Origin of the sequence: Rhizobium sp. CF122, from assembly GCF_000282035.1 — a bacterium.
GTDB lineage: Bacteria > Pseudomonadota > Alphaproteobacteria > Rhizobiales > Rhizobiaceae > Rhizobium.
Genome location: NZ_AKKA01000008.1, coordinates 225,885 through 281,507, shown reverse-complemented (window position 1 = coordinate 281,507; position 55,623 = coordinate 225,885). Strand labels below are relative to the sequence as shown.

Sequence of the window (55,623 nt, the reverse complement as noted above, 5' to 3'; positions counted from 1 at the left end):
TGGACACAGGGTACCAGGTCACGCCCGTCATCGATCGCGACTATTTCTGGGCGATCTACTTCCGCACGCCGGGTGGCGTTCTGTTCGAGGTTGCCACGAACGAGCCGGGCTTCAATCGCGACGAAGACACGGCTCAGCTTGGGGAAGCGCTCAAGCTACCGGGCCGATATGAAGCTTTCCGCGATCAGATCCAGGCAAATCTCGAGCCATTGGCTGCCTGACAATACCACTCAAAACTGGTGGCATTTCGAATTTTGGACGCCGCACACATAAATTTCGATGGAGAGATGACAATGGATCAATTGGGAGCGATCAGAGCCTTTGTTCGCGTCGTCGAGGCCGGATCCTTTGCAAAGGCTGCAGACACGATGGGTGCGCCACGGTCGACCGTGAGTAAGCTTGTTCAGGATCTAGAGGCAAGCTTGAGCCTCAAACTGCTCGAACGCACGACACGTTCAGTCACAGTGACACCTGAGGGAGTTGCTTACTACGAGCGTGCCATTCGCCTGATCGCCGATTTCGACGAAATGAACAATGAGGCGAGCCGTGGGCGCCTAGCCACCAGGGGAAAACTTCGGGTTGACGTAGGAGGGACCTTCGCGAATGCGATTCTGATCCCTCGGTTGCCAGAGTTTTACGCGCTCTATCCAGAGATCGAGTTGCATCTTGGTGTAACAGAACGTCAGGCCGACATCGTCGAAGAGGGCATAGACTGCGTCATTCGTGCCGGCGATCTGCCCAGCGCATCTCTTGTTGCGAGGAAGTTATGCAGCGTTGAGATAGTGACCTGCGCAACCCCGTGGTACCTCGAAAAACACGGGGTGCCAGCTTCGCCATCGGATCTGCAGCGTGATCATATTTTCGTGCAGTACTTTTTTGCACGTAGTCTGAAAGCTGCACCCGTTCGACTGATTAAAGGCGATGAGAAAATAGAGATCTACGGCCCCATCAAGCTCTCCACCAGTGATGCGACGGCGCATTTGCATGGAATATTAGCAGGACTGGGTATCGGGCAGACATTCGAATTCTTGGCACGGCCCCATATCGCTCGTGGCGCCCTGGTCCCAATCATGAACGATTGGGCGCCACCACGTTATCCTGTTCACATAGTAAGGCCAGCGGGCCGGTTTCCGAGCCTTAAGTATCAGGTCTTTGCAGACTGGGTTGCGGGCGTGTTTTCTGCCTACGACGATGATACCGGCACACCTTAGTGGCTTTGTCCATATCCATGGATAGTTACTCCACAATGACGGGCTTCTCCCATCTCTCCTTTGAAGATATTTCCCACGGCTGATTTGATCCATCGTCGGACAGCGCCGAGTGTGTGATGGCCCTATCCTGTATGGGAGGTGCCGTGACATGGCGCTCGTCTCCTGGTTCGGCATAAATCGACCTATGAATTTGGAGCAACGCCTGTTGAGACTAAGCAGAAGACAAAGGAATCGCGATATGGAACCCCTGCGCGTACAGCGTACTCACCATCTAGTCGCGTCAATGCTCAATGGCCAACTGCCAAGCATTTCGCGGCTCACACTGCGCTCTCCTGTTGTCCACGGGCTGTCTCGCCCAAGCGAATTCAGCCAAATCGCTCCACGCCGAATAGCGTGAACAGCGACACTGCAAACTACCTCAGCGCCGCCAGTCCGAATGAAATTTTCTTGAGTAAATTTTGGACCGAATGGTCGCGTAAAGCAGCCTCGTGCGACGTCCGCAGGTCAACCGAACTTCCAAGTAATTATTGCGACAAAGGCAACTCATTCGCAATTAATATTGCAATTTTGCCCAAGCGCAAATCACACTACGTTTCCTTTCAGCAGCCGAGGCAACGAGTGAATGAAAGCATCGGTTTCGACCTACTCAGGGCCTTATGAGCCGTGTTCCAGGACATGGTGTCCGTCCGACAGGCCCTGCCCAGTTTATAACCCGCCGCATTCGCGGTCCAAACAACCGAAGAGGAAAATATCATGTCCAAGCTCGAAGTTCTCACTCCCGCCAACAGCCAGTTGATTTTCATCGACCAACAACCTCAGATGGCTTTTGGCGTTCAGTCGATCGACCGCCAGGTACTGAAGAACAATGTCGTCGGCCTCGCCAAGGCCGCCAGGATCTTCAACGTCCCGACCACGATCACCACGGTCGAGACGCAATCCTTCTCGGGCAACACGTTTCCGGAATTGCTTGCCGTCTTTCCGGAGAACGACCTCCTCGAACGCACCTCCATGAACTCCTGGGACGATCAGAACGTCCGTGACGCGCTGGCGAAGAATGCCGCCGAGGGCCGCAAGAAGATCGTCGTATCCGGTCTGTGGACGGAAGTGTGCAACACAACCTTCGCACTCTCGGCTCTGCATGATGTTCCGGATTATGAGATCTACATGGTCGCGGATGCTTCCGGCGGCACGTCCTCAGACGCGCACAAATACGCGATGGACCGGATGGTTCAGGCAGGCGTGATCCCTGTCACCTGGCAGCAGGTCCTGCTCGAGTGGCAGCGCGACTGGGCCCGCAGGGAAACCTACGATGCTGTCACCACCCTCGTGAAGGAGCATTCCGGCGCATACGGCATGGGCATCGACTACGCCTACACGATGGTTCACGGCGCAGAGGAACGCGTCAAGCACGGCAAGCGCATCGGACCGAACCCAGCCAAGTAACGGCCTGATCAGGCCGCTCCGATAACCCCGTCGGAGCGGCCTTTCCGTAATCGTGAAGGACAACCCATGAAAATCTATCTCCTGTCTCTCGGCGCAGGCCTGCTGGTCGGCATCGTCTACAGCCTCCTGAACGTCCGCTCGCCGGCTCCGCCTGTCATCGCCTTGGTCGGCCTTCTCGGCATTCTCGTCGGCGAACAGATCATCCCTTTCGCAAAGACCTTGTGGAGCAGGGAGCCTGCAGCCGTTTCATGGCTTCATCAGATCAAGCCGCACATGTTCGGCCACCTACCGAAGGGCAGCGATCGGATCGACCTCGCCCATCAGGCAGCGGTAAAAGCGGAGGAGCGGAGCTGATGACGACTCGTCGATCCTTTCTTGGGGGCGCGTCGAGCCTGGCGTTCTCGAACCTCTTCTCCCCGGCGAAAGCCGCCGATCCCAACCAGACCGGAGTAGACACCATGCATCCCGACCTGATCCTCCACAACGGCCACGTGACGACCCTTGACCGGACCAATCCGAACGCCACGGCGATCGCCATCAAGGATGGCCTGTTTCTCGAAGTCGGGTCCGATAGCGAGATTATGGCGCTGGCTGGTGCCAACACGAAGATCGTCGACCTCAGGGGCAAGCGCGTCCTGCCGGGTCTGATCGACAACCACACCCACGTCGTTCGTGGTGGCCTGAACTACAACATGGAGCTGCGCTGGGACGGCGTTCGGTCGCTCGCCGATGCGATGGACATGCTGAAGCGCCAGGTGGCGATCACGCCCGCGCCGCAATGGGTTCGCGTCGTCGGCGGCTTCACCGAACACCAGTTCGCGGAAAAGCGCCTCCCGACCATCGAGGAGATCAATGCTGTCGCGCCCGACACACCCGTCTTCCTTCTGCATCTCTATGATCGGGCGCTGCTCAACGGTGCGGCTCTCCGTGCAGTCGGCTACACCCGGGACACGCCGAACCCGCCCGGCGGCGAAATCACGCGCGATGTCAACGGCAACCCGACTGGCATGCTGCTCGCGAAGCCGAATGCGGGCATTCTGTACTCGACGCTCGCCAAGGGGCCAAAGCTTCCTCTGGACTACCAGGTCAACTCGACCCGTCACTTCATGCGCGAACTGAACCGCCTCGGCGTGACAGGCGTGATCGATGCGGGCGGGGGCTTCCAGAACTATCCGGACGACTACGAGGTCATCCAGAAGCTCTCCGATGAGAAACAGATGACGGTGCGTCTGGCCTACAACCTCTTCACCCAGAAACCCAAGGAAGAAAAGCAGGACTTCCTGAACTGGACGCAGTCGGTCAAATACAAGCAGGGCAACGACTACTTCCGCCACAACGGTGCCGGTGAGATGCTCGTCTTCTCGGCTGCCGACTTCGAGGATTTCCGCCAGCCCCGTCCGGAAATGGCTCCGGAAATGGAAGGCGAGCTGGAAGAGGTCGTCCGCGTACTGGCAGAAAACCGCTGGCCCTGGCGTCTCCACGCCACCTATGACGAGACCATCTCCCGCGCCCTCGATGTGTTCGAGAAGGTCGACAGGGACATTCCGCTCGAAGGACTGAACTGGTTCTTCGACCATGCCGAAACCATCTCGGATCGCTCGATCGACCGCATCGCCGCACTCGGCGGTGGCATCGCCACTCAGCATCGTATGGCCTACCAAGGCGAATACTTCGTCGAGCGATACGGTCACGGCGTGGCCGAGGCTACGCCGCCGATCCGCCGCATGCTCGACAAGGGTGTGAATGTCTCCGCAGGCACCGATGCGACGCGCGTTGCTTCCTACAATCCGTGGGTTTCGCTGTCGTGGATGGTCACCGGCAAGACTATCGGCGGAATGCAACTCTATCCGCGAGCCAACTGCCTCGACCGGGAGACCGCGCTGCGCATGTGGACTGAGAAGGTCACGTGGTTCTCCAATGAAGAGGGCAAGAAGGGCCGCATCGAGAAGGGTCAGTTCGCCGATCTGGTGGTGCCGGACAAGGACTTCTTCTCCTGCGCCGAAGACGAGATTTCGTTCCTCACCTCGGAACTGACCATGGTCGGCGGCAAGATCGTCTACGGTGCAGGCGACTTCAAGACGCTCGACAAGAACGACATCCCGCCCGCGATGCCCGACTGGTCGCCAGTACGCAAGTTCGGCGGCTACGCGGCCTGGGGCGAACCGGAGGGCGCGGGCGCTCGATCCTTGCGCCGCACCGCCATCTCCACATGCGGATGCGCCAGCGATTGCGGCGTGCACGGCCACGACCATGCCGGAGCTTGGACATCCAAGCTTCCGATCGCCGACCTCAAGGGGTTCTTTGGCGCACTCGGTTGCTCCTGCTGGGCCGTCTGACGAGCCTTAGCTCGGGTGGCATCCAGTCACCCGAGCATCACTTCATAATTGCTGCTTTTGCAATTAAATCGAAACTATTGCTGCAATTGTTGGCGCCGCTGCAACCAGTCAATATCGCTCCATCAAAAGCAGCCGCTCGCGGCGAACATGCAGGAGCAGATTATGACCCACCTATCCCCCACGTCGAACCCGATCCTAAGCGGCCTGACGCGCATCATGGCCTCTCCGATCACGCGAACCGTTTCGCTGCTCGCACTCTGCGCTGCCTACATACAGGGTCCGCTTACCAAGATCTTCGACTTCAACGGCGCACTGGCTGAGATGGATCATTTCGGTCTTCATCCTGCCGCGTTCTTCGCGGTCGCCGTCATCGTGTTCGAGCTGACGGCTTCTGCCATGGTGGTATCGGGCTTCTTCCGTTGGGCTGGAGCATTGGCCCTCGCGGGCTTCACGCTCATGGCAACGTTCATCGCCCTACGCTTCTGGGAGATGGCTCCTGGCATGGATCGCATGATGGCGACCAACGCTTTCTTTGAACATCTCGGCCTCGCCGGCGCCTTCGTCTTCGTTGCAGCGTTTGACCTCACCAAGGGAGCAGGCGAATGAGTGCCGCAAAATCATCCGGCGGAACCTTCGCGCCCCTCGCACAGCCAGTCTTCGCCGTTCTGTGGATCGCCACCGTCCTTGGCAACACCGGAACTTTCATGCGCGACGTCGCCAGCTCCTGGCTGATGACGGATCTTTCGGCATCGCCGGCCGCGGTCGCCATGGTCCAGGCGGCCGGAACCCTGCCGATCTTCCTGCTTGCCATTCCTGCGGGCGTTCTCACCGACATCCTTGATCGCCGCAAGTTCCTGATCGCCGTCCAGCTCCTGCTGGCATCCGTCAGCATCTCGCTTATGGTCCTGTCCCAGACGGGCATGCTGTCGGTCAGCGCGCTGATCGGTCTGACCTTCCTCGGCGGCATTGGCGCTGCTCTGATGGGACCGACATGGCAGGCCATTGTTCCCGAACTGGTCAAACGCGAGGACGTCAAGAGCGCCGTGGCGCTGAACTCGCTCGGCATCAACATTGCCCGCTCCATCGGGCCTGCCGCGGGCGGCCTGCTTCTCGCAGCCTTTGGAGCCGGGATCACCTACGGCGCGGATGTCGCAAGCTACGCCGTGGTGATCGCAGCTCTGGTCTGGTGGCCACGGGCGAAGAATGCAAACGACGCGCTTCAGGAGAACTTCTTCGGTGCCTTCCGTGCCGGACTTCGCTACACCCGCTCCAGCAAACCGCTGCATGTCGTCCTTCTGCGGGCCGCCATCTTCTTCGCCTTCGCCAGCGCCGTCTGGGCGCTCCTCCCTCTCGTCGCCCGGCAACTGCTCGGTGGTGATGCCAGCTTCTACGGCATCCTACTTGGAGCGGTCGGAGCTGGTGCGATCGGTGGAGCCTTGGTCATGCCGAGGCTTCGCGAACCCCTGAGCTCGGACGGTCTGCTTCTTGGCGCAGCACTGATCACCGCAGTCGTCTTGGGTGTTCTGTCGCTTGCCCCGCCGAAGATCGTCGCCATCATCGTTCTTATGTTCCTCGGGGGCGCATGGATCACCGCCCTGACCACGCTCAACGGCGCAGCGCAGGCTGTTCTACCCAACTGGGTGCGCGGTCGTGGTCTTGCCGTCTACCTGACCGTCTTCAATGGTGCGATGACTGCTGGAAGCCTCGGATGGGGTGCTGTCGCCGAAGCTGTCGGCATCCGGTCTACCTTGCTCATCGGAGCCGCTGGACTGCTTGTCGCCGGGTTCATCATGCACCGCGTGAAGCTTCCTGCAGGCGATGCCGACATGGTGCCGTCCAACCACTGGCCTGAGCCACTTGTTGCGGAACCCGTTGCCCATGACCGTGGTCCGGTTCTGATCCTGATCGAGTACAAGGTCGAGAAGCAGCACCGCAGCGCATTCCTGCACGCCATCGATCATCTTTCCATCGAACGCCGCCGCGATGGTGCCTATGGCTGGGGTGTCACCGAGGACTCGGCTGACCCGGAGAAGATCGTCGAATGGTTCATGGTGGAATCCTGGGCTGAACATCTTCGCCAGCACAAGCGGGTCTCCAATGCCGACGCCGACCTGCAGGGCAAGGTGCTGACCTACCATGTCGGTCCCGAGAAACCTGTTGTCCGTCACTTCCTGACGATCAATCGGCCTGGTGCCGCATAACGAAAACGCAAAGGGCAGGCGGCTTCGGCCGCCCTTTCCATTATGTCGCCTGGCGCAATGAATTCGAAACAATTGATGCAATTGTGAGAGCAGACGTTCGGTGACAAAACTTGCCTACCCCGCGAAACACGACATCGCGGCATCGGCATCAATCGAGATCACGATCATGAAATCTCCTTCCCTTCCCACACTCCTGAGCTTTAATGGCGGCTATGTCGACACACTCGGTTTCCTGTCGCTTTCCGGGCTGTTCACCGCCCATGTCACTGGAAACTTCGTGACACTAGGTGCCACGTTGGCGCACGGTCTGGACGGAGCATTGTCAAAACTCCTGGCACTACCGATGTTCTGTCTGGTCGTTTTTGTATCACGTCTGGTCTGCCTGAAACTTCAAAGTCGGGATCGCTCACCCATTCGGCCAATGCTGGTCGTCAAGCTGCTGCTGTTTGTGGGAGTTGCGGCCTACGCACTCTATCATGGCCCGTTTCGGGCTGACGAAGGCGCCGTCACGCTGGCGGTCGGCATGGCCCTGGTTTCGGCGATGGCTATTCAGAACGGGCTTCACAAGGCGCATCTGTCGAAAGCGCCGCCTTCCACGCTGATGACCGGCACGACCACGCAGATCATGCTCGATCTCGCGGACATTCTGGCCGATTCGAAAGCCGACGAAGTCGTGACAGCGAAAGCACGGGTTAAAAAGATGGCAGCAGCCGTCGCGACCTTCGCCCTCGGCTGCGGTGTCGGCGCTGTCGGTTACATGTACGCTCCCGCAGCGGCGTTCAGCCTGCCTGCTGTACTTGCCACGGTCGCGCTCTTTGCAAGCAGCGCAGGTGCCGAGTCCTGAAACCCGACACATCTTCGATATTGATCCGTCGAATCTAAAAGGACACCACTATGGACATCGATAGTGAAGCAGGTCATGTCGCCAGCCTGATCGCCCCTATTCTGAAACCGCTTGCGACCGGGCTGGAATTCTTCGGCGTTGGCGTGATTTTGGTCGGCGTTCTGATCGCAACCGTCGGCTACGTGCGTGATGTCTTCTCTACCGAGCAACGCGAGGCTTACGAACGCTATCGCGCCAATCTCGGTCGCGGAATATTGCTGGGGCTCGAAATCCTGATCGGTGCGGACATCATCGCCACGATAATCGCTCCCCTTACGTGGGAAAGTGTCGGTCTTCTTGGCCTGATCGTGCTTATCCGGACGTTTCTCAGCTTCTCCCTGGAAGCCGAGATCGACGGCCAGTGGCCGTGGACGAAGAACTCGACCCCGCCAGCACACTCCCGCTCGCCGTCATCCTCGCTGCCTGATGCGCGCTGATATTCATCCCCATGCATTCGATCGGAATATCTCATGACCATCCCTCTTGAATTCGGCCTGGATACGTTCGGCGATGTCACCACCGGCCCGGATGGTGAGCTGCTTCCTCAGCCCCAGATTATCCGCAATGTCGTCGAGGAGGCGGTTCTGGCCGATCGGCATGGGATCGATTTCTTCGGCGTGGGTGAACACCACCGTAAGGATTTCGCGGTCTCCGCCCCGGAAGTGGTTCTGGCTGCCATCGCGGCCCGAACCAGCAGGATCCGGCTCGGCTCTGCCGTAACCGTTCTAAGTTCGGACGACCCGATCCGTGTGTTCCAGCGGTTCTCGACGCTCGATGCGATTTCGAACGGGCGCGCCGAGGTCATTCTTGGCCGCGGCTCCTTCATCGAATCCTTCCCGCTCTTCGGCTACGACCTATCGAAATACGAGGAGCTGTTCGAGGAGAAGCTGGACCTGTTTTCGGAGATCGTGTCGAAAGATGTCGTCAACTACCGAGGTGATTGGCGCGCACCGCTTGAAGACCAGCGCATCTATCCTCCTATTTCCGAGGGCCGACTCAAGACTTGGATCGGTGTCGGCGGCAGCCCGGAATCCGTCATCCGTGCCGTACGCCACGACATGAACCTGATGCTGGCCGGCATCGGCGGCGATCCGGCACGGTTTGGGCCCTATGTTGAACTTTACAAGAAGGCATCCGCGCAGGCTGGACGAACGGTGGGCGATATCGGCATCCACTCGCCGGGTTATGTTGCCGAGACCGACGAGCAGGCCCGGCGGGACCTGTTCCCTCATTTCAAGAAGATTCGCGACCGTCTTGGCCGCGAGCGCGGGTGGCCTCCGGTGACGGAGCGGGACTTCGAGAACGAGATCGAGCATGGTTCGCTCTATGCGGGATCGCCTGAGACGGTAGCCCGGAAGGTCGCCAAGACGGTGCAGACGCTCGGGATCTCGCGGTTTCAGATGAAATACTCGGCAGGCCCGATGGAGCATGCCAAACTCATGCAGAGCATCGAGCTCTACGGATCAAAGGTCATCCCGCTGGTATTCGGGCGCATGGCTGACATCAGCACGGAACCTTCCACGTACTGAATATTTTGGCGATCACTTTCCCATTTTCGCGTCGCAGTTGCCCATACACAGTTCTTTGTTCCTCAGAACAATCAATAAGATCGAAGGAAATGCTTTCGTTTTTCTCGATGTTACCAAGGAAGAAAACCTCTCTTCGAATGACTGGCCCCTTGGGTGGGAACCAATTTTCCAAGGCGCGATCGGCAAGTGCCTGAAACTCGGCAAAGTAAAATAGTCCTGCGCCGTTGAACTCCTGCGAGATGCTGGGATGAAACTTAAAGGTTCGGACTGCTTTGTCGGCAAGTAAAGGAAACCCGAAATGCCTACCCAACCGCCCATTCCGAATGTCTGCAGCATTCTTTGCCAGAGGGCTCAGCTCGAACCACTGTGCCCGCGGCTCACACAATGTCACACGTGCAATGGAGTGATTTTTGCCTTTGATCGTTCTGTGAACGAAAGTCGAGATCAGTTCGACCTTGCCAACGCTTCGGCCATCAACAGACAACTCGTGTCGGGTCAATGTCTGGGTGCGCGAGACTGCGGACATTATCGAATGGATGGTCAGAATGTCGTTCGCACGCACGAGGTTGAAGCGTGCAGCCGTGAGTGACGTTGCACAGATCGCAGCATAGGCTTCTTCTCCATCGGCTGTTTTGAAATCTGCATTGTCCATCCCGAGACGACGGGCAAGCATCAGCCAGTGACGATGGCCGAGCTCCTTCATCAGCCAGGTTTCCGACAAGCCGTTTCCATTCAGATGCGGCATGCCGAGAAGAATATGCGGATCAAGGGCACGTTCCATCAAGTCGCGTGCCGAAGTCCCTGCGGGCGGGAAATTCAGAAGGGCTGCGCTCATGATCAGGCGTTTACCGCTTGCTTGAGAGAAGATGTCCGTGCCGAATGTCGAGCTGCGAGATGCCCGACCACATGTTCGGCATCCTTGCCGACGCTGAGGAAACGGCCCGAGCCCCAGGTCCACAGCCAGGGAAGGCCGAGCACGTAGATACCATCGACGGCAGTGACGCCGCGGCGATGGACGGGGTAGGCGTTGCCGTCGAAAATCGGCAGGCCGACGAAGGACCAGTCAGGGCTGAAGCCGGTGGCCCAAATAACGGAGGTGATGCCCGCCGCCTTCAAATCGAGGTCGGTTATCTCGGTTTCGGGCTCCCATATAGGCGTGTAGGTAGAACCGTCGGGTGCTTTGATGTTCTTCTCGGCGATATGCCGGTCGATCAGGGCATTGATGCTGTTATAGACACGGTCGGCGCCGTCGAGATTGGCCTTCAGGTTCGGCTCAAACAGCATCCGGCCGGCGGACACGCCGGACATGCGACCATAAAGCGCCATACCTTCCAGCGCGAATTTGCGCAGGTCGATGTCACGGCCGCCGTCACGGCCGGTCAGATAATGGTTGGTGTCGTGCTTCTTCTTCGTCATGCCATCCTGTTCAACCGTGATGTCGTACTGGCCGATATCGGAAAGCCAATCGACCACGTCGCGACCGCGATAGAACCGGGCGCAACGCGGCGCATTGCCGGTGACCAGGTGCACCTTTCGGCCGGCCAGATGCAAATCCTCGGCAATCTGGCAGCCGGACTGGCCCGAACCGACGACGATGACGCCGCCCTCCGGCAGGTGATCGGCATTGCGATAGGCGGCAGTGTGAAGCTGGACGATCTCCTCCGGCAGGCGTTCGGCGGCACGCGGAATGGCTGGATCGGCATAGAGGCTGGTGGCGACCACCACGGCATCGGCGGTCACCGTGCCAGCCGAGGTCTCGACGCGGAAAAGGTCCCCTTGCTTTTCGAGCGACGTCACGCCGGTTTGCTCGAAGACCGGCGCATCGACCTTCTTCACGAAGCCATCGACATAGGCGAGGATCTCGTGCTTGACCATAAAACCGTGCGGATCCCTGCCGTCATAGGGGTGGTCGGGAAGCTGGCATTGCCAGTTCGGTGTCACCAGGCAGAAAGCGTCCCAGCGTTCGTTCTTCCATTTATGCGCAACGGTCTTCCTCTCGAAGACCACGTGATCAATTCCGTGCCTCTTCAGATAGTGAGAGGCCGAGAGCCCGGCCTGGCCACCGCCGATGACAACTGCACTGTAGTGCTGCTTGAGGTTATGGGGCATTGACGGGTCCTTTCAAAGGATAAAGGTTTCGCAGCGGACACGGTTATCTGCGTCGTTCAGGAAGGGGACAGCGGCACTTTCGATGCGGGCGAGCTGGTCGTTTGCAGATGAACACGCAAATCCATACTTCGCCTCGACGCGATCGCTGGCGATGGTCAGCGCCTTGCGGCTGCGATCGACGAAATCTGCAACCGGATAACTTTCGCCCTCGGTGAAAAACTCACGTATAATCAGAGAGGGGGAATAACAGCTCTCTTCCTGACCATCGGGCCAGGTGATGACAAAGCGCATTTCAGGCATGGGCTGCCTCCTTCAATGTTGCATAGGTGGAAAGATGAGCTTCGGCGACACGGTGCCAACTGAAGCGGCCGACGACCTCCAGCCCGTGGGAAATGACGCGGTCGCGGATCGGCGTTAAAAGCGAGAGCGCCATGGCTTCGGCAATCGAAGCCGAATGATACGGATCACACCAGATGACGTCTTCGCTGCTCAGATACTCGGTGAACGGTGCAATCGACGGGACGATGGCGGGAACACCGCTCGCCATGGCTTCCAGCACAACAAGCCCGAATCCTTCCTTCAGCGACGGAAAAACAAGAGCGTCTGCAAGCCGATAGAGGTTGGGCATGTCCTCATCCGCCACGGCGCCAATCACGTGCACGGCGGCGGCATCCGCCCGCAATGTCCGCAGGTGGGATTGGAACTCCTCCTGGTAACCGTGATGGTCGAGCAGCGACACGCCGCCGGCGATGACCAGTTGCGCCTCCGGCTGGACGGCGCGCAGCTGCCGGAAGGCGTCAAGGATTGCGAGCGTGTTCTTGCGTGCTTCGATACCGCCGACACTGAGAAAGACAGGGCCGGCATGCAGATCGAGCCGGTCGTGCAGTTCTGTCTGATCGCCGCTCCATGTGGGGGCAAAACGGTGTGTGTCGACGCCGTTCCCGACAACCGTGGAACTGATGCCCCGATTGTTCCGCAAGGTCGCCTGCCACATTTCGCTGACGGAGAAAAACAGGTCGGCCCGGTCGATCGAACGGTCCTGCAATTCCATGAGCCGCGGATCGGTAAACGTGTCGATATGATGCACGGTGCGGGCGAAACCGGGGATCAGGCCGCGCTCCTTCAGCGTCGCCAGCGCATTGCCGGAAATGCCGTCATGGGCATGAAACAAATCGAAGTCGCGGGCGCCCAGGCTTTCGAAGTATTGCACGTAGTCCTCGATGCGCTGTTCGACCATGGTAGTCATGTCTGACGCGGCAGGCTCGACAGGAAAGCAGGCCGTCTCGCAGCTGGCCTTGCGGAAGAACCCCTTGCCCCGCGCATCGGGGGCATGCAGCACCACCCTATGGCCAAGCGCGGTCAGCGCTTCCGACAACTGCATGGCATGCACCACGCCGCCGCGCGGATTGGTGGAATGGGTTAGCATGGCGATGCGCAAGGGTGGGTAGGACAGGCAACTCATGCGGCAACCTCCTTTCGGCCGAGCTGCAGCAGCGGCGCATCGGCGTAGTCGCGCACTACTGCGCGGCTGTTGCCGTCGATTAGTGCGATCTCGCGGCCAACGACCACCGATCCGATGGCGGCAGCGGTGACGCCGCGCGCGGTGAAGCGGGCGATAACCGCGTCCACCTTGTCCGGTGCGACCGAAAGCAGGTAACCGAAGCTCGGGAAGGTGGCGAGCCAGCGATCGAGGCTGACACCCGCGGGCAGGGGGATGGCGGAGACGTTGATATCGATGCCGACACGCGAGCATTCGGCCAGCATGATGGTCGTGCCGACGATGCCGCCCTGGCTGATGTCCTTTGCCGCCAGCGCCAATCCGGCCTCCGCGATCTCGGGGAGGATTTCGAGATCAGCCCGCAGCCGCGCGCACGGCGCGTCGGTCGCAGCTTCCCAATTGTTGAACGGCTCGCGGTAGCGACCGCGATGATCGATGGCGGCGATGAGAACATCGCCGGGTCGGGCATCGAAGCTTGTCAGCAGTTTTTGAGCCCGGCCGAGGATCGCGACCGAAAGCTGGCCACGATCGGTTCGGATATTGGTATGCCCGCCGACAATGGGAACACCGAAGGTTCTTGCCGCCGCCCGCATGCCCTCAAGCACAGGAGCGGCCCCCGTTTCGCCATTCGCCCAGACGGCATCAACTATGGCGACCGGACGTCCGCCCATGGCAACCACGTCGGAGATATTGACCATCACGCCGCACCAGCCGGCAAACCAGGGATCGGCCGCGACGAACTCGTTCATGAACCCTTCGATTGCAAAAAGCAGATAACCATCGACGTCCGGCAACGCGGCGCAATCGTCGCCAACGGCGACGGATTGGCCCTGAAGGCCGAGGCTTGCTGCCACCGAGCCGATATCCTGCTTGGCGGCAATGCCGCTGCTTGCGGCTAATGTGGCGGCCAGTGCCTCGATGTCGATCGCCCCCATGGTCATGCCGCCTTCTTGGGGAGTGCGACGAAGCCTGCCTCGGGCGTGATGCAGGGCGGATAGAAATCGAGATCGGCCTTCATGCTCAGATGCGGTTTGCCGTGGATCTCGATTTCGTCGAGCAGGTCCCAATGCAGACGGCGGAACAAGAGGCCGTTCTGAACCTGTACATTGGCCATAAAGGTGTGGCAGCCCCTGGCATGGGCGGACGAGACGGCGAGCCTGATGAGTGTCGCCCCCAGCGCGCCGATCTTGCGGAAATCTTCGTGCACGGCGAGGCGCGAGCCCCACCAGACGCCCGGTTCTGCCTCATGAATACGCACCGTACCGACGAGCCGGTCGGCTGCCACTCCGAGCATCGACAGAGCGACGATCGGCGTTGCGTAATCGTCGATCGGGTCGCGGTCGTCGTCCTTGAAGATTTGCTGCTCCTGGCAGAAGACCGCGCGGCGCAGCGCATGGGCTTCCTGCCGCTCCCAGCTGGATGTGGCGAATTTCACCTGGAATTCGCTGGCGCGATAGGGCGCAAAAGGTTCGAAGATCATCTGGTCAGCATCCTTTCATAGGTGGAAAGGGCCGAGCAGGCGCCGCATTTACCGCAGCCGGCCTTGATGTCCACGGCCTTCAACCCGCTCTCGACCAGCATCCTTGAGAGCGGGGCGAGGATCGAATGCATGAACTCAGGTTTCGGCGCCGCGTGGCTTTCGAGCGGCGTTCCGGAAATCGGCACGAAGGGCACGACGAAGGGATAGACACCGAGCGCGACGAGCTTTTCGCAGATATCGAGGATGGCCTCGCGTGTATCGCCAAGGCCGGCGAGGATATAGGTGGAGACCTGACCCCGGCCGAAGACGTCGACTGCTGCCTTGAAGGAAGACATGTATTTCTCGATCGGCACCTGCGCCTTGCCGGGCATGATGCGGGCGCGGATTTCCGGGGTCACGACTTCGAGATGCATGCCGAGCGCATCGACGCCGGCGTCCTTCATGCGTTGAAACCAGATGTCGTCTTCCGGCGGTTCGCATTGCGCCTGGATCGGCAGATCGACGGCAGCCTTGATAGCGCGAGCGCTGTCCGCCAGAACGGCGGCCCCCCGGTCGTCGCCTTTCGGCGTGCCGGTCGTCATCACCATGTGCTTGACGCCATCAAGCTCCACAGCGGCCTTGGCAACTTCGGCGAGCTGCGCAGGCGTCTTGTGCGCGACGGTGCGGCCGGCTGCGAGCGACTGGCCGATGGCGCAGAACTGACAGGTCTTCGTTCGGCTCTGATAGCGGATGCAGGTTTGCAGCACCGTCGTTGCCAGCACGTCCTTGCCGTGCAGAACGGCGATCTGCGAATAGGGGATACCATCCGCCGTCGAGCGCTCATAGAAGCGCGGACGCAAGGGGAAGGAGACTTCACCCAACACCCGGCCGTCGCGGCTGATCCGGCTTTTGCCGGCATCGTCCGGTTTTTCCACCAGATAGGGGCTTTCGAAGGCAGGCGCCGTGTGCACCGGCACCATCACGGTCATGCCGTCGATTGTGATCGCCTTGTGGTCGGAGGGCCCGGCACCACCGCGCCGGCTTTCATGGCCGGCTTTCGGATCAACGAGCCGGGCTCCGAAGGACTGCAACTCGTTGATCAGCGTTTCCGTCGAGAGGGAGTTCTCCATCGGTCTTTGTCCTTGTCGGTGCGATTTCGGGAGTTGAAAAAAGGGATGCATCCGTCATCGGCGCGGTGGCGCGGCCGTCCATCACCAGATGCAGCAGTTCCGGCCGGGCATAGTGGCCGACTGAATCCATCATCCGCTTGCGCTTGACGATCAGGCTCATGTCGAGATCGGCAATCAGGATGCCTTCGCCTTCGGTCAGCGGCGGAACGACATGCTTGCCTTCCGGAGAGATGATCGCCGTCATGCAGCCGCCGCGCAGTGCCTTTTGAAGTCCCTGATCGGGAGTGATCGAGGCGACCTGCTCGTCCGTGAGCCAGCCTGTGGAATTGACGACGAAACAGCCGCTTTCGAGCGCGTGGTGGCGGATCGTCACCTCCATCTGCTCGGCAAAGATTGGCCCGACCATCGAACCCGGAAACTGGGCGATGTGGATTTCCTCGTGCTGGGCCATCAGCGCGTAGCGGGCCAGCGGATTGTAGTGTTCCCAGCAGGCGAGCGCGCCAAGACGGCCGACGGCGCTGTCGACGACCTTCAGGCCGGACGCGTCACCCTGACCCCAGATCATCCGCTCGTGAAAGGTCGGCGTGATCTTGCGGCGCTTGAGGATCAGCGTTCCGTCGGCATCGAACAGAAGCTGGGTATTGTAGAGCGTGCCATGATCCCGCTCGTTGACGCCCAGCGCCACGACGATGCCGTGTTCGCGCGCCGCCGCCGCTACACTTTCCGTAGCAGCGCTCGGGATGGTGACCGCTTCCTCATAGAGCCGGATGTGTTCGCGGCCGGAAAGAACAGGCGGCAGGACGAAGGAAAAATACGGATACCAGGGAACGAAGGTCTCCGGGAAAACGATGAGTTCGGCGCCCTTGGCCGCCGCCTCGCGGATGGCGTCCAGCACGCCGGCAAGCGTTTTTTCGCGCGACGTCAGATCCGGCGAGATCTGGGCAGCGGCAACCCGGACGGTCGATTTTTTCTCCATGACGAAATCCTCGGTCAGTGAATTGAGAGGCGGAGCAGGGTGCTCCGCCCAGCGGATCAAAGGGTCCAGGTATCGAGGATGAAGGCACCGTCGCGGCGATGGATCAGAACCAGATCCAGAACGTCGAGCGGGTTGATCGGCGTGATGCCGGGGATCAGCGCGCCTTCGCCATGGCCGTAGAGCGCCTGAAGCGCGAACCGGCAGGCATAGACCTTGCCGCCCTCTTCCATGAACTTGACGATCTGGTTGTTAAAGTTCAGATGGCCGGGAAAGGCCTCCGCGCCGAGCGTCGGAAAACCGCGCTGGACGCCGAGTGTCACGCCGGGGCCATAGAGAAGGATCGAGGTCTCGAAACCCTTCCGCTTCAGGCGCGTCGCCTGCAGCAGGTTAACGAAACCGATCGAGCCTTCGAAGGCGACGGTATGGAAGGTGACGAGGGCTTTCTCGCCCGCCGTCGCCTGGACGTCTTCAAAAACCTTTTCTTCGTAATCGACAAGAAAGTCGCCTTTTTGATTGGCTGGCTTGGTCACTGCGGGCATGGATGGCTCCTTGGTTGAAATCCGATCCCCATCCGGGGAGCATCCATCCAATTGCAAGCATCGTGCCAGATTGATTTTGCACAAACAGCAGTCAAATACCGCAAAAATGCATTCAATTATACTATCAATTATGATAGGAACATTCTCGGGGCTGATTTTCTGGGCAGTTCAGTGCGAAAATCGAATGCAGGAAAGTTTAAAATGAACGCATTCAATATGCTATCAATTAGTTCAGTAAGAATGAAGTGGCCGGCCTGCATCGCGCCTCAGTTGCAACGACATTTTTTGGCATTGAGACATTTTTCGTGACAGGATGCTGCTGCAACAATATACAGTCAATGTCGACGAAGAGGATATGGCGATATTACGATGAAAGACTGGCGACCCGACCTGAGCCGCAGTAACAGCCCTCGCTACATGGCCATTGCCGACCTGATCGAGATGGATCTGCGCAGCGGTCATCTGGTCATCGGGGACCGCCTGCCGCCGCAGCGCGAGCTGGCCAAGCGTCTGGATATCGATTTTACCACTGTCGCGCGGGGCTATGCCGAGGCGCAGAAGCGCGGACTGGTGGATTCGCACGTCGGCCGTGGCACGTTTGTCACCGGCGGGGCCGACAAGGAGCGCCGTGGTTTTGCGTCCGATACAACGCCTGACCCGCGCCGCACCTCCGCCATCGATCTCTCAATGAACATGCCGCCTGAGCCGACCGATCCGGAACTGATCGCACGGATGCGAGAGGGGATGTCGGCGGTGGCTTCCAGCCTTATCCCGCTCCTGCGCTATCAGGGATTTGGCGGTTCTGGCATGGACAAGGAGGCCGCTGCTGCCTGGCTCAGCCGTCGCGGCCTTGTCCCTTCGCAGGAGCGCATTTTCGTGACCCCCGGGGCTCACCCGGCGCTGCTAGCGATTTGCGGCCTGCTGGCAAAGCCCGGCGAAACCATCCTGTCGGAAAGCATCACCTATCCCGGCATTCGCTCGATTGCAGCGCAACTCCGTCTCAATCTTTCGGGGTTGCCGATGGACGTTGACGGTATATTGCCGGACGCCTTTGCCGATGCCTGCGAGAGACTGAAACCCAAGGGGCTTTATCTCAACCCGACACTGCAGAATCCGCTTACCCTGACCATCCCAGAGCGGCGGCGCGAAGAGATCTGCGCGGTGGCGCGCAAATATCACGTCCCGATCATCGAGGATGACGCGTATGGCTTCATTCCGCTGCATGCGCCGCCGCCGTTGGCGGCAATGGCTCCTGACCTCACCTGGCACATCGGCGGCTTGGCGAAATGCATTGGTGCCGGTCTTCGGCTGGCCTATGTCGTTGCACCGGACACGAAGGCGATCTGGCCCTTTGTCAGCGCCATGCGTGCCAACAATGTCATGGCGTCGCCGCTCAACATGGCGCTTGCCACGCGGTGGATCGAGGATGGCACGGCCGATACGATCCTACGGTTCATCCGGAAGGAAGCAACGGCACGCCAGGAAATGGTCGCGGCCATCCTTCCCGCCGGCAGCTATCGCGGCGATCCGATCAGCTTCAACATATGGCTGCCGCTGACGAATGGTTGGACGCGCTCAACCTTCGGCAGCCATATGCGCGCCTCCGGCATTGGCGTCGTTTCCAGTGATGCCTTCACGGTGGAGGGGCAGGCGCTAGAAGCAGTTCGGGTCTGCCTTGGTGGTCCGATCGACCGGGAAAAGCTCCTCGGTGCTCTTGAATTCATGGGGCATGCGCTCGAAGGCCCGCCCGAACTCGCTGCGTCCTTCTTCTAGTTTCGTCTGCACGTCAAGAAATCCGTCTCGCTCCGGAGTGAGCGGGTGCTGCGTCACTATGCCCTATCGCATCAATCGGATAAATGTACTGCTGTTGAATGCACTCAATATAGTTTATTGATAGCATACATAGGAGCATTCGTCATGCAATCGGAATGGCCTCCCATCCCACCAACGACAACGGGACTCAGAGGGCGATGCCCGCGCTGCGGCCAGGGGCACATTTTCAACGGTTTTCTGAAAATCCGGCCCGCATGCGAAGTCTGCGGTCTCGACTATGGTTTCGCCGATCCGGCGGATGGTCCCGCATTTTTCGTCATCTGCTTTGCTTGTGTGCCAAGTGTCCTGCTCGGCGTTTGGCTCGAGGTCCAGTACAGCGCGCCATTGTGGGTTCACCTACTGGTCACCGGCCCGTTCATGCTAGCCACCTGCATACCGCCCTTGCGGCCTCTCAAGGGATGGCTGGTCGCCAGTCAATATTTCTACAAGGCGGAAGAGGGGAAGCTTGTCCGCACCTCTCCTGCGCCGAAAGAGGTTTAAGTTCCATTCTCCCCGCCCACGAGTCGCACAGGTCTTCCTAGGAAAACAGGAGAAAACTATGAGTAATAAACCTACTATCATTTTGGTCCACGGATTCTGGGGTGGGGCCGCGCATTGGGGGAAGGTCATCCTCGAACTGACGCGCAGGGGATATCAGTCTATTCATGCCGTCGAACTGCCGTTGACCTCGCTAGCCGAGGATGCTGAACGTACGCGCAAAATGGTGGCCCAACAGAAAGGCCCCGTCTTGCTCGTAGGTCATTCCTACGGGGGTGCGGTCATCACAGAAGCGGGAGACCACCCGAATGTGGTGGGGCTGGTCTATATCGCCGCCTTCGCCCCCGACGCAGGAGAAAGTCCAGGCGGCATTACCCATCAGCATCCGCCCGTCGCGATGCCCAATATCGAGCCGGACAGCGACAACTATCTGTGGCTCAAGGCAGACAAATTCCATGAAAGCTTCTGCCAGGATTTGTCGCTTGAAGAAGCCTTTGTTCTGGCGGCCACGCAAAAGGCGCCGCTGGCCGGCACCTTTGGAGACACTGTCACCGCCCCGGCCTGGAGGAAGAAGCCGTCCTGGTATCAGATATCCAGCCAAGACAGAATGATTGCGCCTGAAAACCAGGCGGCAATGTCGGCGCGTCTCAATCCTCGGAAAGTCATGACCCTGGAGGCAAGTCATGCTTTGCCCCAATCAAAGCCTTGTGAGGTCGCGGCTTTTATCGATGAGGCGGCTGCCGAAGTGGCTAAATAAGAGCAAAAGCGCGCGGCGTGAGGTATGGCCGCGCATTCCGCCGTCGCGACGTCGGAGGTTGAGAGCCGTTGCCGCAGCCGTGGCGAGAACCAGACCGGCGGAGACTGGACGTCGTGAAATCTGGCAAGCACTGCCGGCGTAATCTACTCTCGCCCGGACGTTGTTCGCCTCCTGTTCAACCGGAGCGAACATCAGCGCGTCCATTCCTTCGAGACGGACTACGCTGAAATCGAATGACACGACGGCTCCAGATTGCCGGGCGCAAAAAACCGCCAATCCGGGTCCGCTTTCCAAGACCGTGAGAGCGCAAATGGATATTTCAAGACGACAAATGCCAGGCATCTGTCGTGTGGCCGCGACAACGTGAAAGTGCTGTGCCATCGGCCGGTGGCCATCTAAAATGGATGTACGATCAGGCGAACCTGCACCGTCGGAAAGACGTTGCGGAAGTCTGCCAGCGCAGGCGCCAGCAGGTTCATCGGCATACCTCCCGCCATGCCAACCCTCAACTAGACTTCCAGTCCTCGTGACGGTTCGAGCGCGCTCGAGCGGAAACGTGCCAGACGTCCAGAAGGGGCGGCATCATCTCGGAATGAGGGGGCGGATTGCCTCGGAATTTGCAAGGGTACCTGCACAAGCGTGCAAGCTCGTCGTCATGAAGTCTATAAACGTGCGCAGCTTTGCGGAAAGGTATTTCCGGCTCGGATAGACGGCATAGAGCGTCGCGGTTAAGCCGATCACGTCTGGAAATACCGTCTCCAATTGGCCAGAAATGATATTCGGCGCGGCTATCCATTCCGGCAGGAAGACAAGGCCGATCCCCCGCAGGGCCGCCAGTTGCAGCAGAGTCTCGTTCTCGCTCAGCATCACGGTGCGAAAGGTGACCTTGTGCGCTCCATCCGGGCCTTCCAGCGTCATGCTGTTACCAAGGTTGATCCCGCTGAAACGCAGCAAGGCGTGGCCGTTGAGTTCGGCAATCTCTTTGGGGCGGCCTGCGCGTTCCAGATAGTCTGGCGATGCCATGAGATGAAATTTTATATTGGTCAACGGACGGGCGATGAGGCCCGGATCCAGCCGGTCGGGCGAGGTGGCGCGCAGGGCAATATCAAAACCTTCGTCCACCAGGTTCACGATCCGGTTGCTTAGATTCATATCCAGGCAAACGTCGGGATAGCGCTGATTATACTCGGCCAGTCTGTCCACAAACCAAGGACTTGCGGCCCAAACCGGCGCACTCAGTTTCAAGATTCCACGAGGATGCACCGTCACATTGCCGATAGCCGCTTCCACCTCGTCCAAACCTTCGAGCATCTGCCCGGCCTGATTGAGGTAGAGCTGTCCGGTTTCCGTCAGGCTGACACGGCGGCTGGTTCGGTTGAGCAGCCGGGCGCCCAGCCGGTTCTCAAGCTGCATCACATGCTTGCTCGCCATAGCCGGTGAAATGCCGAGGTGATCGGCGGCGGCGGTGAAGCTTTTCCGTTCTGCGACGGCGCAGAACACTCGCAAGCTGGTCAGTGTATCCATAGATCATCAACATTTGAGAAATGGTTCTTCAACATCGGACATATTGATCAACGACAGAGAAAAAGTAAATTCCCTCACAACAGACGAGGAACGATGATGCCGTCTCAATCGAAATCTGCAAACGTGAAGACCCTGCTGCGTCCGGCGGATACAGCAATCCATGGCATCAGGCCCGGCGCGGTTCGGCTGACGGTTAGAGATCTCGGCCGCATGCGCCGGTTCTGGACACATTCGATTGGGCTCGCTGAGATAGGATCGACGGGCAATGTGCTTCAGTTCGGCGTCGGGCAACGCGTGTTGATAGAGCTTGAACACGTCCCCAGCGCACCGCTACCTCCGCGGAATGCCACTGGCTTGTTCCACGTTGCGCTCCTGTTTGCCGCACGCTCCGAATTGGCTGACGCTCTGCGCCGCGTTCTTCAAAGTGGCGCGAGGCTTTCGGGTGCGTCTGACCACCTCGTTAGCGAGGCGCTTTATCTGGACGATCCAGAGGGCAACGGTGTTGAACTGTATTGGGATCGTCCTCGCCACCAATGGCCTTGGTCTGACCAGGGGTTGAAGCTTGCGTCGGATCGGCTCGATCTTGAGGATTTGCTTGGAGGAAACGATCCGTTCAAGGCAACATCCGCCGTCGTACCGGAGATGACAGTCATCGGTCACGTGCACCTGAAGGTCTCTGACGTTGCGGTAAGCGAAAATTGGTATCGGACCATACTCGGCCTCGATGTCACGTCCGCGCTCCCGAGTGCATCTTTCCTGTCTTCAGACGGGTATCACCACCATATAGGCATGAACACCTGGTCATCGGCGGCCTGCCCAACAGCCGAGATTGGCTCGCAAGGGCTAGCGGGATTTGAGCTGGTACTTCCTGCGGCTGCTGTGAATGATGTGGCAGAGCGTCTCGCCGGCAAGAATTTCGCCCATGTGCGACACGATGGGCTTACGGTACGTGATCCTTCAGGCATCCAGATCCGTCTGCGCGAGACCTCTTGATGTGACACAGGCTGGTGCGCGCCGCCAGCCTCATCGCAATGAGAGCCGGTCAAAATCAACGAATTGGAACGTAGAATGCCTACCGTACAGCTCCGCCGCTACGAGATTGAAGACGGACAGATGGACGTGTTTCTTCCCTACTGGAAAAAGCTCATTGAACAGCGGGAAAAGTTCGGCTTCCGAGTAGTGTTCGCGTATGTCGACGAAACCAACAACGATATCGTTTGGGCCGTCGAGCATGACGGCGACTTTGCCGCAGCTGAAGCCGAATACTTCCACTCGTCGGAGCGAGCTGCCGCGCTTATCGGGGCGCCCCTAGTCATGAAGGGCATAAAGGTCGGCATGGCCTCACGCGTGGTGTGATGCTGACCGGCACGGTTGCCTTCGCAGTATCGCATGGAACTCGGCACCGGTCGCCGGCGGGCTTACCGCAGCGGGCTTTTGCATCTGTGAGATTACAATAAACAACTGACACGGGAAATACACACAATGACTGACCACACCTTCAAACCGATCGTTTACCTCAAGGAAAACTGCCCCTTTTGCCTCAAGGTCCGCCTGTTCCTCCTGGAATCGGGATTGGCTTCGGAAGTCGAAACCCGCGACTTCGTTCCCGGCACCGACCAGGAAGAGAAAATCCGCGCAGAGCTTTCCCCGCATGTCGAGAAAGTGTCTTTCCCGAGCGCGCAACTCGAAGCCGGACGCTACGTCGGTGAATCCGATGATATCATCGCGTTCTTTGCCGCGAAGGCAGGACGTGATCCGGCGGGCATGACAGTATACCGAAACTATGTCGATGGAGTTTTCGCCACGTCGATGAAGCTCTGGAAAGAGAACATGGAATTGAAGAAGGCCGCTTCTGTCGCCTGACGCCACCCTCTTGCCCAAAGCCATATCCGATCTGCTTGCGGCCGCCGCCAGAACCATGCGCCTTGCCGCCTGAAACCAACAAACAGGAGAACATCGATGATAAATTCCTCCCTTATCGTCGTCGCTCGCGTTCTGCTCGCGCTAATCTTTATCTCATCCGGCATCGCCAAGTTCGGCGATCCGAGCTCGACCGCATCCATGATCCAAATGGCCGGTCTTCCGGCGCCATCAGTGCTCACATATCTGGCGGGCCTGTTTGAACTTGCCGCCGGTGTCGCTGTGCTGGTCGGTTTCCAGACGCGGATCGCCGCCGGTGCGCTGGCCCTTTTCTGCCTGTTCACAGCCTTCGTGTTCCATAGTGGCGCCATGGCAATCCCAGGCTTTCCGGACGAAGCGAATGGCATGCTCACCACGATGAACACAATCATGATGTGGAAGAACATCACGCTGGCCGGTGGCTACCTGCTGCTCGCCGTTGTCGGGGCCGGCCCACTTTCGCTCGATGCCCGGCTGAAAGGCAAGTTTGGTCTGGCCAAAGCCTGATCCTGCCCAAGCAATCACTCGACAAACGCATCGCCGGGGAGGCAGCTGCCTCTCCCGTGAATGAACAAGCGAAGGGATCGGGAAACCGTCCTTCCCGCCCACGCCCATGCTTTTTCACTTCCAGCGCCTCCAATACCGAACGCCTGAGTGACTGAATGCATTCTGGAGACCCACAATGAAAGCCGCACTTCTCAAATCCTACGGCGACGTCGATCAATTCGAAATCAGCGAGATTCCCACGCCAAAGCCTGGACAGGGCGAAGTCCTGATCAAGATCGAGGCGTCCGCGGTCAATCCTTTCGATATCGTTCTCCGCCAGGGCTACATGGCACAGTTCATACCACTCCCGCTGCCGGCAGTGCTCGGCGGAGACGCCGCCGGCACCATCTTCGCGCTTGGCGAGGGGGTGACCGGCTTTGTGGTCGGTGACCGGGTCGTCGCTGATTTCGCGGCAAACGGCAAAGGGGCGCATGCAGAATACGGTGTGGTTCCAGCCACATCTGTCGCCAAGCTGCCCGCCACTCTCAGCTTTGAGCAGGGTGCGTCGCTGGTCAAGGCAGGGCTTACCGGGCGGCAGACGGTTGACGCCCTGGGCGTCAAGGCTGGCGACACGGTGCTGGTCTCTGGCGGCCTCGGAACGGTTGGCCGTGCCGCTATCCAATATCTCAAGGAGATCGGCGCCAAGCCGATTGCCGGCGTCCGGCCCGAGCGGCTCAATGAGGGCCGTGAAGTAGCTGGAGATGCGCTTGACATCACGGCTCCTGCAGCAAGCGCCAGCTTCGACTATGCGATCAGTGCAGCTGGCCCTGTGGCAGGAAATCTCATCGGCCATGTTCGCGACGGCGGCAAGGTCGCCAGCATCGTTCCAGTGCCGGAGGGCGCCAATCCCGGAAATCGGGTGACCATAGAGGAAATTTTCCATCGCGCCGACGCGGCTACGCTCGATGCGGTACTGGCTGCCGCGGTCAGCGGATCGCTGGTGATCCCGATTTCCCAGACCCTGACCCTGGATCAGATCGCTGCGGCCCAGAACGCGGTAGCAGCAGGCGTTCCAGGGAAAGTCGTTCTCAAACACTGAGACGCCGACGCGACCCCGCCATGCATGACTGCCCGACCCGAATTGCCTCCACAGCTTCTCCGCCGTCGCCCAACCGATACCGGGAAGGCGCTTGTCGGTGGCCAGATGCCGGATGATCGCCCTGCCTTTTGTCACCAGCGGCAGCGACACTTCGGCATGGAGCTGGGGGCCGTATTCCGGATGGGTCTTGATGGGGCCAGTGACGCGCCAGGTCCGGTGCGAGCTGCCGGTACAGGGTGTCGATCCTGAGCAGCCTGGTTTCCATTCTGGAAGCGCGAGCGCAGGACGCGTTTCCAGAAAAGCGGAGCATGTCGGTCACGAAGCTGACGGCGGATGTCCAGGTCGATGTCTTATCGACATTGGTGACGGCGGCCTCGTTGCGGAGCTGCGCCAGAAAGCCGACCAGGCAGTCCTCAAGCGCGTCGGCGTCGGCCTCGGCGATCAGGCGGTCGAGGCAATCGCTCCCACGCTGGCGCTGGACGGCGTCATAGAGACGATCCAGAGCGGACAGATGTTTACGGCGCGTCGAAGGCGCCAGCGACGTTTTTATTACGTCGCTCCAGATCGTCGCCCAGAACCGAGGGATCCCGGACGAAACGACGTTGACCAAACCAGCCGCCGCTGGCGGCAACGATATCGAACTGAGATTAAGTGGCATGTTTCGTAGCAGATGAAAGGGCGCGCTGCACTTCGATGTAGCGCAAGAACGCAACAGCCAAATGACCTTTCACGACGGTTTCGGAAGGTTGCCTAAAAGGTCATTAGGATCGAGAAAGCAACACTGCCCAAATGACCGTCGAGTTCCATAAGTTATCTTATCTGACTTCTGGGTGTAAGGGCTATTTAGTAATGCGACAGTTGGGCCAGTTAGAGATGCGACAGTCTCGCCTCTCGACGCACTGGTCAAAGCCAACGTTGGGAGCAAGGATGGCGACCTTCAGCCTGGTCGAGACCATGAGCGGTCGGAGTCGTCATGCCCTGTTTGATCACCATGTCGCAGAAAGAATTGCATCGCCTCGAAGTCATTCAGAAGATCCGTGATCGACGCCTAAGTGTTGTCCAAGCCGCCGAGCTGCTTGGACTCAGCCGAAGTCAGCTGCACAGGCTGCTGCAGGCCTATGACCATTCCGGTGCGGCCGGCCTGATTTCGAAGAAGCGATCGAGACCAAGCAATCGGCGCCACAGCGAGGCGTCAGGAATGGCGGCGAGGATCTGCTTCACGGTGTCCTGCGCTTCCGTGATCTTGCCCAACTGTGCGTAGCTCGCGGCCATGAAGACCAGCGAATAGCTCGGCATCGGCTCCGGCGCCCGTTTGGCGGCCTCGATGGATTTCTCATAGTCCTTGACGGCGAAATACGCCCAACTGAGAAAGGCAAAGCGGTACATCGCCTCGGGATCTTGCGGCGTGATGTCCTTGAGCGCCGCGATCGCGATTTCCGGCTTGCCGGCTTGGACAGGGATGTTTCCTTCGCCGATGATTGGCGCCAGATCATTCGGCATGAGGCGACGCACCAGATCAAGCTCGTCCATCGCCTTGTCGAAATCCCTTTTGTAGATGGCCAGCAGATCCGCCATCAGCCAATGGCCAAGCCCCTTCCCAAGAGGAGGGAGATTGCCCGCAAGACCTTCCTGTGCATAGCGGAACGCCGTCTCCAGATCCTTCGGATCGGAACTCCAGCCTCCAATGTATCGCTGGTCGTACCCCCAGCCCAGCTTGATCTTCAACAGCGCAGAATCCGGAAATTTGGCGAGCCCCTCCGCCCATGCTTGAATGGCACGTTCGTTATCTTCCTTTGTGAAGCGCTCGTAAAAATAATGGCCTCGGAAACAATCAACTGCGCAACAATTCGAACTGGTCGCCGCTCTTTCGGACGCTGCCCTCGACGATGTAGCGAACGCCCAGTTCTTTGCCGATCTGCCTAGCGTCAACATGTGCTAACCGAAAAAGGCCTGCTGTTGTGGCTAGGCTGTAGTTGCCCGTGACGTTGCTCGCCGTCAGGCAGCCATGGAAGACATTAGCAGCGCTGGTGCCGGTAGTTACGACACCGCGTCCCGCGTTGCTCGAAAAGTCGCCCGACACGTTCATCCGCGAGCAGTTGTTGCCGTAGAAGCCGTGGCGCGAGTAGCCGCTGCCGTTCAGCCCTACACCGCGGAACGTTGTGACGTAGGCACGAAATAGAGGCGGGACGTTGCTTCGGCCATGTCAAAGGCGCTGGATGCGTAAATGTGGTCGACGTTGAATTCAGGGGCTCATCAAATCAATGATGCCATCATGGGAAGCTCAAGTCCAAACCGACCATCCTGCTAAGGACGAAAGTGAAGAGTCCCACGCATACGAGCAATAAGACGAAGACTGCGGCCATCTTGCCGCCCGTGCGTAGCACCGCGCCTCTCTCCCCATTCTCCCCTTGATCGTAATGCCACTTGATGGCGAAATACATGCCCGTGCCTAACACGAGAAGCTTGAACGGAAGGAAGAAGGCAATGAACCAATCCATTTTGAACATTCCCAGGTATTAGTTGACACAACACTATTCACTCGTGAGGAGCACTACCTCACGACTTCGGCCGAACGTAGTCGTGGTCGATCTTTCCCTCTTCCGCCTTGAAGAAGAACTGGCTGTTGATGAGCCAGCCCTTCAGCGGCCGGAGAGGCAAAAGACAAGCTAGAAGTACCAGCGGGAGGGACGTGAATAGGTGCACCCACATCGAGGGGGAATAGGCGACCTCGATCCAGCATGCCACTGCCACTGCCGGTACGCATGTGAAGCAGATTACGAAGAACGCGGGGCCATCCGCTGGATCGGCGAAGGAGTAGTCGAGGCCACAAACTTCGCATTTGGGCTTCACAGTAAGAAAGCCGTCGAAAAGGTGCCCTTGTCCACATTGGGGGCACAGACCACGCAGGCCCGTTTGTATGGGCGGCAATGGAGGCCATTCCGTAGTCATTGCGTCATCTTTCCAAGATTGATTGAATGCATTTATACATACAAATATCCATTCAAGTGCTCCATCTTACAAATTGTCGCAGAGTTTGCTCCGGCCCGAACGAGGCCTCCAAGACCGTGCCAGAGCGCCTCAGCGAATCTCCAGTCAGTCGTTCGATCTCAATGAACGTGCGATAGCTGCCATGCAGCTTCATGAACGCTATGATGGCTTCGAGTTTCGGCTTCCTGTTCATCCAGGCTTCAATTTGCTTGACAAGCAGGCTAGTTCGCCATCCATATAATATCCATATATTTGTTTAATTGAATGGACAATCGATGACTTCTACATCTTGGACACCTCAGCTTGCCACCCGTGAGGGACCCATTTATTTGTCGATTGCGGATGCTTTGGCGGAGGACATCGCAAGCGGTAGATTGGCCGAAGGGGTGAGGCTTCCAACGCAGCGCAAACTTGCTGACGACCTTGGCATCGACTTCACCACAGTCAGCCGAGCCTACTCGGAGGCCCGCAGTCGTGGCCTGATTGAAGGCAAGGTGGGTCAAGGGACATACGTGCGATCAAAGCGCGGTGCGCGCCCAACACAGCAGCCCTCTGGCGTCGTCGACATGAGCATGAACCTGCCGCCGAGGTTTCTCGATCCCGTCCTTGAACAGAGAATGTGGGATGGCGCGAAAGAGCTTCAGGAACAGGGCTTGGACCTCCTGCTAAGGTACCAGGAACCCGGCGGCATCATGGAGGATCGTATCGTCGCCGCGTCCTGGCTCTCAAGACGGATTCCAGGGATACCGGCTGATCGAGTGGTAGTCGCCTCAGGCGCGCAGGGAGCGCTTCACGCCATTCTCAGCGTGCTGACAGAACCCGGCGATGTCGTCTGCGCGGAAGAACTCACCTACCCTGGATTCCGCTCGATCGCATCTCATCTCAGGGTCAAATTGGCTCCGATCGCAATGGACGATCATGGGCTTGTTCCGGGCGCCTTTGCGCAGGCATGCAAGGAGACGAAGCCGAAAGCGCTCTATTGTATGCCAACGCTTCAAAATCCGACGACACGGACATTGTCCGTTCAGAGGCGGCACGATCTCGTAAACATTGCGCGGACGTATGGCGTGCCGATTATCGAGGACGATGCGTATAGCGGCCTTGTCTCGGCCCCGCCACCGCCACTTGCAGCGCTGCTGCCCGAGGCGGTCTATCATGTGGCCAGCTTATCCAAGTGCCTGTCTCCCGCCCTTCGGGTCGCATATGTCGCCGTACCGGAAGGTCGTACGCATCGGGTGGCCAACGCGATCCGCGCCTCGGCGTCAATTGTTTCTCCGCTCACGAGCGCTCTAGCGTCTCAATGGATAGAGACGGGAGTAGCGGATGTTGTCAGAGGCGAAATAGTCAAGGAGACTGGGAAGCGCCTGGACGCCGTCAAGGCGATCCTTCCGTTCGATTTTGAATCCTCTCCGGGCGGCTTCCACGTGTGGCTGAAGGTTCCCGAGCCTTGGACGCGAGGCGAACTGGTTTCCAGATTGCGTTCGATAGGGATCGGTATCGTAACCAGCGACGCCTTTGCAATTGCGTCCGCGCCCGAAGCCATACGACTTGCGCTTGGCGCTCCGTTGAACCTTGAGGAGCTTACACGCGCCCTCCGAATTTTGGCGGACCTTCTAGCCCAGCAGCCCGCGATTTCCACAATGGTAGTCTGACCATTCAGCCGGCAACCCGTACTGGCCCCTCCTCGGCCTGCTCACTAGGAGCCCTGCGGGGCTAATGATGGGTGTCCAACAGCGGCTGGGCGTCGTCCAAGTTACCGTTGCTGACAGCATCGTATGTATTAAGGCTCCTGCCGCCCCCGCGCGTGCCGTACGCAGTCAACTGAACCAATATTGCTCGAGCGCGCTCCACCGCGGTTTCTTCGTCCAGATACGCGCCGTCGGCAACGTGTACCGTGACCGCGTCGCCGTCATCGCCGACGAAGTCGATCCGCCAGCCGGCGTTTTCATGGGCTACCTTGGTGTTTGTCAGATGCATGATATCACCCGGCCTTTCGCCCTTTGAGGACGGCTTGAATGCTCTTCTTCAAAGCGTCCACGATATTGACGACGTTCGATGCGGGCGCTGCGCTGCTTTGCCCTTTGCCGTCTTCTCGGGCTTCAGTAGCTTCTTCTTCTCCTCGATCAGCTTCAGCAGGCTGGTCTGGATCGGGTCGCTGACCATGTTTGTCGACCAGCGGGCCGACTTCTGCTTGATGAGTTTCTGGACAAGGGGAACGAGATCGGGATCGGCTTCGACCTCGATGTCCTCGAAGTAACCCTCTTCCGGCCGTACCTCGTCGCCGAAACGCAACGACCACAGAACAATGCCTTCGTCGCGGGGTTCGAGGATGACGGCACGCTCGCGGCGGCCCATGACGAGCTTCGAAACGCCAACGACCTTGTCCGCCTTCATCGCGTCCCTAGTGACGGCAAAAGCTTCGTTCCCGACCGCGTCGTCAGGCATCAGATAGTGCGGCTTCTCCAGGTAGACCCACTCGATGCTGTCGGCCAATACCCGGCGGTTACCGCTTTTGTGCTGGGCCAACATCGCCGGATCGCGTCTACTGCGATCACCACCACAACATTGTGACCGCCGTGGACCCTCGTCGAGCCCGTTCGGGTCTCCATTTCCCTCAACGACGCGCCGCTTAGGTTACGTTTTGGTGGGATGAGCCGTCCGCGCCCTGGCGGCGGGCGTCGCTCCGCCGTCTATCAATGTCGGCCCACAAATCTCTTTTGCAATTCGGCGACCCAATTTCAGTCAAGGAAGCGCTACGTGTCAGACTTGACGACAGCCTCAGCGAAATCGGGCACTTCCAGACCTTGGCGCACCTGGGTATCAAGAGCCTGCTCGGCCCGTGGGGCGCCATATAGCAAAAGCGTTGCCCTCCGTAAGAACTAGCGTCCGCCCTCTCCGTGTTATATATGGACTATCGACGCCGACCTCGACGCTGTCCTAAGGCCGACCGCGATTTCAGCATGCCCAGGGACGTATGTGCCGCATATGGGCTCAAGCCCTCCGCCCGCACTTCCGTTGTAGATTGACCCGCAAGGAGGGATCAGCATGTCAGAACGTCTCAACATAGGCCCGCTGCAACCTGGCGAAACGGCGCCCAATGTCGTGCTCGACGCGATTACCCGCGAGGGCAAGATCGCCATCGACGATTTCCGAGGCGAGAAACCACTGCTGGTTGGGCTGTATCGAGGTCTCCATTGTCCTTTTTGCAGGCGCCATATCACCATGCTTTTGCAACTCACCCCAGCCCTCAAAGAGAAGGGCATCGAAAGCCTGACAGTGGTCAACACGCCCATGGAGCGGGCGCGCCTCTATCTGCGGTACAATCCGATGCTCGGCCTGCTCGCGGCATCCGATCCGGAGCGGACTTCACACCGCGCCTTTGGATTGCCGAATATGCAGATCACCGAAGACGAGAGCGCATGGCCGCAAAAGGTTTCGATGAGCGATGTGAAGTCGATGCGGGTCGACTTGCCGGGCGAGATGCCGGAACCGATGGACCCGTTTGCGGCGCTCGAATATCTGAACAAGAAGGACAGCTACGATATCACGGAAGCGGATCAACAGATGATGGCCACCGGCATGGGGCAGCTCGTCGGCCATTTCTTGCTGGACCGCGATGGCGTCGTTCGCTGGACTTCCAACGAGGTATTCGATGGCGGCCTATTCGGCGCCCCGAACACTCAGGAACTGATGTTGGCGGCGTCACAAATCGGAAGGTAAGGCGCAGCTTCGGTAGTGGGGCTGGGCGCTTCGACCGTTGCTATCGATATTGACGTCCGCTACGGAACGGGCTGGCAAGCTGTCTCGCCAGAGGTCATGGGCCTGCTCCACGGCCAAAATTGCGTTCGGGAGGAGTCCTCCAGAGAGAACTACAGAAAACTTCACGCTTTCGATCGCGTGATCTCTTATCGACAGGATTTCCGCTCTGCCGAACGTCGAACTCCATGTCGGGTGCGAGATCACGTCGCTGGCCGAAGACAGCCAGTCAGGCCTCGAGGCTACGATGGAAGACCTGACGGAAAAGACGGAACGAGTCTTCAAGCTCAGGCGGGTTTTCATGTTCATAGGAGCGGACCCCAATACTTCTTGGCTTCCGCCCGCCATCGAGGTCGACGACAAGGGGTTTGTCAAAGCCGGAGCGCCATTTGACGTGAAATCAACGGCCATCGCGGGGCGGCCCTCCATGTCGTTGGAAACAAGCGTTCCCAATGTCTTTGGTCCTTGTACACATCGGTGGATGTTCTTGCGATGACCTTGATGTAAGGTGATCGTGACAAACCGGCGATGAGGTCCTCTGTCGTTCTGTCGGCAAAATACTGCAGCGATGTGTCTCCGCTCATGTTCGAGAGCGGCAGAACTGCCAGCGTCGCCGGACCGGTGGGAAGGCTGGGCCGCTGATAGAAATACCAGGCTCCGATGCCAGCGAGGATGACGGCGAGGAAACACAGGGCCAGGGCGGCGAAGGCGCTCCCTCGGCCCCGCGCCAGCATCGGCTGCCGAACTGCTCGACCTCAGTCGAAGTCAGATGCACAGGCTGCTGCAGGCCTATGACCAGGATGGTCCAGCCGGCCTGGTTTCGAAGAAGTGATCGAGACCAAGCAATCGGCGCCACAGCGAGGAGTTTCGCAATGCGGCGCTGGACTTGATCCCGCTTGACTACAGAATCTCCCAACGCCCTGATTTTATTGGTGATCGTTCACAGTTCGGGCATTGGGAGGGCGATCTCCTGATCGCCCGGCGTGAACTCGGAGATACCAACGTCACCTCGCTCGTCGAGCGCAAGAGCCGCTATACGGTGATGATCAAGAACCGCAGCCGGCACTCGCGGCCAATCATTGACAAGATCATCGATGCGTTCTCACCTTTGCCGGCCTTCGCCCGCCAGAGTTTCACCTTCGACCGCGGTACCGAGTTTCGCGGCTTTCGGGCTTTGGAAGATGGGATCGGCGCCAGAAGCTGGTTCTGCGATCCCAATTCGCCCTGGCAAAAAGGCGCTGTCGAGAACACCAACAAGCGCATTCGACGCTTCATGCCAGGCGATACGGATCTGTCCAACGTCGCTCAGCAGCAGCTCGTCGACCTCGCTCATCACCTGAATTCGCTGCCAAGAAAGTGCTTGGGCTACAAAACACCGGCGGAGGTCTTCATGGCGCATTTGCGTGAATGCGGCTAATCCCCTACCCTTTACATGCCCATGTTGCACTTGGTGTAGATTCTCCAAAAAAACTCTTGCTGGTCTTGGATCGTTGGTAAGCGTGCTGACTGGATGTGCAGGCAGCACAAAAGCAGTTGCCGGGGCGCCGGCCCTTTTGTGGAGCGCCCGATAAAGCTTATGACAGCAATGCTTGACCAGATCATTCCCCAGACCGGTGCCGGGGCGGTCATCCCCGGCAACCATTCGCGCAAGATCCCCATCCTCCCCGGCCCGGGCATCTACGAGATGCGCAACTGCCGAGGATAAATCAAGTGACGGGAAGATGCTGGTTCTGCCCTCGCCTTGCGCTATCCTGGCAGTTGGAAAAACCAATTGGCGATCAGCACGATTGCGAGGCCGCCGGCAAGCGCCAGATATGGCAGAATACCTGCCTTCTTCACACCTAGATCCAGTCCGACCAGGCCCAGATCCTCCATCGCCCCGGCAGGGAACTTGCCGCCGTCGCGCACATAGTGCCTGTAGGCGAAAACCGGCAGGATCAACGCGGCGAAAGCGAAGCCGATCCAGAGCGCGTTCGCGTAACCCCAGACCTTGGCGCCGGCACCGAGGAAGAGCGCATTGACGAAAGCGAGAACGGTGTTGAGGCCGATGAGCCAGGTCGGCGCCTTCCACGGACGCCCGATATGGCCGGAGTCGATGCGGTGGATCCAGCCGGAATTGAGATTGAGGAAGTTGAAGATGATGTAACCGACGTTGGAGACGGCGAGCACGAAGAAATAGCCGCTGGTGTCAGATGCAATGGCGAGAAGGGCGAGGTTAAAGGCGAAGTCCGTCCACATTGCCCTGGTCGGTGCGCCATTCTCGTTCACATGGTCGAGATATTTCGGCAGCCAGCCGTCCTTCGAGCCCTGATAGAGCGTGCGTGAGGAACCGGCCATCGCGGTCATGATCGCGAGGAACAGCGCCAGGATCATCAGGATGACGAGCAGCTGCGTGACGATCCTGCCGGCGCCGATCAGGCCACCGAGCGCTTCGCCTACACCGGTGCCATCTACGATGCCCGGCGCCAACATGCCGGCATGGCCGAGCACGCCCTGGAAGGCGAAGGGCACGAGGAAGAAGAACAGGCAGCAGGCAAGACCGGAATAGAAAATCGCCTTGAACGTGTCGGTCTTCGGATTCTTGAGCTCGCGCGTATAGCAGACGGCGGTCTCAAAACCATAGGTCGACCAGGCAGCGATATAGAGGCCGCCGAGGAAGAGCGTCCAGCCGCCATTGCTCCAGGTACCGTCGGTGCCGGCATAGGCGGCTGTCGGCGGCACGAGGCCGGTGACGTTGGAGGCAATGATCTGGCCGCTGACGATCGGATAGACACCGATGATCAGCAACGGCACGAGAACGATGATCGCGAGCCACTTCTGCACGCTTGCCGTCTCAGAAATGCCGCGATGCTGGATCGCGAAGATGATCAGCATCAGGATCCCACCGATGAAGAAGGTGGCGTTGATGTTGGCGGTCGCGAGGAATGGAATGTTGAAGCTGACGAGAGACCAGTTGCGGATGGCTGGCGTCAGCGCGGCAACGCCATCGGCGCTGAGCAACGCGCTTACAGCATCCTGTGGCGACGTGCCGGCGTGAGCTGCCATATATTCAGCAACGCGCGGGCTATCGGCCGCTATGGACGTGGCATGCGCGCTGATCCAGGTGATGACGGCCTGCGAGTCCGCCGCCGGGATCGGGAAAAAGGCATTGAGAATATAGCCGGCTGCGATGGCACAACCCAGCGACAGCACCGGCGACCAGGCAAACCAATTGCACCAGACCGAGAGTGGCGCGATGAACTTCGAATAGCGCAACCAGGCAGTCGCACCGTAGACGGAGGCGCCGCCGGACTTGTTGGCAAACATGCCAGCAATTTCGGCGTAGGTGAAAGATTGCAGAAATCCCATGATCATCGAGATGATCCACACGGCGAAGGCGAGCTTGCCCGTTGTTCCGGCGATACCGCCGATGGAGAAAAGAACGAGCGGCGGCACGCCCGCAGCAACCCAGAACGCGCCCTTCCAGTCGAGCGCGCGTATAAGCTTACCTTCGGTGCCAGCGGAAACGCTGGCGTCCACAATATCAGTCATCGATGAAGTTCCCCGTTTTTGTTCCGAACGTAACTTTCGTACGTCTCCTTGAACGTGCCTCCCATGGCATTTCGGGCTTGCTGGAGGTTTTCGTGAGCCGCGTCTGCGCGCGGATTTCCAGTCTAGGCCCTTTATAGAAAGTAAATATATTTTCTTTTTAGTCAACATCCCTTTACTTTCGGGAGGCGTTTTGTCAGCATGAATCGAGTGCCGGGAGGCACATCGCTCCGCCGAGAGGATTGCATGCGAGATCTCCATCCGACGATCGCCGGAGTGCGGCCCCCTTCGGCGAGCATAATCCGCTATCCGGGCATCGCGACATTGCCGCCGAATACAGAACGCTACCGCTGCAAGGGTGGCGGATCGCTCGTTATGCGCGTCGAGCCGGGTGATCATATCACGGTGACCGACAGCGAGGGCGGACAGGCCTGCGAACTGTCCTTCCTCGATACGACGGGCAAGTTCCAGGCCGCCGGCTTGGGAACGGCCTTCACCCATGCTGCGGAAGGGCTGAAATCCATCCTCTCTTCCAGCGACGAGAGCGCGGCAAGAACCCGCGCAGCATTGCAACGCCGTGGCGCCGATCTCTCGAAAGCCGGGGCTTTTCGTATCCTTGGAACGGCATCGCCTGCCGGCAGCACGGCCGAGTTCACGATTGCGCTGACAGGCCTGTTGATCGTCACGGCACCGGGCGATGCCATGTCACCGGAGGCACAGGACACCACGACGCCGATCGAGATTAGAATTCGGCGCAGCCAATTCATCCGCGACTATGCCTCCGCCTTGCCGGAACCGCTGGCAGACCCAATCGAGGATATCCGTATCAGGGCGGCCACGGCGTCCGCCTACTTCGTGCGCGCCGGCGAATTCATCCAGATCATCGACGTCTACGGCCGGCAGTGCACCGACTTCCAGGCCTTTGCTGCCCGCAAGGTGGACAAGGGGTTGGATCTCGCGCTCGATGCCACCATCACCCGCACTCTGCTCGGCCGCAGCTATCCCGCGCCCGGCCTGCCCTCGAAAGCCTTCGATCGCGACTTCGAACCGCTGGTGGAAATCGTGCAGGATACGGTCGGGCGTCACGACGCCTTCGCGACCGCCTGCAATTCCCGTTATTATGACGATATGGGCTATCCTGGCCACGTCAATTGCACCGACAACTTCAACGCGGCGCTGGCGCCCTATGGCATTGCCGGCCGCAAGGGCTGGGAAGCGCTCAACTACTTCTACAACACCAATATCGACCACAATAATCAGCTCTATCTCGACGAACCTTGGTCGCGGCCGGGCGACTATGTACTGATGCGGGCGCTGACCGATCTCGTCTGCGTCTCCTCCTCCTGCCCCGACGATATCGACGCGGCGAATGGCTGGGACCCGACGGATATTCACGTCCGCACCTTTTCCGGAAAAGAGAAATTCTCACGAGCGGTAGCCTATCGCATGACCCCTGACGCCGACGCCGAACTGACGCGCGAAACCGCGTTCCACCCTCGCCTCTGCGCACTGACGCGGGACTACACCGAATATCGCGGCTACTGGCTGCCGAACCGCTTTGCCGCCGAAGGCCCGGTCGAGGAATATTGGGCCTGCCGTGAACATGCTGCCGTCATCGATCTCTCGCCACTTCGCAAGTTCGAGGTGACGGGGCCGGATGCCGAAGAGCTGCTGCAATATTGCCTGACACGCGATGTCCGCAAGCTATCGACCGGCCAGGTCGTCTATTCAGCCATGTGCTATGAAAACGGCGGCATGATCGACGACGGCACGCTCTTCCGGCTCGGCGACAAGAATTTCCGCTGGATCGGCGGCGACGACTACAGCGGCATCTGGCTGCGCGAGCAGGCTGAGAAGAAGGGCTTCAAGGCCTGGGTACGCTCATCGACCGACCAGATGCACAATATCGCCGTGCAGGGACCGAAGAGCCGCGACATCGTGAAGGAGATCATCTGGACGGCGCCGCGCCAGCCGACGATCGGCGAACTGGAATGGTTCCGCTTCGCCGTTGGCCGCATCGGCGACTTCGAGGGCGCTCCCGTCGTCGTCTCGCGCACGGGTTACACCGGTGAGCTCGGCTACGAGATTTTCTGCCATCCCAAGGATGCTTTGACCGTCTTCGACGCCATCTGGCAGGCGGGGCAACCGCACGGTCTGAAGCCCATGGGTCTCGAAGCCCTCGACATGGTTCGCATCGAGGCGGGACTGATCTTCGCCCATCACGAATTCACCGACCAGACGGATCCCTTCGAGGCCGGCATCGGCTTCACCGTGCCGCTGAAATCCAAGCAGGATGATTTCATCGGCCGCGACGCACTTATCCGCCGCAAGGAGAACCCACGCCACCTTCTGGTCGGGCTAGATGTCCAGGCCAATGAAGCGGTCGGCCATGGCGATTGTGTTCATATTGGCCGAGCACAGGTCGGCGTCGTCACCAGCGCCACACGCTCACCGATCCTCGCCAAGACGATCGCGCTTGCCCGCATCGACGTGACTCATGCAGGCGTCGGCACCGCGGTTGAGATTGGCAAGCTCGACGGCCAGCAGAAACGCTTGCCGGCCGTCATCGTGCCGCTCTCACACTACGATCCGCAAAAGACGCGGCCGCGGTCCTAATCGGCTACTCCGTTTTGCGCTGCGCATTCGAGATCGCCCGTGCGGCCTCCTCCGAAGAGTTGGCGAGAGAGCGCATCTCCGCCGCCAGCACGGCAAAGCCGGACCCAGCCGTTCCGGCTCTTGCCGCCTCTATGCCGGCATTGACCGCAAGCAATTTCAGGTAGCGCAGAGACTGCAGAATTTCGCCGGTCTTGGAGGCGGTGACCCGCATATCCGCGGTCTGTTCGTCGATACGCCGATAGAGCGATTCGATATTGATGATGCTGCCTTCGAGATAGAGCAGCGCGCCCGCTTCATCCCATACGCCGCCGCCAGTCTCCGTGACCCAGATGAAATGACCGTCACTGTGGCGTATCCGATATTCCATCGTCCAGTCGGTGCGGCTCTCCAACGCCTTGCCGACAACCTCGTCCATGATCGGCACGTCCTCCTCGCACATGATGGAGGTGAAGGACCGCGTGCGGTTGCCGATGATCTCGTCGGCGCGATAGCCGAAGACGCGCTCGATGCCATCGGTCATTTCCAGCATCGTATAGTTCTCATCGGCGCGGCAACGATAGAGAAAGCCGCTCATGCGGCCGAGAACGCTCGTTTGGAAATCCATGAAGACCATGCCCGAAGAAAAAGAGTTGCAGATCAAGGTGCTTCGTCTTGTTTCAAACACACCGGAAAGGGCCGCGACGAACGGCCTCCCGGTTACGCAGTCTTACGAGATCCTCAGTTACGCAGATATTCCTCCATCGAGTCGTCGAGCGCTTCGACCCAGGGCGTGTGATGCTTCGGCGACAGATTGCCGGTCATCAGTGAGCGATAGGCATGGTCGCGGAAACCCATGATGTTTTCCGCCTTGTGGTGCTCCCACTCCATGAAGGTCCTGTTCGTGCCTTCGATGTCGAAGCTCGGATAGTCGGTCTCGGCAAGCAGCTCCTTCACATAGTCGCCCTGATACCAGATCATCTGCTCGGCATCTTCCAGCGTCTCCTCGCGGGCACGCCACATATCGAAATTCGCCTTCAGTTCCTCTTCCGGCGGCAGCTCGATGCGGCCCATCATGACATCGCGCGCCCACCAGGCCTGCACGTCGAACATGTTGAAGGTGTAAAACTGGTCCTGCATGCCGATATAGAAGAGCTGCGGATTCTTGTCGAAGATCACGCCTTTGTAGAGACCGTCGGCCCACAGCCGGTTTGCGGTCTTCAGGCGCAACTCGTCCGGCAGGAAAGGAAAATGGTGCTGGTATCCGGTGCACAGGATCAGCGCATCGACCTGCTTGCTCGAACCATCGAGGAAATAAGCGGTCTTGTTTTCGAGCTTGGTCAGTAGCGGCCGTTCCTCGAAATTCTCCGGCCATTTGAAGCCCATCGGCTTCGAGCGGTAGCTCGTCGTCACCGATTTGGCGCCGTATTTCCAGCATTGCGAGCCAATGTCTTCGGCCGAATAGCTGCGGCCGACGATGAGGATGTCCTTGCCCTTGAATTCCAGCGCATCGCGGAAGTCATGGGCATGCAGCACACGGCCGTTGAAGGTCTTCACACCCTCGAAATAGGGAACGTTCGGCGTCGAGAAGTGCCCGGTGGCGACGACGACATAGTCGAATTCCTCGTCATACATGCGGTCTTCGACGCGGTCGTGCGCTGTTACCGTGAATTTCTTCGTTTCCTCGTCGAAACGCACCATGCGTACCGGCGTGCTGAAGCGGACCCATTTGCGCACATCCGCCTTGTCGACGCGGCCCTTGATATAGTCCCACAGCACGGCGCGCGGCGGATAGGAGGCGATCGGCTTGCCGAAATGTTCCTCGAACGAATAATCGGCAAATTCCAGGCATTCCTTCGGGCCGTTCGACCAGAGGTAACGATACATGCTGCCGTGAACCGGCTCACCATATTCGTCGAGGCCGGTGCGCCAAGTATAATTCCAAAGCCCTCCCCAGTCCGACTGCTTTTCGAAGCACACGACTTGCGGAATGTCGGCACCCTTCTTGGCAGCCGATTGGAAGGCCCGCAATTGAGCGAGTCCCGATGGTCCGGCACCGATAACGGCAACTCTTGTCATGAAGCATTCCCCTTCTCGATTTTATCGAAGTTCTTATCGCATGCAGTCATTTGGCGCGGCGGCCGGGATCAATCCGGGAAGATGCCGGGGCCTGTGGGAGCCCCGTCGTCATATGTCGAAAGCCAGTCGATCGTCGTCTGGCGGTAGCGCGTCAGGCCTTTGTAGTCGATGAGCTCCGGCGGCAGGGTGCGTAGCACGCGCGGAAAGCGGCGCGCCCACTTCGGCACGGTCACGAGCTCGTTCATGTTCATCAGATAGCAGCGGATGACGAAGAGAATGGCGTTCGAACGCGGCAGACGCCAAAGGCTCTGCAACTCGACGCGCAGATGCACCTTCTCCCCGACATTCGCTGGCGTCACGGTCGTGCGGTCAGGACCCCATTTGGGATAGTTCTCAGGACTGGTATCGAGGCGGGGATTGATGGTCATCGTCCAGTTGAAGCGCCGCGTCGGCTTGCCCTGCTGTAGGTTCAGGAGGAACTTCAGCGCGCGGTCGAAGACGCCGATCTGATGGGCAAGCGGCACCGGCCCGTGCCATTCCATGAAATTCATGCCGATGTCGAAATCAAGCGACCAGTCGGCCTGCGTCGTCACCATGCCGGCATCCATCCACAGGTTGCCGTCGCGCTGGTCGACGATGCAGAAGTCACCCTGGGCCTGGCGGGTGATATATTCGAAGGGCTCGTAGGGCAGCGTTGAAGCATCGCCGAAGGTGAAGCTATCGTCGATGCCGAGCGGCCGGTTGATCCAGCGCCACTGGTCGCCGTTCTTGATCAGCGTGAAATGCTCGGGGTAACCGGCGGCCTGCTCCTCCATCAGCAGCTCCAGCGTATCCCATTGCGCCGTCATCATATGCGGCAGCGCCTGATAGCGCAGCGGATCTTCCTTCAGCACCAGCGCCCGATCGTGCATCTCGGCGACATAATGCTCATCGACATCGATCAGGCTTTCGTAGACGGTGCCCGCCTGCCCCTTCACATGCGGTTCCATGTTGACGGAATACATGTACTCGTCGCGATCGAAGGGGAACGGAAAGCGCCGGATGTTTTCCGGACTGTTCCGGTAGCTGAAATCGTCCCGGAAGGTTTCCTGCTTGAAGGCGATTGCCATGTCCGTTCTCCTGGTTCGGCCCGATGCCTAGAGGTCGAGATGCAGCGTGTTTCCCTCGAAGCGGGAGACACAGATCATCACCTTGCGGCCGGAAGCCTTTTCTTCATCGGTCAGATAGACGTCGTGGTGCAAGAGCTTGCCCTCGCAGGCGGCAACCACCGTCTCGCACTGTCCGCAGGCTCCGCCGCGGCAGAGGAAGGGCGCGTCGACACCCGCCGCCTCGATTGCGTCCAGCATGCTCTCGTGATGGCCGACATGCACCGTCTTGCCGGAGCGCGTCAGTTTGATCGAGAACGGCTTGCCGGGTCTTGAGGAGAGGAAGCGTTCAGAATGCAGGTTCTGCTCTGGCCAGCCGGCCTCCAGACCCGTCCTTAGCACGCCATCGATCATGCCGGCCGGGCCGCAGACATAGAGATGCGTACCGAGCGGCTGGCTCTCGAGCAGGCGGGCAACGGGAATAAAATTGCGATCGGCATCGCAATAGATCTTCACCCGCTGCGCGCCATAGCGCGCGACGACGTCCTGGCAATAGGCTCCGCGATCGAGCGAACGCACCGCATAATGCAGCTCGAAATTGGCACCCTCGCGGGAAAACTGCTCCATCATGGCGATGAAGGGCGTAATGCCAATGCCGCCGGCAATCAGCAGATGCTTGCGGCCACGCCAATCCGGCTGGAAGAGGTTGACTGGATAGCTCACCCTGAGCTCGTGGCCTTCGCTGACCTTCTCATGCATGAAGCTGGAGCCGCCGCGCGAATCCTCGACATGCAGCACGCTGACCTCATAGCCCGAGCAATCATGCGGCGGCGACATCAGCGAATAAGCGTTGCGTCTGATATGCCCTTCGTCGTTCATCGAGACGATCACGTGCGCACCGCCGGAGAAATAAGGCATCGGCTTGCCATCGAGGCGTTCGAAGCGGAAGCGTTTGATCCGATGCGCGATCGGCGTCACCTTCGTCACGCGGACGGGAATTTCAGTACCACCGCTCATAGGAACAACTCCTCCGGATCAGGGGCGCTGCCCGGCTCTTCCGCATCGATGTTGACCCCCTGAAAGGCTCCGAGCCGGCGCGAATAATGGTCGCGCACCAAGAGCGGAAGTGCGCAGTGACCGCAGGCAAAGGGGCTGTGGGTGACATCCTCGCTAATGCCCTTGCAGTGGACGCACTGCACGCGACGCGCCAGCGAGCCACGATGCTCCGTCATGATCGAGGCATGGTCCATGCCGTAATCAAGCGCCACCATCATTGCCTGGCCGATAAAGCCTTCGGTGCCGGCAATATAAAGTCGCGTGCCCATACGGGCGGTGGCGAGCGAACCTTTGAGGCGAAAGAGCAGCGTCGCAATCGTCGGCGCTGCGAAGAACATATCGACGCCGAGCCTGCGCAGGATCTCATCATGGCCCTTGCCCTGCGAGCCGCGCGCAACATAGAGGACTTCGCTGCGAGCAAGTCCCGTTTCGTCAAGCGCAGCCTGCTGCTCGATAAGAGCCAGCGCGCCCTCGCCTTCCAGAGCGAAAATATGCTTGCGTGCCGTTGGCTGGATGATCAGGCCCCTGTAGACGGGTCGGCTCTTAATGCCTTCAACAAGCATGGCGCGCTCCCTAACCGATCGCGGTCCGCTTCTTTTTTTCCGGATCGTCGAATGGCAGCGTGTGCGCAATTGCACTGGCTTTGACGTTCTTGCCACGAACCTCGAGCTTTGTGCCCTGCACGGCCTTATCGACGTCGAGACGGGCGATCGCCATGGATTTCTTGGTCAGCGTGGAATAGCTCGTGCAGGTGATGACACCGACCTTCTTTCCGTCGGCAACGACCTCGTCGCCGAGGTCGGCGGGGCCGTCGGCATCGATCAGCATGCCGAAAATCTTGAAGCGTTCCTTCCCTTTCAGGCGCGCATGTTCCTCAGCGCCGCGGAAGCCGGTCTTGCCGGGACTGACCGTGAAGTCGAGGCCGAGTTCCCAAAGACTGTCGCCTGGCGGCTGATCGGCAAAGGGATACATCTGAGAATTGTCGTAGGGATAAAAGAGCAGATAACTTTCGACGCGCAGCATGTCGAGGACGCTGAAGCAGCAAGGAATAATTCCCATATCTTCGCCTTCGGCGACGATCCGGTCCCAGACCATGACGGCATCCTGACCGCGCACGAAGATTTCATAACCGCGCTCGCCGGTATAGCCGGTGCGCGAGATCATCACAGGTGCGCCAAAGAGCGTGGTCTGCATATGGTGGAAATATTTGAGATCGCGAATGCCAGGTACATATTTGGCGAGATAATCGACCGCGATCGGCCCCTGCAGCGAAAGATCGTGCAGGTCGTCGTCGAAAAGCACGGCGCAATTGCGACCTGCCGCCTGCTTGACGATCTCTTCGTGGCCGGAGCCCGAGCCATGCACCAGCATCCAGGAATTCGGGCCAGTACGATAGACAATGCAATCGTCTGTGAAATGGCCGCGGTCATTCAACATCGCGGCATAAACCGAGCGGCCGGGATAGATCTTCGTCATGTCGCGGGTGGTTATGTAGTCGAGGACGGCGATGGCATGCGGGCCGACGAGATGAACCTTTTTCAGCCCCGAAACGTCCATGATGCCGGCTTTTGTCCGGACCGCGACATGCTCTTCGGACATGTCCTTATCGTAGGTCCAGGCGGTGCCCATTCCGCTCCAGTCCTCAAGCTTCGAGCCCAGAGCGCGATGTCGGTCCGCCAAGGCGGAAAAACGCCAAGATAACGTCATTTCGTTCCCTCATTTTCTTCTATGGAATATTTATTTCCTGACTATAATCGGCTTTCGTGTCTTGGCAAGTCGACCCGAATGGTTTTTGTCGTCGTTTAGATGGATTTTCCCTCAAAACGTCGGCGGCTGCCTTCCCGCGGCGCGATGGGCGGCAACGACGGTATTGGCCATCAGCATGGCAATCGTCATCGGTCCGACACCGCCCGGCACCGGCGTGATCGCAGCGGCAAGATCCGAGGCTTCTGCATAGGCGACATCGCCCACCAGCCGGCTCTTGCCCTCGCCCCGCTCGGGTGCGGCAATGCGGTTGATACCGACATCGATGACCGTCGCTCCCGGTTTGATCCAGTCGGCCTTGACCATCTCCGGACGGCCGACCGCAGCCACCAGGATATCGGCGCCGCGTGCCACGGTCGCCAGATCCTTCGTGCGCGAATGCGCCATGGCCACCGTCGCATTGGCATGGAGCAGCAATTGCGCCATCGGCTTGCCGAACAGGTTGGAGCGGCCGATGACGACGGCATTCAGCCCCGACAGGTCCTCGCCATTGATGGAGCGCACGAGAAGCATGGCGCCGGCCGGCGTGCAGGAGATCAGGCCGGTTGCGAGATCGCCGGTCGCAAGCTTGCCGGCATTGACCACATGCAGACCATCGACGTCCTTCTCCGGCCGGATCGACTGGATGATCGCATCGGCATCCAGATCCTTCGGCAGCGGCAGCTGCACCAGGATGCCATGGATGGACGGGTCTTCGTTCAGCGACCGCACGAGGCCAGCAAGCTCGCCTTGCGTCGTCTCCGCCGGCAACGTGTGCTGGATCGAGTTGAAACCGCACTCCTTGGCCATCTTGCTCTTGGAATTCACATAGGTGTGACTGGCCGGATCGTCGCCAACGATGACGACGGCAAGGCCCGTCTTCACACCCGTCTCCTTTTCCAGCGCCGACGTTGCCGTCTTTACCGCATCAATGACCGAAGCCGCCACCTGCTTGCCGTCGATGACCTTGCCCATCGCTCACCCCATGCGCTCAGAAGCATAGCTTCCCGGGCTGGCTGGGAAGACGATGGTGCGGTTGCCGTTGAGGAAGGTGCGGTAGTGGATATGCGCATGGATGGCGCGGGCCAGCACCTGGCTCTCGACGTCGCGGCCGATGGATACGTAATCGTCGGCGCTTTGGGCGTGGGTGATGCGCGCCGTATCCTGCTCGATGATCGGGCCTTCATCGAGGTCGGCGGTTACATAATGCGCCGTGGCGCCAATCAGCTTCACACCACGCTCATAGGCCTGCTTGTAGGGGTTGGCCCCCTTGAAGCTCGGTAGGAAGGAATGGTGGATGTTGATGATCCGGCCCGACATCTTCTTGCAGAGCGCGTCCGACAGCACCTGCATATAGCGGGCAAGCACGATCAGTTCGGTGCCGGTCTGCTCGACGAGCTCCAGCAGTTGCGCTTCGGCCTGCTGCTTGTTGTCCTTCGTCACCTTGATGTGGTGGAAGGGAATGTCGTGATTGACGACCACCTTCTGGTAGTCGAAATGATTGGAAACCACGCCGACGATGTCGATCGGCAGCGCACCGATCTTCCAGCGATACAGCAGGTCGTTGAGGCAATGGCCAAAGCGCGACACCATCAAAAGCACCTTCATGCGCTTGTGGGCATCGTGGATCTCAGCCTCCATCTCGAACTTGCCGGCGATCGGCTTGAAGCCGTCGATCAGTGTCTCCTGCCCCACACCTTCCTCGGAGATGAAGCTCACCCGCATGAAGAACTTGCCGGTATCGAGATCGTCGAACTGCGAACTGTCGACGATGTTGCAGCCCTGATTGGCCAGATAGTTCGATATCGCCGCAACGATCCCACGCGTCGAGCGGCACGATACGGTCAATACGAATTTCATCATGCTGTCTCTTCCCTTGCCATTCGAAGCGCGCAGACTGTCATTGGCCGGGTTCCCGGTTCCGGCCTTTTGCGTCGCGCTTTTCAATTGTCGGGCCACTGGCTCAGACGTCAAGCGTAGTCTCGCGCTCCCACTGCGTGAAATGCGAGCAGTAGGAATTCCATTCCTGCTGCTTGAGCTTGAGATAGGCGGCGGAGAATTCGGACCCGATCGCTGCCTTCAGGCCCTCGTCGGCATCATAGGCGCGCAATGCATCAAGCAGGTTGAGCGGCAGGCGCGGCGCATCCTTCACCAGATGGCCTTCGGCATACATGTCGATATCGTGATGCGGGCCGGGATCGGCCTTGTTGCGAATGCCGTCAAGGCCGGCGGCAATGATGATCGCCTGGAGCAGGTACGGGTTGACCGCACCATCCGGCAGGCGCAGCTCGAAGCGGCCGGGGCCTGGCACGCGCACCATATGGGTGCGGTTATTGCCGGTCCAGGTCACCGTGTTCGGCGACCAGGTGGCGCCCGACGTCGTACGCGGCGCGTTGATGCGCTTATAGGAGTTGACCGTCGGATTGGTGATGGCGGCAAGCGACGAAGCATGTTTCATGATGCCGCCAAGGAAGTGCCTCCCCTCCGCCGAGAGGCCGAATTCCGCTTCCCTGTCGGCGAAGATGTTGGTCCTGCCGTCATTGCTCCACACCGAGATATGGCAATGGCAGCCATTGCCGGTCAGGCCCTTGAAAGGCTTCGGCATGAAGGTGGCGCGCAAGCCATGCTTCTCAGCAACCGACTTGACCATGAACTTGAAGAAGGAATGCTTGTCGGCCGTGCGCAGTGCGTCGTCATACTCCCAGTTCATCTCGAACTGGCCGTTGGCGTCCTCGTGGTCGTTCTGGTAGGGTTTCCACCCCAGTTCCAGCATGTAATCGCAGATCTCGGCAATGACATCGTAACGGCGCATAACGGCCTGCTGATCGTAGCAGGGCTTCTCGGCGGTATCGTATTCATCCGAGATTTTCCCGCCGTCAGCTGTGATCAGGAAGAATTCGGCTTCGACGCCGGTCTTGACCCGCTTGCCCTCGGCCCCGGCTTCCTTGACCAGCTTCTTCAAAACATTGCGCGGCGCCTGGGCGACCAGCTCGCCATCCATCAGCAAATCGGCCGCGACCCAGGCAACATCCTTCTTCCATGGGAGCTGGATGACGGAGGATGGGTCCGGCACTGCGAAGAGGTCCGGATGGGCGGGCGTCATGTCGAGCCAGGTGGCGAAACCGGCAAAGCCCGCGCCCTCTTCCTGCATGCCCGCGATCGCCTGCGCCGGCACAAGCTTGGCGCGCTGGCCGGAAAACAGATCGGTATAGCTGATCATGAAATATTTGATGCCCTTGTCTTTCGCAAAAGCAGCAAGGTCCAGTGTCATTCTCGTTCCCCTTTGGATTTCTTAGAGACACTTCGTTTTTGACGGGATGCCGCCGGGCATTTCTGCCCGGCGGTGAAATTCAGTAGCCTCCCTTGCCCGGATACCAGTTGGTGCCCGCAAGCGGGATCTGCGCCATGGCAGCAGCTTCCATGGTCAGCGCGCAGAGATCCTCCGGCTCCAGATTATGCAGATGGTTCTTGCCGCAGGCACGCGCAATCGTCTGCGCTTCGAGCGTCATCACCTTGAGATAGTTGGCAAGACGACGGCCAGCCGCAACCGGGTCGAGCCGCGCGGCAAGTTCCGGGTCCTGGGTCGTGATGCCGGCCGGATCCTTGCCTTCGTGCCAGTCGTCATAGGCGCCAGCGGTGGTGCCAAGCTTCTGATATTCTTCCTCCCAGCGCGGATCGTTGTCGCCGATCGCGACCAGCGCTGCCGTACCGATAGCGACCGCATCGGCGCCAAGCGCAAGCGCCTTTGCCACATCCGCACCGGAACGAATGCCGCCGGATATGATCAATTGCACCTTGCGGTGCATGCCGAGATCCTGCAGCGCCTGAACGGCGGGACGGATGCAGGCAAGCGTCGGCATGCCGACATTCTCGATGAAGACGTCCTGGGTCGCGGCCGTACCGCCCTGCATGCCGTCGAGGACGACGACATCGGCACCGGCCTTCACGGCCAAAGCCGTATCGTAATAGGGACGCGCGCCACCGACCTTCACGTAAATGGGCTTTTCCCAATCGGTGATTTCGCGCAGTTCCATGATCTTGATCTCAAGATCGTCCGGACCGGTCCAGTCCGGATGCCGGCAGGCCGAGCGCTGGTCGATGCCTTTCGGCAGATTGCGCATATTGGCGACGCGATCGGAAATCTTCTGGCCGAGCAGCATGCCGCCGCCGCCGGGCTTCGCGCCCTGGCCGACCACCACCTCGATCGCATCTGCACGCCGCAAGTCCCTCGGATTCATGCCGTAGCGCGAAGGAAGATACTGATAGACGAGCGTCTGCGAATGGCCGCGCTCCTCGTCGGTCATGCCGCCGTCGCCCGTCGTGGTAGACGTACCCGCAAGCGTGGCGCCGCGCCCGAGCGCTTCCTTGGCATTGCCCGACAGCGCGCCGAAGCTCATGCCGGCAATGGTAATCGGAGTCTTGAGCATGATGGGCTTTTTGGCAAAGCGGCTGCCGAGAACGACCGACGTGTCGCACTTCTCGCGGTAGCCCTCGAGCGGATAGCGCGAGATCGATGCACCGAGGAAAAGAAGGTCGTCGAAATGCGGCACCTTGCGCTTCGTGCCGGCACCGCGAATGTCGTAGATGCCGGTTGCCGCCGCACGACGGATCTCAGCAAGCGTATGGTCGTCGAATGTGGCGGACTTGCGCGGCGGCGTAAAGGGATTGTGATAGCTCATAGTGTCTCCCTCGCCTCAATACGCATCGGCGTTGTCGATGTTGAAATTATAGAGCTGGCGCGCCGATCCGTAGCGCTTGAACTCTTCCGGCCTGACGCCTCTCACGCCGGCCCTGTGGAGAAGCTCGGAAAGCTTTTCGAGATGCTCCGGGCGCATCTCCTTTTCAATGCAGTCCGAGCCGAGGCTCTTGACCGAGCCACGAACGAAAAGCTTGGCTTCGTAAAGGCTGTCTCCAAGGGCCTCACCGGCCTCACCGAGCACGACCAGATGGCCCGACTGCCCCATGAAGGCCGACATGTGGCCAATATTTCCATGAACGACGATATCAATGCCCTTCATGGAGATGCCGCAGCGCGAGGCGGCATTGCCCTTGATCACAAGGAGACCGCCCTGGCCGGTCGCGCCGGCATATTGGCTCGCGTCGCCTTCGATGACGACGGTGCCGGACATCATGTTCTCCGCGACACCCGGGCCGGCGGAGCCATGCACCGTGACGTTGCCGCCATCGTTCATGCCGGCGCAATAATAGCCGACGGATCCTCTGATATCGACGGTGACAGGAGCATCGATGCCGACGGCGACCGCATGATGGCCGCGCGGATTGACGACTTCGAAGGCGGTATCGTTGGCGCCGGCTGCAAGGCTGTGAAGCATGCTGTTAAATTCGCGCAGCGAGGTAACGGATAGATCGAAAACTGGCATGAAAGAACTCTCTCGATTGCGCCAAGGCTGGATTAGGCGGCCTTTTCGTGATCCCAGAAATAGACGGTGGCCGGCTCCGGTTCCCAGATGCAGGCATTCTCGATGCCCGGCAGGTTTACGAGCGCACGATATTCGGAGCCGAAAGCGACATATTGATCGGTTTCGGCCATGACGGCCGGCTTGCAGGCAATGGGATCACGAACGACGCCAAAGCCGGACTTCGTGCCGACGACGAAGGTGAAGAAACCGTCGAGATCGCTGAGCGCACCGGTCAACGCCTCGCCGAGGTCCTTGCCCTTGGCCATCTCGGCCGTCAGATAGGCGGCGGCGACTTCGGAATCGTTCTGTGTTTCGAAGGCCATGCCCTCGCGCACGAGTTCACGGCGAAGATTATTGTGATTGGAAAGGGAACCGTTATGGACCAGGCATTGGTCTGATCCAGTTGAAAACGGATGGGCGCCAAGCGTGGTCACGGCCGATTCCGTTGCCATGCGGGTATGACCGATGCCATGCGTTCCGGACATGGAGGCTACACCGAAACGCGAGATGACGTCCTTCGGCAGGCCCGTCTCCTTGTAGATCTCGATGGCATCGCCGCTGCTCATCACCCGGACATCGGGCCGTAGCGTCGCGATCGCCGCCCGGCCCTCGTCGAGTTTTTCCTTCGCAAGCGCAATAACGGCATGCGTGCTCTTTACCTCGACCGACACCGACGTATCCAGCGCGCGCCTCAGCTCGTGCTCGAGGCCGTCGAAATCCTTTGCCGGACTGGCCGACTGGATCGTGATCTTCGCCTTGTTGCCATTGGCGCCGCCGTAAATCGCGATGCCCGCGCTATCAGGCCCGCGATCAGTCATCGTGACAAGCATTGACGAAAGAAGCGAGCCGAGCTCCGGCTCGAGGCTTTTGTCTTTCAGGAAGAGACCCACAATTCCGCACATGATCAGACCCTCCATTTCGCGTCTGCAAAATGGCTATCAGGTCTATTTTTGGATTTCAACCCAAAAGAATATTTTTTTCTCTGTAGGCAAATTATTCATTCTTGCCGCGCTGTGGATAGCTGATGATCGACAGGTATTTGCTCGGCAATTTCACCAGCACTTCCGGGCCATGCGGTGCGTCCGCATCGAAGAACAGGCTGTCGCCGGGCTGCATGGGGTAAAGCTGATCGCCATGGCGATAGACCACCTCGCCTTCGAGCATGTAGAGGAACTCCATGCCCTCGTGCTGGAAGGTCGGGAACACATCGGAATCGGCCGAAAGCGTGATGAGATAGGGCTCGACGATGACGCCGCTGGAATTATTGTCGATGTGGCCGAGCAGATTATATTGATGGCCGGCGCGCGTGCCGCGCCGCTCCAGCTCCACGCCCTGCCCCGCCTTGACGAAGACGGCATTGCGCTGCTCCTCGAAGCGACGAAAGAACGCCGTCAGCGGCACGCCGAGGGCGCGGGAGAGCGATTGCAGCGTTGTCAGCGACGGCGAGATATTGCCGTTTTCGATTTTCGAAAGCATGCCAAGCGAAATTCCGGTCGCCGCGGCCAGATCCGTCACCGTGATGCCGAGCTTCTTGCGATAGGCGCGCACCTCGTGGCCGATCGCCATTTCAAGATTGTTTACCTTCGGTTCGCGAACCGCATGCGGATCCTGCAAGAATGCTGGCCGTGCGGTATGCGGATGGTCCTCGCTCGACGTTTTGTTCGGCTTGGTCTTCATTCACGATCCTTTTCCGATATTGCCCTATTGCAACAACTCTATCTTCGCAGTGAAATTTTCTCAACTACGGCGAAAGTCACACCTGGCGGGTTTCACTTGGAGCGATGCCATAGAGATTGCGATAGGCTCGCGAGAAATGGGCGCCGCTGGAAAAGCCTGTCGCGATGGCGATTTCGGAAATCGAAAGCGGGCTTTGTTCGAGCAGCCGCCGCGCATGCTGCAGCCTGATGCGGCGATATTGATCGAGGAACGTCGAGCCCAGATGCGCAGCAAACAGCCGGTCTAGATGGCGCGGCGTGACACCTGCAATTCGCGCCATGGCTGTGCGGTCGAGCGGCAGTTCGATCGTCTCCTCCATTTTCTCCAGCACGCTTAGAAGACCGGGATGGTGGGCGCCGTAACGCTCGGCCAGAGACCCTCGCTGCGGCGCCGTCGGCTCCCCCACCTCTGTGTGCAGATACCAATCGCTGACGCGGCGGGCGAAATCCGGCCCCATACGTTCGGAGATCAGCACATGCATCATGTCGAGCGGGGCTATCCCGCCGCCGCAGGTGATGCGGTTGCCGTCGACGACGAAGCGGGCCTGACGCGGCGACAGCGCCGGAAAAGCCTCGAGCAGCGTCGGAGCGTGCTCCCAATGGATGGTGAAATCGCGCTCTGTCAAAAGACCGGCCGCGGCCAGCAGATAGGGACCGCCGGAAATGCCGCCGATACGCACCCCCTCACGCGCCAACTGCCTCAGACAAGCCAGCACAGCCGGATAATGCCAGTCGCGTGGCGAGCCGCCGGCACAAACGAAGACCGTTGCAAGCCCGGAGCCACGTCCGGGAAGCGGTGCCGCCGGCACGGGCACGCCACCGGACGACAATGCCGGCGCACCATCCGGCGAGAAGGTCGACAATCGATAGATCTCGCGTCCGGCCAGCAGATTGGCGGCGCGCAGCGGCTCGCTCGCCGAGGCATAAGACATCAGCGCAAATTCTGGGATCAGGATGAAGCCGATATGCTGAACGTTTCTCGCATCGATCGAAGACATGTCCCTTTTCTATCGAAATATGTCCTGAATAGGCAAGTCGGCAAATGCCGTTCTGCCATCATGAGCGCAATTCCACTCGGATGAATCCATGCGCTATTCCGCTCTCTCCATTTTCCTCAACGGTCTTCGCGGCAATGCCGGCTGGGCTCCGGCCTGGCGTCAGCCCGCGCCGAAGCCGCACTATGACGTCGTCATCGTCGGTGGCGGCGGTCATGGGTTGGCGACGGCTTATTATCTCGCCAAGACCTTCGGCATCACCAATGTCGCCGTGCTGGAAAAGGGCTATCTCGGTTCCGGCAATATCGGCCGCAACACGACGATCATCCGCTCGAACTACCTGCTGCCCGGCAACAATCCCTTCTACGAGCTATCGATGAAGCTCTGGGAAGGGCTGGAGCAGGATTTCAACTACAATGCCATGGTCTCGCAGCGCGGCGTGCTCAACCTCTTCCACTCCGACGCCCAGCGCGATGCCTATACACGGCGCGGCAACGCCATGCGGCTGCACGGCGTCGATGCCGAATTGCTCGACCGGGCGGCCGTACGCCTGAAACTCCCCTTCCTTGATTTCGACAATGCCCGCTTCCCCATCATGGGCGGCCTGTTCCAGTCGCGCGGCGGCACGGTACGCCACGATGCGGTCGCCTGGGGCTATGCCCGCGGCGCCGACAGCCGCGGCGTCGACATCATCACTGGCTGTGAGGTAACTGGCATCCGCAGCGAGAACGGCCGCGTAACCGGTGTCGAGACCAACAAGGGCTTTATCGGCTGCGGCAAGCTGGCGCTGGCGGCCGCCGGCAATTCCACTGTCGTCGCCGACATGGTGGGCCTGCGCCTGCCGATCGAAAGCCATGTGCTGCAAGCCTTCGTCTCCGAAGGGCTGAAGCCGTTCATCGATACCGTGGTCACCTTCGGCGCCGGCCATTTCTATGTCTCGCAATCGGACAAGGGCGGCCTCGTCTTCGGCGGCGATATCGACGGCTATAATTCCTATGCCCAGCGCGGCAATCTTTCGACCGTCGAGCATGTCGCCGAGGCCGGCGTCGCCCTGATCCCTGCCTTGACCCGCGTGCGCTACCTGCGCACATGGGGCGGCGTCATGGATATGAGCATGGACGGCTCGCCGATCATCGACCGCACCCATATCGACAATCTCTATCTGAACGCCGGCTGGTGTTACGGCGGCTTCAAGGCGACACCCGCCTCCGGCTACTGCTACGCCCATCTGATCGCCCGCAACGAGCCGCACGAGACGGCGCGGGAACTGCGCCTCGACCGGTTCCAGCGCGGTTACCAGATCGATGAAAAGGGCGTCGGCGCCCAGCCGAACCTGCATTGAGGATATGACGACATGGCAAGCCTGATTTCCTGCCCTCACTGCGGCATTCGTCCCAGGGAGGAATTTACCATCAAGGGCGACGCAAGCCTTGCTCGCCCGGCTCCCACTGCCGGTCCCGACGTCTGGTACGACTACGTCTATCTGCGTGACAATCCGAAAGGACGGCACAAAGAATATTGGCACCATTCCTCCGGTTGCCGCCGCTGGCTGGTCGTCGAGCGAGATACGGTTACCCACCTGGTCTACGGCGTCAGCGACGCAGCCCTTGCCAAGCTCGGAGATCAGGCATGACCAGTTTCCGCCTTTCTTTCGGCGGCCGGATCGACCGCTTCAAGAGCATCGGTTTCAGCTTCGACGGCGCGGATCTCACAGGCCACCCCGGCGATACGCTCGCCTCCGCCCTGCTTGCCAACGGGATCCAGCTCGTCGGGCGCAGCTTCAAATACCACCGGCCGCGCGGCATTCTGACGGCGGGTGCGGCCGAACCCAACGCGCTGGTGACCACCGGAGCCGGAGGCAGGACGGAGGCCAACAGCCGCGCCACGATGATCGAACTGCATGAGGGGCTGGTTGCGCGCAGCCAGAACCGCTGGCCCTCGCTTAGCTTCGATGTCGGCGCCGTCAACGGACTGCTCTCGCCTTTCCTCGGCGCCGGTTTCTACTACAAGACTTTCATGTGGCCGGCCGCCTTCTGGGAGAAGGTTTACGAACCGCTCATCCGCAAGGCCGCCGGCCTCGGTAAGGCATCCTATGAGACGGACCCCGATTCCTACGAGAAATGCTGGGCGCATTGCGACCTGCTCGTCATCGGCGCGGGGCCTGCGGGGCTCGCCGCCGCGCTGACGGCAGGACGCGCCGGAGCGCGCGTATTGCTTGCAGACGAAGGATTTGCCCTTGGCGGCAGCTTCCTTGCTGATCGTCAATCACCACTTGGCGACATTCTGAACGAACTCGAAAGCCTGCCTAACATCCAATGCCTGCCGCGCACGACCGTCATCGGCTGGTATGACGACAACGTCTTCGGCGCCGTCGAGCGTGTGCAGAAACATGTCGCAACGCCGGATGCGCACCGGCCGGTCGAGCGCCTTTGGCGCATCATCGCCAGGCAGGCCATTCTTGCCACCGGCGCCGAAGAGCGGCCCCTCGTCTTCGGTGGCAACGACATTCCGGGCGTCATGATGGCGGGCGCCATGCGCAGCTATCTGAACCGCCATGCGGTCGCACCGGGCAAGCGGACCGTTGTCTTCACCACGAACAGGTCCGGCTACCAAACGGCAGCCGATCTCGAAGCGGCAGGTATCGAAGTCGCCGCCATCGTCGACAGCCGCGCTGGGGCAAACGACGCTTGGAGCGGCAAAGCCCCCTTGTTGTCCGGTGCCCGCATCATCGATGCGCAAGGCGGCAAGCGGCTGCGTCGGGTTAGCATTGCGACGGCCGCAGGAATACAACAGGTCGAAGCCGATACGCTTGCCATGTCCGGCGGCTGGAGCCCGATCATTCACCTCGCCTGCCATCGCGGTGCAAGGCCGGCCTGGTCCGACAAGCATGCAGCCTTTCTCGCGCCGGAGCGGCAGGAGGGACTGCTAATCGCGGGTTCGGCTGCCGGTCTTGCCTCGACCGATGCGTGCCTAGGTGACGGCGCGCGCAAGGCAGTAGAGGCGCTGGAGGCGGTCGGTCTCGCCAAGATCGAGCCTGCCTTCCCGCCGGTGGAAGATATACAGGCTTCCGCCTCGCCGCTCTGGTCCGTCAAGGGTGGCAAGGGCAAGGCTTTCGTCGATTACCAGAACGATGTCCACCTCAAGGACCTCGGCCTTGCCGTGCGTGAGGGTTATGGGCATGTCGAGCTTGCCAAGCGTTATACGACGAACGGCATGGCGACCGATCAGGGCAAGCTCTCCAATATCAACGCGATCGGCATTCTCGCCGAGGCCCGTG

55 protein-coding genes and 4 pseudogenes (2 of these 59 running past the window's edge) are annotated in these 55,623 nt (G+C 59.7%); 29 read left to right on the top strand and 30 right to left on the bottom strand.

The genetic code is table 11. The features are described from left to right. From PMI09_RS01775 to PMI09_RS01730, 10 genes are all read left to right on the top strand, one after another. Positions 1-221 carry the 3' end of a VOC family protein gene (locus tag PMI09_RS01775; RefSeq protein ID WP_007788258.1) on the top strand. It extends 712 nt beyond the left edge of the window, so 221 of the gene's 933 nt are visible here — the last part of the coding sequence; its start codon lies off the left edge, out of view; the stop codon is at positions 219-221. A gap of 72 nt (positions 222-293) precedes the next feature. After that, positions 294-1,211: a LysR family transcriptional regulator gene (locus tag PMI09_RS01770; protein WP_007788257.1), complete on the top strand. Its 918-nt coding sequence runs from the start codon at positions 294-296 to the stop codon at positions 1,209-1,211. Positions 1,212-1,964: 753 nt separating this feature from the next. Then, entirely contained in the window at positions 1,965-2,654 is a 690-nt protein-coding gene (locus PMI09_RS01765; RefSeq protein WP_007788253.1) for a hydrolase, read from the top strand. Positions 2,655-2,720: 66 nt separating this feature from the next. Beyond that, on the top strand, positions 2,721-3,008 hold the full coding sequence (locus tag PMI09_RS01760) for a XapX domain-containing protein (RefSeq protein WP_007788251.1): 288 nt from the start codon (positions 2,721-2,723) through the stop codon (positions 3,006-3,008). Next, positions 3,008-4,990: an amidohydrolase gene (locus tag PMI09_RS01755; protein ID WP_007788250.1), complete on the top strand. Its 1,983-nt coding sequence runs from the start codon at positions 3,008-3,010 to the stop codon at positions 4,988-4,990. Before PMI09_RS01760 ends, PMI09_RS01755 begins: the two co-directional genes overlap by 1 nt. Positions 4,991-5,152: 162 nt before the next feature. Further along, the gene (locus PMI09_RS01750; protein ID WP_007788249.1) at positions 5,153-5,596 is read left to right on the top strand and encodes a DoxX family protein; all 444 of its coding nucleotides are present in this window, start codon (positions 5,153-5,155) and stop codon (positions 5,594-5,596) included. Continuing rightward, a complete protein-coding gene (locus tag PMI09_RS01745; RefSeq protein ID WP_007788248.1) occupies positions 5,593-7,191 on the top strand; it encodes an MFS transporter in 1,599 nt (532 codons plus the stop codon). Before PMI09_RS01750 ends, PMI09_RS01745 begins: the two co-directional genes overlap by 4 nt. A 166-nt stretch (positions 7,192-7,357) precedes the next feature. Further along, entirely contained in the window at positions 7,358-8,035 is a 678-nt protein-coding gene (locus tag PMI09_RS01740; protein ID WP_037081595.1) for a YoaK family protein, read from the top strand. Between the two features lie 50 nt (positions 8,036-8,085). Continuing rightward, a complete protein-coding gene (locus PMI09_RS01735) occupies positions 8,086-8,511 on the top strand; it encodes a DUF1622 domain-containing protein (protein ID WP_007788246.1) in 426 nt (141 codons plus the stop codon). Positions 8,512-8,544: 33 nt separating this feature from the next. Next, on the top strand, positions 8,545-9,603 hold the full coding sequence (locus PMI09_RS01730) for an LLM class flavin-dependent oxidoreductase (protein WP_007788245.1): 1,059 nt from the start codon (positions 8,545-8,547) through the stop codon (positions 9,601-9,603). On the opposite strand, the gene PMI09_RS01725 is transcribed toward PMI09_RS01730, so the two are convergent. Genes PMI09_RS01725 through PMI09_RS01685 form a run of 9 tightly spaced genes read right to left on the bottom strand, consistent with a single transcriptional unit; the run spans position 9,578 to position 17,314 of the window. Continuing rightward, positions 9,578-10,438, bottom strand: coding sequence for a Pnap_2097 family protein (locus tag PMI09_RS01725; protein ID WP_007788243.1), 861 nt, complete (start codon positions 10,436-10,438; stop codon positions 9,578-9,580). The genes PMI09_RS01730 and PMI09_RS01725 overlap by 26 nt on opposite strands. Before the next feature lie 2 nt (positions 10,439-10,440). After that, positions 10,441-11,712 (bottom strand): MSMEG_0569 family flavin-dependent oxidoreductase, encoded by a 1,272-nt coding sequence (locus PMI09_RS01720; protein WP_007788242.1) that lies wholly within the window; start codon positions 11,710-11,712, stop codon positions 10,441-10,443. A 12-nt stretch (positions 11,713-11,724) separates the two neighbouring features. Next, positions 11,725-12,012: an MSMEG_0570 family nitrogen starvation response protein gene (locus PMI09_RS01715; protein WP_007788241.1), complete on the bottom strand. Its 288-nt coding sequence runs from the start codon at positions 12,010-12,012 to the stop codon at positions 11,725-11,727. Beyond that, on the bottom strand, positions 12,005-13,174 hold the full coding sequence (locus tag PMI09_RS01710; protein ID WP_007788239.1) for an MSMEG_0565 family glycosyltransferase: 1,170 nt from the start codon (positions 13,172-13,174) through the stop codon (positions 12,005-12,007). The genes PMI09_RS01715 and PMI09_RS01710 overlap by 8 nt, the downstream gene beginning before the upstream one ends. Next, positions 13,171-14,145 (bottom strand): sll0787 family AIR synthase-like protein, encoded by a 975-nt coding sequence (locus tag PMI09_RS01705; protein ID WP_037081502.1) that lies wholly within the window; start codon positions 14,143-14,145, stop codon positions 13,171-13,173. Before PMI09_RS01705 ends, PMI09_RS01710 begins: the two co-directional genes overlap by 4 nt. A 2-nt stretch (positions 14,146-14,147) precedes the next feature. Beyond that, positions 14,148-14,690 (bottom strand): MSMEG_0567/Sll0786 family nitrogen starvation N-acetyltransferase, encoded by a 543-nt coding sequence (locus PMI09_RS01700; RefSeq protein WP_007788235.1) that lies wholly within the window; start codon positions 14,688-14,690, stop codon positions 14,148-14,150. Continuing rightward, positions 14,687-15,799: an MSMEG_0568 family radical SAM protein gene (locus PMI09_RS01695; RefSeq protein WP_081498997.1), complete on the bottom strand. Its 1,113-nt coding sequence runs from the start codon at positions 15,797-15,799 to the stop codon at positions 14,687-14,689. Before PMI09_RS01695 ends, PMI09_RS01700 begins: the two co-directional genes overlap by 4 nt. After that, a complete protein-coding gene (locus tag PMI09_RS01690) occupies positions 15,732-16,775 on the bottom strand; it encodes a Nit6803 family nitrilase (RefSeq protein WP_007788229.1) in 1,044 nt (347 codons plus the stop codon). The genes PMI09_RS01695 and PMI09_RS01690 overlap by 68 nt, the downstream gene beginning before the upstream one ends. A 56-nt stretch (positions 16,776-16,831) precedes the next feature. Beyond that, on the bottom strand, positions 16,832-17,314 hold the full coding sequence (locus PMI09_RS01685; RefSeq protein ID WP_007788228.1) for an MSMEG_0572/Sll0783 family nitrogen starvation response protein: 483 nt from the start codon (positions 17,312-17,314) through the stop codon (positions 16,832-16,834). 369 nt (positions 17,315-17,683) lie between these two features. Here PMI09_RS01685 and PMI09_RS01680 point away from each other — a divergent pair, with 369 nt between their 5' ends. From PMI09_RS01680 to PMI09_RS01670, 3 genes are all read left to right on the top strand, one after another. Continuing rightward, positions 17,684-19,087, top strand: a complete 1,404-nt coding sequence (locus PMI09_RS01680) for an aminotransferase-like domain-containing protein (protein ID WP_007788226.1) — start codon at positions 17,684-17,686, stop codon at positions 19,085-19,087. Positions 19,088-19,231: 144 nt separating this feature from the next. After that, positions 19,232-19,627 (top strand): DUF983 domain-containing protein, encoded by a 396-nt coding sequence (locus PMI09_RS01675; protein WP_007788224.1) that lies wholly within the window; start codon positions 19,232-19,234, stop codon positions 19,625-19,627. A gap of 58 nt (positions 19,628-19,685) precedes the next feature. Next, the gene (locus PMI09_RS01670; protein ID WP_007788222.1) at positions 19,686-20,381 is read left to right on the top strand and encodes an alpha/beta hydrolase; all 696 of its coding nucleotides are present in this window, start codon (positions 19,686-19,688) and stop codon (positions 20,379-20,381) included. A gap of 582 nt (positions 20,382-20,963) precedes the next feature. Here PMI09_RS01670 and PMI09_RS01665 read toward each other — a convergent pair. Then, entirely contained in the window at positions 20,964-21,905 is a 942-nt protein-coding gene (locus PMI09_RS01665; RefSeq protein WP_007788216.1) for a LysR family transcriptional regulator, read from the bottom strand. A 93-nt stretch (positions 21,906-21,998) separates the two neighbouring features. Between PMI09_RS01665 and PMI09_RS01660 the strand changes: the two genes are divergently transcribed. The 7 genes and pseudogenes from PMI09_RS01660 to PMI09_RS29925 all read left to right on the top strand — a co-directional run. After that, on the top strand, positions 21,999-22,898 hold the full coding sequence (locus tag PMI09_RS01660; protein ID WP_052026490.1) for a VOC family protein: 900 nt from the start codon (positions 21,999-22,001) through the stop codon (positions 22,896-22,898). A gap of 75 nt (positions 22,899-22,973) precedes the next feature. Continuing rightward, positions 22,974-23,261: a hypothetical protein gene (locus tag PMI09_RS01655; RefSeq protein WP_007788213.1), complete on the top strand. Its 288-nt coding sequence runs from the start codon at positions 22,974-22,976 to the stop codon at positions 23,259-23,261. Positions 23,262-23,387: 126 nt separating this feature from the next. Then, the gene (locus tag PMI09_RS01650; RefSeq protein ID WP_007788211.1) at positions 23,388-23,768 is read left to right on the top strand and encodes a glutathione S-transferase N-terminal domain-containing protein; all 381 of its coding nucleotides are present in this window, start codon (positions 23,388-23,390) and stop codon (positions 23,766-23,768) included. 96 nt (positions 23,769-23,864) lie between these two features. Beyond that, a complete protein-coding gene (locus PMI09_RS01645) occupies positions 23,865-24,311 on the top strand; it encodes a DoxX family protein (RefSeq protein WP_007788209.1) in 447 nt (148 codons plus the stop codon). Positions 24,312-24,486: 175 nt separating this feature from the next. Then, positions 24,487-25,389 (top strand): NADP-dependent oxidoreductase, encoded by a 903-nt coding sequence (locus PMI09_RS01640; protein WP_007788207.1) that lies wholly within the window; start codon positions 24,487-24,489, stop codon positions 25,387-25,389. A gap of 91 nt (positions 25,390-25,480) precedes the next feature. Further along, positions 25,481-26,056, top strand: a complete 576-nt coding sequence (locus PMI09_RS01635; RefSeq protein ID WP_157213315.1) for a hypothetical protein — start codon at positions 25,481-25,483, stop codon at positions 26,054-26,056. A 306-nt stretch (positions 26,057-26,362) separates the two neighbouring features. Beyond that, positions 26,363-26,596: pseudogene (locus PMI09_RS29925) on the top strand (helix-turn-helix domain-containing protein); the annotation flags it as partial. On the opposite strand, the gene PMI09_RS32745 reads toward PMI09_RS29925, so the two are convergent. The 3 genes from PMI09_RS32745 to PMI09_RS01615 all read right to left on the bottom strand — a co-directional run bounded on the left by PMI09_RS32745 (position 26,506) and on the right by PMI09_RS01615 (position 28,338). Next, positions 26,506-27,114, bottom strand: coding sequence for a hypothetical protein (locus tag PMI09_RS32745; protein WP_007788201.1), 609 nt, complete (start codon positions 27,112-27,114; stop codon positions 26,506-26,508). The pseudogene PMI09_RS29925 and the gene PMI09_RS32745 sit on opposite strands and share 91 nt — an antisense overlap. 545 nt (positions 27,115-27,659) lie before the next feature. Then, positions 27,660-27,887 carry a hypothetical protein gene (locus PMI09_RS01620; protein WP_007788196.1) on the bottom strand — a complete coding sequence of 76 codons (228 nt, stop codon included), beginning with the start codon at positions 27,885-27,887 and terminating at the stop codon, positions 27,660-27,662. Between the two features lie 58 nt (positions 27,888-27,945). After that, the gene (locus PMI09_RS01615) at positions 27,946-28,338 is read right to left on the bottom strand and encodes a DUF983 domain-containing protein (RefSeq protein WP_007788194.1); all 393 of its coding nucleotides are present in this window, start codon (positions 28,336-28,338) and stop codon (positions 27,946-27,948) included. A 314-nt stretch (positions 28,339-28,652) separates the two neighbouring features. Here PMI09_RS01615 and PMI09_RS01605 point away from each other — a divergent pair, with 314 nt between their 5' ends. Then, positions 28,653-30,029: an aminotransferase-like domain-containing protein gene (locus tag PMI09_RS01605; RefSeq protein WP_007788193.1), complete on the top strand. Its 1,377-nt coding sequence runs from the start codon at positions 28,653-28,655 to the stop codon at positions 30,027-30,029. Between the two features lie 61 nt (positions 30,030-30,090). Here the strand turns inward: PMI09_RS01605 and PMI09_RS01600 are convergent, their stop codons facing one another. Continuing rightward, the gene (locus PMI09_RS01600) at positions 30,091-30,354 is read right to left on the bottom strand and encodes a hypothetical protein (RefSeq protein ID WP_007788192.1); all 264 of its coding nucleotides are present in this window, start codon (positions 30,352-30,354) and stop codon (positions 30,091-30,093) included. Between the two features lie 4 nt (positions 30,355-30,358). Continuing rightward, a pseudogene (locus PMI09_RS01595) lies at positions 30,359-30,873 on the bottom strand (Ku protein); the annotation flags it as partial. A 549-nt stretch (positions 30,874-31,422) separates the two neighbouring features. Between PMI09_RS01595 and PMI09_RS01590 the strand changes: the two are divergent. The 4 genes and pseudogenes from PMI09_RS01590 (at position 31,423) to PMI09_RS32495 (ending at position 33,838) form a co-directional block, all read left to right on the top strand. Then, positions 31,423-32,097, top strand: coding sequence for a peroxiredoxin-like family protein (locus PMI09_RS01590; RefSeq protein WP_007788190.1), 675 nt, complete (start codon positions 31,423-31,425; stop codon positions 32,095-32,097). A gap of 772 nt (positions 32,098-32,869) precedes the next feature. Continuing rightward, a pseudogene (locus tag PMI09_RS31625) lies at positions 32,870-33,025 on the top strand (helix-turn-helix domain-containing protein); the annotation flags it as partial. Between the two features lie 6 nt (positions 33,026-33,031). Beyond that, positions 33,032-33,550 (top strand): annotated as a pseudogene (locus PMI09_RS01580) (IS30 family transposase); the annotation flags it as partial. 159 nt (positions 33,551-33,709) lie between these two features. Then, complete coding sequence (locus tag PMI09_RS32495) at positions 33,710-33,838, top strand: hypothetical protein (RefSeq protein ID WP_274533069.1); 129 nt, start codon at positions 33,710-33,712, stop codon at positions 33,836-33,838. Between the two features lie 41 nt (positions 33,839-33,879). Here the strand turns inward: PMI09_RS32495 and PMI09_RS01575 are convergent, their stop codons facing one another. Beyond that, positions 33,880-35,664: an APC family permease gene (locus tag PMI09_RS01575; protein WP_007788185.1), complete on the bottom strand. Its 1,785-nt coding sequence runs from the start codon at positions 35,662-35,664 to the stop codon at positions 33,880-33,882. 243 nt (positions 35,665-35,907) lie between these two features. Between PMI09_RS01575 and PMI09_RS01570 the strand changes: the two genes are divergently transcribed. Further along, positions 35,908-38,277, top strand: a complete 2,370-nt coding sequence (locus PMI09_RS01570; protein WP_007788184.1) for a DUF1989 domain-containing protein — start codon at positions 35,908-35,910, stop codon at positions 38,275-38,277. A gap of 4 nt (positions 38,278-38,281) precedes the next feature. On the opposite strand, the gene PMI09_RS32490 is transcribed toward PMI09_RS01570, so the two are convergent. The 14 genes from PMI09_RS32490 to PMI09_RS01500 form a co-directional block, all read right to left on the bottom strand. Beyond that, positions 38,282-38,881, bottom strand: coding sequence for a methyl-accepting chemotaxis protein (locus PMI09_RS32490; RefSeq protein WP_037081587.1), 600 nt, complete (start codon positions 38,879-38,881; stop codon positions 38,282-38,284). A gap of 113 nt (positions 38,882-38,994) precedes the next feature. Beyond that, positions 38,995-40,332, bottom strand: a complete 1,338-nt coding sequence (locus PMI09_RS01560) for an NAD(P)-binding domain-containing protein (RefSeq protein WP_007788182.1) — start codon at positions 40,330-40,332, stop codon at positions 38,995-38,997. 68 nt (positions 40,333-40,400) lie between these two features. Continuing rightward, entirely contained in the window at positions 40,401-41,441 is a 1,041-nt protein-coding gene (locus tag PMI09_RS01555; RefSeq protein ID WP_007788181.1) for a heme-dependent oxidative N-demethylase family protein, read from the bottom strand. 27 nt (positions 41,442-41,468) lie between these two features. Then, entirely contained in the window at positions 41,469-42,434 is a 966-nt protein-coding gene (locus PMI09_RS01550; protein ID WP_007788180.1) for a PDR/VanB family oxidoreductase, read from the bottom strand. Continuing rightward, entirely contained in the window at positions 42,431-43,036 is a 606-nt protein-coding gene (locus tag PMI09_RS01545; RefSeq protein ID WP_007788178.1) for a dimethylamine monooxygenase subunit DmmA family protein, read from the bottom strand. The genes PMI09_RS01550 and PMI09_RS01545 overlap by 4 nt, the downstream gene beginning before the upstream one ends. Positions 43,037-43,046: 10 nt before the next feature. Further along, positions 43,047-44,180 carry an aminomethyltransferase family protein gene (locus tag PMI09_RS01540; protein WP_007788177.1) on the bottom strand — a complete coding sequence of 378 codons (1,134 nt, stop codon included), beginning with the start codon at positions 44,178-44,180 and terminating at the stop codon, positions 43,047-43,049. A 111-nt stretch (positions 44,181-44,291) separates the two neighbouring features. Further along, positions 44,292-45,191, bottom strand: a complete 900-nt coding sequence (gene folD, locus PMI09_RS01535) for a bifunctional methylenetetrahydrofolate dehydrogenase/methenyltetrahydrofolate cyclohydrolase FolD (RefSeq protein WP_007788176.1) — start codon at positions 45,189-45,191, stop codon at positions 44,292-44,294. 3 nt (positions 45,192-45,194) lie between these two features. Next, entirely contained in the window at positions 45,195-46,079 is an 885-nt protein-coding gene (gene purU / locus PMI09_RS01530) for a formyltetrahydrofolate deformylase (protein ID WP_007788175.1), read from the bottom strand. A 100-nt stretch (positions 46,080-46,179) separates the two neighbouring features. Continuing rightward, entirely contained in the window at positions 46,180-47,487 is a 1,308-nt protein-coding gene (glnT, locus tag PMI09_RS01525) for a type III glutamate--ammonia ligase (protein WP_007788174.1), read from the bottom strand. 79 nt (positions 47,488-47,566) lie between these two features. Then, the gene (locus PMI09_RS01520) at positions 47,567-48,895 is read right to left on the bottom strand and encodes an FMN-binding glutamate synthase family protein (RefSeq protein ID WP_007788172.1); all 1,329 of its coding nucleotides are present in this window, start codon (positions 48,893-48,895) and stop codon (positions 47,567-47,569) included. Positions 48,896-48,910: 15 nt separating this feature from the next. After that, complete coding sequence (locus tag PMI09_RS01515; protein WP_007788171.1) at positions 48,911-49,597, bottom strand: GXGXG domain-containing protein; 687 nt, start codon at positions 49,595-49,597, stop codon at positions 48,911-48,913. A gap of 32 nt (positions 49,598-49,629) precedes the next feature. After that, on the bottom strand, positions 49,630-50,538 hold the full coding sequence (locus PMI09_RS01510; protein ID WP_007788170.1) for a class II glutamine amidotransferase: 909 nt from the start codon (positions 50,536-50,538) through the stop codon (positions 49,630-49,632). Positions 50,539-50,629: 91 nt separating this feature from the next. Further along, entirely contained in the window at positions 50,630-51,313 is a 684-nt protein-coding gene (locus PMI09_RS01505) for a helix-turn-helix domain-containing protein (protein ID WP_007788169.1), read from the bottom strand. Between the two features lie 76 nt (positions 51,314-51,389). Beyond that, positions 51,390-52,349, bottom strand: coding sequence for a GlxA family transcriptional regulator (locus tag PMI09_RS01500; protein ID WP_007788168.1), 960 nt, complete (start codon positions 52,347-52,349; stop codon positions 51,390-51,392). Positions 52,350-52,437: 88 nt separating this feature from the next. On the opposite strand from PMI09_RS01500, the gene PMI09_RS01495 reads away from it, so the two are divergent. The 3 genes in view from PMI09_RS01495 to PMI09_RS01485 are tightly spaced (at most 12 nt apart) and all read left to right on the top strand, a layout consistent with a single transcriptional unit that may run on beyond the window. Further along, the gene (locus PMI09_RS01495) at positions 52,438-53,688 is read left to right on the top strand and encodes a sarcosine oxidase subunit beta family protein (RefSeq protein ID WP_007788167.1); all 1,251 of its coding nucleotides are present in this window, start codon (positions 52,438-52,440) and stop codon (positions 53,686-53,688) included. 12 nt (positions 53,689-53,700) lie between these two features. Further along, positions 53,701-53,979, top strand: coding sequence for a sarcosine oxidase subunit delta (locus PMI09_RS01490; protein WP_007788166.1), 279 nt, complete (start codon positions 53,701-53,703; stop codon positions 53,977-53,979). Beyond that, positions 53,976-55,623, top strand: the 5' portion of a protein-coding gene (locus tag PMI09_RS01485; RefSeq protein WP_007788165.1) for a sarcosine oxidase subunit alpha family protein. Its footprint extends 1,286 nt past the window's final position; 1,648 of the gene's 2,934 nt are visible here — the first part of the coding sequence; its start codon is at positions 53,976-53,978; the stop codon falls past the right edge of the window. Before PMI09_RS01490 ends, PMI09_RS01485 begins: the two co-directional genes overlap by 4 nt.

What these genes read in the sequence shown, in the direction of transcription:
- PMI09_RS01640 (WP_007788207.1), top strand. Translation starts at nt 24,487, where the DNA reads ATGAAAGCCGCACTTCTCAAATCCTACGGCGACGTCGATCAATTCGAA.
- PMI09_RS01705 (WP_037081502.1), bottom strand. Translation starts at nt 14,145, where the DNA reads ATGGGGGCGATCGACATCGAGGCACTGGCCGCCACATTAGCCGCAAGC.
- PMI09_RS01715 (WP_007788241.1), bottom strand. Translation starts at nt 12,012, where the DNA reads ATGCCTGAAATGCGCTTTGTCATCACCTGGCCCGATGGTCAGGAAGAG.
- PMI09_RS01550 (WP_007788180.1), bottom strand. Translation starts at nt 42,434, where the DNA reads ATGAGCGGTGGTACTGAAATTCCCGTCCGCGTGACGAAGGTGACGCCG.
- PMI09_RS01710 (WP_007788239.1), bottom strand. Translation starts at nt 13,174, where the DNA reads ATGAGTTGCCTGTCCTACCCACCCTTGCGCATCGCCATGCTAACCCAT.
- PMI09_RS01650 (WP_007788211.1), top strand. Translation starts at nt 23,388, where the DNA reads ATGACTGACCACACCTTCAAACCGATCGTTTACCTCAAGGAAAACTGC.
- PMI09_RS01495 (WP_007788167.1), top strand. Translation starts at nt 52,438, where the DNA reads ATGCGCTATTCCGCTCTCTCCATTTTCCTCAACGGTCTTCGCGGCAAT.
- PMI09_RS01720 (WP_007788242.1), bottom strand. Translation starts at nt 11,712, where the DNA reads ATGCCCCATAACCTCAAGCAGCACTACAGTGCAGTTGTCATCGGCGGT.
- PMI09_RS01600 (WP_007788192.1), bottom strand. Translation starts at nt 30,354, where the DNA reads ATGCATCTGACAAACACCAAGGTAGCCCATGAAAACGCCGGCTGGCGG.
- PMI09_RS01740 (WP_037081595.1), top strand. Translation starts at nt 7,358, where the DNA reads ATGAAATCTCCTTCCCTTCCCACACTCCTGAGCTTTAATGGCGGCTAT.
- PMI09_RS01490 (WP_007788166.1), top strand. Translation starts at nt 53,701, where the DNA reads ATGGCAAGCCTGATTTCCTGCCCTCACTGCGGCATTCGTCCCAGGGAG.
- PMI09_RS01690 (WP_007788229.1), bottom strand. Translation starts at nt 16,775, where the DNA reads ATGGAGAAAAAATCGACCGTCCGGGTTGCCGCTGCCCAGATCTCGCCG.
- PMI09_RS01575 (WP_007788185.1), bottom strand. Translation starts at nt 35,664, where the DNA reads ATGACTGATATTGTGGACGCCAGCGTTTCCGCTGGCACCGAAGGTAAG.
- glnT (WP_007788174.1), bottom strand. Translation starts at nt 47,487, where the DNA reads ATGACACTGGACCTTGCTGCTTTTGCGAAAGACAAGGGCATCAAATAT.
- PMI09_RS32490 (WP_037081587.1), bottom strand. Translation starts at nt 38,881, where the DNA reads ATGGATTTCCAAACGAGCGTTCTCGGCCGCATGAGCGGCTTTCTCTAT.
- PMI09_RS01670 (WP_007788222.1), top strand. Translation starts at nt 19,686, where the DNA reads ATGAGTAATAAACCTACTATCATTTTGGTCCACGGATTCTGGGGTGGG.
- PMI09_RS01645 (WP_007788209.1), top strand. Translation starts at nt 23,865, where the DNA reads ATGATAAATTCCTCCCTTATCGTCGTCGCTCGCGTTCTGCTCGCGCTA.
- PMI09_RS01560 (WP_007788182.1), bottom strand. Translation starts at nt 40,332, where the DNA reads ATGACAAGAGTTGCCGTTATCGGTGCCGGACCATCGGGACTCGCTCAA.
- PMI09_RS01555 (WP_007788181.1), bottom strand. Translation starts at nt 41,441, where the DNA reads ATGGCAATCGCCTTCAAGCAGGAAACCTTCCGGGACGATTTCAGCTAC.
- PMI09_RS01730 (WP_007788245.1), top strand. Translation starts at nt 8,545, where the DNA reads ATGACCATCCCTCTTGAATTCGGCCTGGATACGTTCGGCGATGTCACC.
- PMI09_RS01755 (WP_007788250.1), top strand. Translation starts at nt 3,008, where the DNA reads ATGACGACTCGTCGATCCTTTCTTGGGGGCGCGTCGAGCCTGGCGTTC.
- PMI09_RS01505 (WP_007788169.1), bottom strand. Translation starts at nt 51,313, where the DNA reads ATGAAGACCAAGCCGAACAAAACGTCGAGCGAGGACCATCCGCATACC.
- PMI09_RS01605 (WP_007788193.1), top strand. Translation starts at nt 28,653, where the DNA reads ATGACTTCTACATCTTGGACACCTCAGCTTGCCACCCGTGAGGGACCC.
- PMI09_RS01570 (WP_007788184.1), top strand. Translation starts at nt 35,908, where the DNA reads ATGCGAGATCTCCATCCGACGATCGCCGGAGTGCGGCCCCCTTCGGCG.
- PMI09_RS32495 (WP_274533069.1), top strand. Translation starts at nt 33,710, where the DNA reads ATGACAGCAATGCTTGACCAGATCATTCCCCAGACCGGTGCCGGGGCG.
- PMI09_RS01770 (WP_007788257.1), top strand. Translation starts at nt 294, where the DNA reads ATGGATCAATTGGGAGCGATCAGAGCCTTTGTTCGCGTCGTCGAGGCC.
- PMI09_RS01620 (WP_007788196.1), bottom strand. Translation starts at nt 27,887, where the DNA reads ATGGATTGGTTCATTGCCTTCTTCCTTCCGTTCAAGCTTCTCGTGTTA.
- PMI09_RS01660 (WP_052026490.1), top strand. Translation starts at nt 21,999, where the DNA reads ATGATGCCGTCTCAATCGAAATCTGCAAACGTGAAGACCCTGCTGCGT.
- PMI09_RS01765 (WP_007788253.1), top strand. Translation starts at nt 1,965, where the DNA reads ATGTCCAAGCTCGAAGTTCTCACTCCCGCCAACAGCCAGTTGATTTTC.
- PMI09_RS01590 (WP_007788190.1), top strand. Translation starts at nt 31,423, where the DNA reads ATGTCAGAACGTCTCAACATAGGCCCGCTGCAACCTGGCGAAACGGCG.
- PMI09_RS01500 (WP_007788168.1), bottom strand. Translation starts at nt 52,349, where the DNA reads ATGTCTTCGATCGATGCGAGAAACGTTCAGCATATCGGCTTCATCCTG.
- PMI09_RS01665 (WP_007788216.1), bottom strand. Translation starts at nt 21,905, where the DNA reads ATGGATACACTGACCAGCTTGCGAGTGTTCTGCGCCGTCGCAGAACGG.
- PMI09_RS01615 (WP_007788194.1), bottom strand. Translation starts at nt 28,338, where the DNA reads ATGACTACGGAATGGCCTCCATTGCCGCCCATACAAACGGGCCTGCGT.
- PMI09_RS01700 (WP_007788235.1), bottom strand. Translation starts at nt 14,690, where the DNA reads ATGATCTTCGAACCTTTTGCGCCCTATCGCGCCAGCGAATTCCAGGTG.
- PMI09_RS01675 (WP_007788224.1), top strand. Translation starts at nt 19,232, where the DNA reads ATGCAATCGGAATGGCCTCCCATCCCACCAACGACAACGGGACTCAGA.
- folD (WP_007788176.1), bottom strand. Translation starts at nt 45,191, where the DNA reads ATGGGCAAGGTCATCGACGGCAAGCAGGTGGCGGCTTCGGTCATTGAT.
- PMI09_RS01655 (WP_007788213.1), top strand. Translation starts at nt 22,974, where the DNA reads ATGCCTACCGTACAGCTCCGCCGCTACGAGATTGAAGACGGACAGATG.
- PMI09_RS01735 (WP_007788246.1), top strand. Translation starts at nt 8,086, where the DNA reads ATGGACATCGATAGTGAAGCAGGTCATGTCGCCAGCCTGATCGCCCCT.
- PMI09_RS01545 (WP_007788178.1), bottom strand. Translation starts at nt 43,036, where the DNA reads ATGCTTGTTGAAGGCATTAAGAGCCGACCCGTCTACAGGGGCCTGATC.
- PMI09_RS01725 (WP_007788243.1), bottom strand. Translation starts at nt 10,438, where the DNA reads ATGAGCGCAGCCCTTCTGAATTTCCCGCCCGCAGGGACTTCGGCACGC.
- PMI09_RS01515 (WP_007788171.1), bottom strand. Translation starts at nt 49,597, where the DNA reads ATGCCAGTTTTCGATCTATCCGTTACCTCGCTGCGCGAATTTAACAGC.
- PMI09_RS01760 (WP_007788251.1), top strand. Translation starts at nt 2,721, where the DNA reads ATGAAAATCTATCTCCTGTCTCTCGGCGCAGGCCTGCTGGTCGGCATC.
- PMI09_RS01540 (WP_007788177.1), bottom strand. Translation starts at nt 44,180, where the DNA reads ATGACGTTATCTTGGCGTTTTTCCGCCTTGGCGGACCGACATCGCGCT.
- PMI09_RS01510 (WP_007788170.1), bottom strand. Translation starts at nt 50,538, where the DNA reads ATGTGCGGAATTGTGGGTCTCTTCCTGAAAGACAAAAGCCTCGAGCCG.
- PMI09_RS01520 (WP_007788172.1), bottom strand. Translation starts at nt 48,895, where the DNA reads ATGAGCTATCACAATCCCTTTACGCCGCCGCGCAAGTCCGCCACATTC.
- PMI09_RS01685 (WP_007788228.1), bottom strand. Translation starts at nt 17,314, where the DNA reads ATGCCCGCAGTGACCAAGCCAGCCAATCAAAAAGGCGACTTTCTTGTC.
- purU (WP_007788175.1), bottom strand. Translation starts at nt 46,079, where the DNA reads ATGATGAAATTCGTATTGACCGTATCGTGCCGCTCGACGCGTGGGATC.
- PMI09_RS01680 (WP_007788226.1), top strand. Translation starts at nt 17,684, where the DNA reads ATGAAAGACTGGCGACCCGACCTGAGCCGCAGTAACAGCCCTCGCTAC.
- PMI09_RS01745 (WP_007788248.1), top strand. Translation starts at nt 5,593, where the DNA reads ATGAGTGCCGCAAAATCATCCGGCGGAACCTTCGCGCCCCTCGCACAG.
- PMI09_RS01750 (WP_007788249.1), top strand. Translation starts at nt 5,153, where the DNA reads ATGACCCACCTATCCCCCACGTCGAACCCGATCCTAAGCGGCCTGACG.
- PMI09_RS01695 (WP_081498997.1), bottom strand. Translation starts at nt 15,799, where the DNA reads ATGGAGAACTCCCTCTCGACGGAAACGCTGATCAACGAGTTGCAGTCC.